At 61.3% G+C, this 57671-nt stretch carries 48 protein-coding genes and 1 pseudogene (1 of these 49 running past the window's edge); 22 read left to right on the top strand and 27 right to left on the bottom strand.

What is annotated here, in order from left to right:
* On the top strand, positions 1-303 hold the 3' portion of the coding sequence (xseA, locus tag OP495_RS07025; RefSeq protein ID WP_280568093.1) for an exodeoxyribonuclease VII large subunit. The gene continues 1044 nt to the left of window position 1, outside the view; the window shows 303 of its 1347 coding nt (coding positions 1045-1347); the start codon falls outside the window, past its left edge; its stop codon occupies positions 301-303.
* Between the two features lie 9 nt (positions 304-312).
* Here xseA and glrR read toward each other — a convergent pair whose 3' ends face one another.
* The 6 genes from glrR to OP495_RS06995 all read right to left on the bottom strand — a co-directional run bounded on the left by glrR (position 313) and on the right by OP495_RS06995 (position 8236).
* A complete protein-coding gene (gene glrR / locus OP495_RS07020; RefSeq protein ID WP_280568091.1) occupies positions 313-1713 on the bottom strand; it encodes a two-component system response regulator GlrR in 1401 nt (466 codons plus the stop codon).
* 28 nt (positions 1714-1741) lie between these two features.
* A complete protein-coding gene (locus tag OP495_RS07015) occupies positions 1742-2272 on the bottom strand; it encodes a hypothetical protein (protein ID WP_280562834.1) in 531 nt (176 codons plus the stop codon).
* The gene (locus OP495_RS07010) at positions 2269-3825 is read right to left on the bottom strand and encodes an ATP-binding protein (protein WP_280568088.1); all 1557 of its coding nucleotides are present in this window, start codon (positions 3823-3825) and stop codon (positions 2269-2271) included. Before OP495_RS07010 ends, OP495_RS07015 begins: the two co-directional genes overlap by 4 nt.
* Positions 3826-4721: 896 nt before the next feature.
* Positions 4722-6035: an amino-acid N-acetyltransferase gene (argA, locus tag OP495_RS07005; RefSeq protein WP_280562832.1), complete on the bottom strand. Its 1314-nt coding sequence runs from the start codon at positions 6033-6035 to the stop codon at positions 4722-4724.
* Between the two features lie 198 nt (positions 6036-6233).
* Entirely contained in the window at positions 6234-7505 is a 1272-nt protein-coding gene (locus OP495_RS07000) for an inorganic phosphate transporter (RefSeq protein WP_280562831.1), read from the bottom strand.
* A 50-nt stretch (positions 7506-7555) separates the two neighbouring features.
* A complete protein-coding gene (locus OP495_RS06995; RefSeq protein WP_280562830.1) occupies positions 7556-8236 on the bottom strand; it encodes a TIGR00153 family protein in 681 nt (226 codons plus the stop codon).
* A 104-nt stretch (positions 8237-8340) separates the two neighbouring features.
* Between OP495_RS06995 and OP495_RS06990 the strand changes: the two genes are divergently transcribed.
* The 3 genes from OP495_RS06990 to OP495_RS06980 all read left to right on the top strand — a co-directional run bounded on the left by OP495_RS06990 (position 8341) and on the right by OP495_RS06980 (position 11054).
* Entirely contained in the window at positions 8341-9189 is an 849-nt protein-coding gene (locus OP495_RS06990) for a CYTH domain-containing protein (protein ID WP_280568085.1), read from the top strand.
* Between the two features lie 21 nt (positions 9190-9210).
* On the top strand, positions 9211-10101 hold the full coding sequence (locus tag OP495_RS06985) for an ion transporter (protein WP_280568084.1): 891 nt from the start codon (positions 9211-9213) through the stop codon (positions 10099-10101).
* A gap of 131 nt (positions 10102-10232) precedes the next feature.
* On the top strand, positions 10233-11054 hold the full coding sequence (locus OP495_RS06980) for an HAD family acid phosphatase (RefSeq protein WP_280568081.1): 822 nt from the start codon (positions 10233-10235) through the stop codon (positions 11052-11054).
* A 40-nt stretch (positions 11055-11094) separates the two neighbouring features.
* Here OP495_RS06980 and OP495_RS06975 read toward each other — a convergent pair whose 3' ends face one another.
* Both OP495_RS06975 and OP495_RS06970 read right to left on the bottom strand, forming a co-directional pair.
* A complete protein-coding gene (locus tag OP495_RS06975) occupies positions 11095-11715 on the bottom strand; it encodes an L-threonylcarbamoyladenylate synthase (RefSeq protein WP_280562826.1) in 621 nt (206 codons plus the stop codon).
* A 106-nt stretch (positions 11716-11821) separates the two neighbouring features.
* Positions 11822-12715: a PHP domain-containing protein gene (locus OP495_RS06970; RefSeq protein ID WP_280568079.1), complete on the bottom strand. Its 894-nt coding sequence runs from the start codon at positions 12713-12715 to the stop codon at positions 11822-11824.
* Between the two features lie 110 nt (positions 12716-12825).
* On the opposite strand from OP495_RS06970, the gene OP495_RS06965 reads away from it, so the two are divergent.
* The 5 genes from OP495_RS06965 (at position 12826) to OP495_RS06945 (ending at position 18261) form a co-directional block, all read left to right on the top strand.
* The gene (locus OP495_RS06965; RefSeq protein ID WP_280562824.1) at positions 12826-13395 is read left to right on the top strand and encodes a septation protein A; all 570 of its coding nucleotides are present in this window, start codon (positions 12826-12828) and stop codon (positions 13393-13395) included.
* Positions 13395-13694 (top strand): YciI family protein, encoded by a 300-nt coding sequence (locus tag OP495_RS06960; protein WP_280568078.1) that lies wholly within the window; start codon positions 13395-13397, stop codon positions 13692-13694. The genes OP495_RS06965 and OP495_RS06960 overlap by 1 nt, the downstream gene beginning before the upstream one ends.
* Before the next feature lie 156 nt (positions 13695-13850).
* The gene (mnmC, locus tag OP495_RS06955; protein ID WP_280568076.1) at positions 13851-15941 is read left to right on the top strand and encodes a bifunctional tRNA (5-methylaminomethyl-2-thiouridine)(34)-methyltransferase MnmD/FAD-dependent 5-carboxymethylaminomethyl-2-thiouridine(34) oxidoreductase MnmC; all 2091 of its coding nucleotides are present in this window, start codon (positions 13851-13853) and stop codon (positions 15939-15941) included.
* On the top strand, positions 15938-17995 hold the full coding sequence (gene ligA, locus OP495_RS06950; RefSeq protein ID WP_280568073.1) for an NAD-dependent DNA ligase LigA: 2058 nt from the start codon (positions 15938-15940) through the stop codon (positions 17993-17995). The genes mnmC and ligA overlap by 4 nt, the downstream gene beginning before the upstream one ends.
* Positions 17992-18261, top strand: a complete 270-nt coding sequence (locus OP495_RS06945; protein ID WP_280562820.1) for a YheU family protein — start codon at positions 17992-17994, stop codon at positions 18259-18261. Before ligA ends, OP495_RS06945 begins: the two co-directional genes overlap by 4 nt.
* A 126-nt stretch (positions 18262-18387) precedes the next feature.
* Here OP495_RS06945 and OP495_RS06940 read toward each other — a convergent pair whose 3' ends face one another.
* Positions 18388-19704, bottom strand: a complete 1317-nt coding sequence (locus OP495_RS06940; RefSeq protein ID WP_280562819.1) for a 2-hydroxycarboxylate transporter family protein — start codon at positions 19702-19704, stop codon at positions 18388-18390.
* A gap of 207 nt (positions 19705-19911) precedes the next feature.
* Here OP495_RS06940 and dcuS point away from each other — a divergent pair, with 207 nt between their 5' ends.
* Positions 19912-21537, top strand: a complete 1626-nt coding sequence (gene dcuS / locus OP495_RS06935; RefSeq protein WP_280568070.1) for a DcuS/MalK family sensor histidine kinase — start codon at positions 19912-19914, stop codon at positions 21535-21537.
* 21 nt (positions 21538-21558) lie between these two features.
* Positions 21559-22299 carry a response regulator gene (locus OP495_RS06930; protein ID WP_280562817.1) on the top strand — a complete coding sequence of 247 codons (741 nt, stop codon included), beginning with the start codon at positions 21559-21561 and terminating at the stop codon, positions 22297-22299.
* A gap of 119 nt (positions 22300-22418) precedes the next feature.
* Here the strand turns inward: OP495_RS06930 and zipA are convergent, their stop codons facing one another.
* Entirely contained in the window at positions 22419-23711 is a 1293-nt protein-coding gene (gene zipA, locus OP495_RS06925) for a cell division protein ZipA (protein ID WP_280562816.1), read from the bottom strand.
* Between the two features lie 195 nt (positions 23712-23906).
* Positions 23907-27401: a chromosome segregation protein SMC gene (gene smc / locus OP495_RS06920; RefSeq protein WP_280568067.1), complete on the bottom strand. Its 3495-nt coding sequence runs from the start codon at positions 27399-27401 to the stop codon at positions 23907-23909.
* Between the two features lie 183 nt (positions 27402-27584).
* On the opposite strand from smc, the gene OP495_RS06915 reads away from it, so the two are divergent.
* The 4 genes from OP495_RS06915 (at position 27585) to OP495_RS06900 (ending at position 30562) form a co-directional block, all read left to right on the top strand.
* Entirely contained in the window at positions 27585-28058 is a 474-nt protein-coding gene (locus OP495_RS06915; protein ID WP_280568064.1) for a LexA family transcriptional regulator, read from the top strand.
* Complete coding sequence (locus tag OP495_RS06910; protein WP_280568062.1) at positions 28058-28678, top strand: YigZ family protein; 621 nt, start codon at positions 28058-28060, stop codon at positions 28676-28678. The genes OP495_RS06915 and OP495_RS06910 overlap by 1 nt, the downstream gene beginning before the upstream one ends.
* Positions 28679-28756: 78 nt before the next feature.
* Positions 28757-29728, top strand: coding sequence for a tRNA-dihydrouridine synthase family protein (locus OP495_RS06905; RefSeq protein ID WP_280562811.1), 972 nt, complete (start codon positions 28757-28759; stop codon positions 29726-29728).
* A 129-nt stretch (positions 29729-29857) separates the two neighbouring features.
* Positions 29858-30562 carry a phosphatase PAP2 family protein gene (locus OP495_RS06900; protein WP_280562810.1) on the top strand — a complete coding sequence of 235 codons (705 nt, stop codon included), beginning with the start codon at positions 29858-29860 and terminating at the stop codon, positions 30560-30562.
* A 67-nt stretch (positions 30563-30629) separates the two neighbouring features.
* On the opposite strand, the gene OP495_RS06895 is transcribed toward OP495_RS06900, so the two are convergent.
* Together OP495_RS06895 and OP495_RS06890 are read right to left on the bottom strand one after the other, a co-directional pair.
* Positions 30630-31811, bottom strand: coding sequence for a GGDEF domain-containing protein (locus tag OP495_RS06895; protein ID WP_280568060.1), 1182 nt, complete (start codon positions 31809-31811; stop codon positions 30630-30632).
* Positions 31812-32052: 241 nt separating this feature from the next.
* Positions 32053-33150, bottom strand: coding sequence for a GGDEF domain-containing protein (locus tag OP495_RS06890; protein WP_280562808.1), 1098 nt, complete (start codon positions 33148-33150; stop codon positions 32053-32055).
* Positions 33151-33478: 328 nt separating this feature from the next.
* Between OP495_RS06890 and OP495_RS06885 the strand changes: the two genes are divergently transcribed.
* A complete protein-coding gene (locus OP495_RS06885) occupies positions 33479-33883 on the top strand; it encodes a DoxX family protein (RefSeq protein ID WP_280568057.1) in 405 nt (134 codons plus the stop codon).
* 30 nt (positions 33884-33913) lie between these two features.
* Here the strand turns inward: OP495_RS06885 and OP495_RS06880 are convergent, their stop codons facing one another.
* Together OP495_RS06880 and OP495_RS06875 are read right to left on the bottom strand one after the other, a co-directional pair.
* A complete protein-coding gene (locus OP495_RS06880) occupies positions 33914-34603 on the bottom strand; it encodes a uracil-DNA glycosylase family protein (protein WP_280568054.1) in 690 nt (229 codons plus the stop codon).
* A gap of 93 nt (positions 34604-34696) precedes the next feature.
* Complete coding sequence (locus OP495_RS06875) at positions 34697-35137, bottom strand: VOC family protein (RefSeq protein ID WP_280568052.1); 441 nt, start codon at positions 35135-35137, stop codon at positions 34697-34699.
* Positions 35138-35253: 116 nt separating this feature from the next.
* Between OP495_RS06875 and OP495_RS06870 the strand changes: the two genes are divergently transcribed.
* Together OP495_RS06870 and OP495_RS06865 are read left to right on the top strand one after the other, a co-directional pair.
* Positions 35254-35793, top strand: a complete 540-nt coding sequence (locus OP495_RS06870; RefSeq protein ID WP_280562804.1) for a DNA-3-methyladenine glycosylase I — start codon at positions 35254-35256, stop codon at positions 35791-35793.
* 43 nt (positions 35794-35836) lie between these two features.
* On the top strand, positions 35837-36910 hold the full coding sequence (locus tag OP495_RS06865; RefSeq protein ID WP_280562803.1) for a metal-dependent hydrolase: 1074 nt from the start codon (positions 35837-35839) through the stop codon (positions 36908-36910).
* Positions 36911-36972: 62 nt separating this feature from the next.
* Here the strand turns inward: OP495_RS06865 and OP495_RS06860 are convergent, their stop codons facing one another.
* From OP495_RS06860 to metE, 3 genes are all read right to left on the bottom strand, one after another.
* Positions 36973-37587 carry an NAD(P)H-dependent oxidoreductase gene (locus tag OP495_RS06860; protein ID WP_280562802.1) on the bottom strand — a complete coding sequence of 205 codons (615 nt, stop codon included), beginning with the start codon at positions 37585-37587 and terminating at the stop codon, positions 36973-36975.
* 130 nt (positions 37588-37717) lie between these two features.
* Entirely contained in the window at positions 37718-38506 is a 789-nt protein-coding gene (locus tag OP495_RS06855; RefSeq protein WP_280562801.1) for a C-type lysozyme, inhibitor, read from the bottom strand.
* Positions 38507-38692: 186 nt separating this feature from the next.
* Entirely contained in the window at positions 38693-40978 is a 2286-nt protein-coding gene (gene metE / locus OP495_RS06850; protein WP_280568050.1) for a 5-methyltetrahydropteroyltriglutamate--homocysteine S-methyltransferase, read from the bottom strand.
* A gap of 146 nt (positions 40979-41124) precedes the next feature.
* Here metE and OP495_RS06845 point away from each other — a divergent pair, with 146 nt between their 5' ends.
* On the top strand, positions 41125-42039 hold the full coding sequence (locus tag OP495_RS06845; RefSeq protein WP_280562799.1) for a LysR family transcriptional regulator: 915 nt from the start codon (positions 41125-41127) through the stop codon (positions 42037-42039).
* 71 nt (positions 42040-42110) lie between these two features.
* Here OP495_RS06845 and OP495_RS06840 read toward each other — a convergent pair whose 3' ends face one another.
* Complete coding sequence (locus OP495_RS06840) at positions 42111-43754, bottom strand: ATP-binding protein (RefSeq protein WP_280562797.1); 1644 nt, start codon at positions 43752-43754, stop codon at positions 42111-42113.
* Positions 43755-43759: 5 nt separating this feature from the next.
* Positions 43760-44479, bottom strand: coding sequence for a response regulator (locus OP495_RS06835; RefSeq protein ID WP_280562796.1), 720 nt, complete (start codon positions 44477-44479; stop codon positions 43760-43762).
* Positions 44480-45024: 545 nt separating this feature from the next.
* Between OP495_RS06835 and OP495_RS06830 the strand changes: the two genes are divergently transcribed.
* Together OP495_RS06830 and gnd are read left to right on the top strand one after the other, a co-directional pair.
* Positions 45025-49059 carry a ribonucleoside-diphosphate reductase subunit alpha gene (locus OP495_RS06830; RefSeq protein ID WP_280568048.1) on the top strand — a complete coding sequence of 1345 codons (4035 nt, stop codon included), beginning with the start codon at positions 45025-45027 and terminating at the stop codon, positions 49057-49059.
* 126 nt (positions 49060-49185) lie between these two features.
* A complete protein-coding gene (gene gnd / locus OP495_RS06825; RefSeq protein ID WP_280568047.1) occupies positions 49186-50163 on the top strand; it encodes a phosphogluconate dehydrogenase (NAD(+)-dependent, decarboxylating) in 978 nt (325 codons plus the stop codon).
* A gap of 51 nt (positions 50164-50214) precedes the next feature.
* On the opposite strand, the gene OP495_RS06820 is transcribed toward gnd, so the two are convergent.
* Complete coding sequence (locus tag OP495_RS06820) at positions 50215-51129, bottom strand: LysR substrate-binding domain-containing protein (RefSeq protein WP_280568043.1); 915 nt, start codon at positions 51127-51129, stop codon at positions 50215-50217.
* 219 nt (positions 51130-51348) lie between these two features.
* Here OP495_RS06820 and OP495_RS06815 point away from each other — a divergent pair, with 219 nt between their 5' ends.
* On the top strand, positions 51349-52716 hold the full coding sequence (locus OP495_RS06815; protein WP_280568041.1) for a VOC family protein: 1368 nt from the start codon (positions 51349-51351) through the stop codon (positions 52714-52716).
* Here the strand turns inward: OP495_RS06815 and OP495_RS06810 are convergent.
* From OP495_RS06810 to OP495_RS06790, 6 genes and pseudogenes are all read right to left on the bottom strand, one after another.
* On the bottom strand, positions 52713-53468 hold the full coding sequence (locus OP495_RS06810; protein WP_280568107.1) for a M15 family metallopeptidase: 756 nt from the start codon (positions 53466-53468) through the stop codon (positions 52713-52715). The genes OP495_RS06815 and OP495_RS06810 overlap by 4 nt on opposite strands.
* A 28-nt stretch (positions 53469-53496) precedes the next feature.
* Entirely contained in the window at positions 53497-54777 is a 1281-nt protein-coding gene (locus OP495_RS06805) for a TRAP transporter large permease (protein WP_280568039.1), read from the bottom strand.
* Complete coding sequence (locus tag OP495_RS06800; protein ID WP_280564963.1) at positions 54774-55280, bottom strand: TRAP transporter small permease; 507 nt, start codon at positions 55278-55280, stop codon at positions 54774-54776. Before OP495_RS06800 ends, OP495_RS06805 begins: the two co-directional genes overlap by 4 nt.
* Before the next feature lie 66 nt (positions 55281-55346).
* A pseudogene (gene dctP / locus OP495_RS06795) lies at positions 55347-56195 on the bottom strand (TRAP transporter substrate-binding protein DctP); the annotation flags it as partial.
* A gap of 12 nt (positions 56196-56207) precedes the next feature.
* A complete protein-coding gene (locus OP495_RS18805) occupies positions 56208-56381 on the bottom strand; it encodes a hypothetical protein (RefSeq protein WP_348521303.1) in 174 nt (57 codons plus the stop codon).
* Between the two features lie 112 nt (positions 56382-56493).
* Positions 56494-57450 carry a LysR family transcriptional regulator gene (locus OP495_RS06790; RefSeq protein ID WP_280564965.1) on the bottom strand — a complete coding sequence of 319 codons (957 nt, stop codon included), beginning with the start codon at positions 57448-57450 and terminating at the stop codon, positions 56494-56496.
* Positions 57451-57671 lie beyond the last annotated feature (221 nt).

Below are 57671 nucleotides of genomic sequence, written 5' to 3'. Positions count from 1 at the left end.
GAACGCCAAGACCCACGCCTTGCCATCGCCTCGCTACAGCAACGCCTGACGACCCTGGAACGTCAACTACATGCCGCCCTGCCTCGCCGCCTCGATCAATCCCGGGAGCGGCTCGAAGCGCTGACGCGTGAGCTCAATGCGGTCAGCCCGCTGGCGGTATTGGGGCGCGGTTATGCGATTCTCGAGGACGATGAGCAACGCGTCGTGCGCCACGCCCACGACACCCAACCTGGTCAGACCCTCACCGCGCGGCTCGGTGAGGGGCGGCTCAAGATGGAAGTGAAGCGGCGTTTCAAGCGTTGAGGACACGCCTCAACGCTGGGCGCGGCGCGACTGGGCGTCGTCGTTCTGCGCCGATTGCGGTTGGGTGCTGGGCTTGAAGCTGCTGGGTTCCAGTTCGTGGCGCGCCAGCAGCTTGTAGAAGTCGGTACGGTTGCGCCCGGCGATGCGCGCGGCCTGGGTGACGTTGCCTTCGGTGATCTTGAGCACCTTGACGAGATAGCTGCGCTCGAAGCCCGCGCGCGCCTCGTTGAACGACGGCAAGGCGTTTTCCTCGGCCGCCAGCGCCTGCGCCACCAACGCCTCGGGAATGATCGGCGAGCTGGTCAGCGCCACGCACTGCTCGACGACGTTGACCAGTTGACGCACGTTACCCGGCCAGGCGCTGGAGGCCAGCAGGTTGAGCGCTTCCGACGAGAATCCCTTGACGAAAGGCTTGTGGCGCTCGGCGGCTTGCCCCACCAGGTACTTGGCCAGCAACGGCACGTCCTCGGCACGTTCCTTGAGCGCCGGCAACTTGAGGTTGACGACGTTGAGGCGGTAGTAGAGGTCTTCGCGGAAGTCGCCTTCGTGCATGGCGCGGTCGAGATCGCGGTGCGTGGCGGAAATGATGCGCACGTCGATGGGCACCGAGGTGGTCGAACCCAATGGGCGGATCTGGCGTTCCTGAATCGCACGCAGCAACTTGACCTGCAAGGACAGCGGCATGTCGCCGATTTCGTCGAGGAACAAGCTGCCCCCATCGGCGGCAAGAAACAGCCCGTCGTGCTGGCTGACCGCGCCGGTAAAGGCGCCCTTGGCATGGCCGAACAGCTCGCTTTCCAGCAATTGCTCGGGCAGTGCGCCGCAGTTGATCGCAACGAACGGCTTGTCGGCGCGACCACTGGCCCGGTGGATGGCGCTGGCGAGCAGTTCCTTGCCCGAGCCGGAAGCCCCGGTGATCAGCACGCTGACATCGGACGCCGCCACCATACGCGCCTGCTCGAGAATACGCTCCATCTGGGGGCTGCGGGTAATGATCTCGGCGCGCCAGGCATCGTCGCCGACGCCAGGCGTACCCGGCGTCTGCGACAGGGCTTCATCGATGGCGGCGAATAGTTCATCGCGGTCCACCGGCTTGGTGAGAAAACTGAACACGCCCTGGCGCGTAGCACTCACGGCATCGGGAATCGAGCCATGCGCGGTAAGAATGATCACCGGCATGCCCGGCGCACGGCGCTGCAATTCACGAAACAGCGCCATGCCGTCCATTTCATCCATGCGCAAGTCGGAAAGTACCAGGTCGGGGCGGTCTTCGGCCAGACTCTCCAACGCCTGCCGCCCACTTTCGGCAGTGGTCACACGGTAACCTCGGCTTTCCAGGCGCATGCCCAAAAGCTTGAGGAGGCTGGGGTCATCATCGACCAGCAGAATATGGGCGGCGGCGTGCTTCACGAATCTCTCCTTGGTAACCGTCGCGACATCATGGCGATTGTTCATGGCGCGAGTTGATGCTCTGTTCGATGGCCGTCAGGGCGTCGAGTTTCTCGGCGAGCTCATCACGCTCGCGTCCCAGCGCCTGGCGGCGCGATTCGCTCTTGGCGAGATCGCTGGCCAAGTCTCGGCGTGTCTCGAGCTCGTTGAGCCATTGCCGCAGCAGGGGCTGCAAGCGGCTCGGCGCCGCCGAGATATCGGCCTTGTAAAGCTCGGATGCCTGTTCCCAGCCGTCGCGTTCCCCCCATGCCAGTACCACGGCGCGGGCCAGCTTGAGGTGCGGCATATCACCCTGGAGACGCGACAACATGGTGCCGCGCCACTCGCTGTCACCGCGTTGTGAGGCGAGGCCGAAGTCGATCCAGTCATCCACCAGGCAGACATTATCGGCCAGCTTGGGGATGTCGTCATTGCAGGAAGTGACCGGGGCTGCCGGAGCGGACGTCTCTTGCGTCATCCACTGGCACCCGGTCAGCAGCGAGCCAGCGCATAACGCCGCTAGCAGCATCCGGATGTTCATGCGTTCGAGTTCCTTGCGTTTAGCGCCGGCGTCGTCGTGGCCGGCGTCGTTATGGAAGCGTCGTCGCCATCGGCTCCTTCTTCCGGCGACGTCACCTCGGGCAATGTCAGTCGGAAGCAAACCGGGAAGGTGTCATCCTCGACCAACTCCAAGCGTCCATCTTGAACCTTGGCGCAATCGGCGGCCACCGACAAGCCGATACCCGACCCCTTGAGGGTACCCTGGCGGCGCATGCGGCCCTGATAAAACGCTTCGAAAAGATGCGCGCAGTCGCTGTCGTCGATGGGCTCGCCGGTGTTGGCGACTTCGACCACCAGCCATGACGCATGTTGCCAGGCACGTAGTGCCAGCTGGCCACCATCCTCACCGTAGGCGATAGCATTGGATATCAGATTGTCGAGAACGCTGGCGGTACGCTCGCGATCGGCTTGCCAGGGCAAGGGCGTGTGCCGAGGCCAGTCGACATGCATGCCCTTCTTGTCAAGCGCCAAACGATGCTTGGCAAGCACCTCCTGGATCACCGTGACCAAGTCGAAACGCACCACCTTGAGTCCCCGGCTGTGCTGCAACAGATTATAGTCGAGCAACTGCTCGATCAGGGCCTGGAGTTCCTGACCGCTGACATCGATCAAGCCCACGATTTCCCGCTGACGCTCGCTGAGTTCGCCGACCACACCGTCGGAAAGTAGCGCCGTACCCTCGCGCACACTGGCCAGCGGGGTCTTCAATTCGTGGGACATATGGCGCAGAAACTGCTGCTTCTGCGCCTCGAGTTCGGTGAGGCGTCCGGATAGCCAAGTCAGCCGCTCGCCGAGCCTGACCAGTTCCGCCGGCCCCTGGATATGCTGCGGCGAGGCCGGTTCCATACCGCCGCCCAGACTGAAGATTCGCCTCTCGAGCTGACGTATGGGACGGGTAATCAGCCAGGTGAAGACCAGCATCAGCCCCAGACTGACCGAGACCAGCGCCGCCGTCTGCATCCACAGCTGACCACGTACGGTGCTGGCACGCTCACGAATGTTCTCGATACGCTCATCAATCACCTGATTGGTGGCCTGGCGCACATTATCGGTCCGCTGGGAAAAGTCGTCGAACGCCGCCAGCTGCTCGCGAAACTCGTCGATTGGCTGGTCCGGCAACGCCTTGAGCTCGCTCACTTGCTCACGCAGACGCGGGATATCGGGATCGTCGGGCAGCAAGGAGGCGTGCTCGTCGAGCAGTTGCGCGTAGCGTTGGGCCTTCTCGGTATAGATGCTGAGCAATCCTTCCTGCTCGAGCACTGCGTACTGACGCGCGCTGCGCTCCATTTCCAATGCTAGATTGCTCAACGTACGGGCACGGCGGGTTTGCTCCACCGCTTGGCGCGCGCTGACATCGGCCAGCGACGAGAGCTCGGAGAGTGCTTGGCCGGCCTGAAACATGAGCACAGCGATTGGCAGCATCACCATCACAAAGGCGAGCATTACCAACTGCAGTAACGAACGAGGACGCCAGCGGCGGGAGACCTGAGTGGTCATGAGCGCGATTCTGTGCAGAAAGAGAGTGGATGCCATGTCAGCTTATCCGCATAGGATAACAGAGTTACGTACGTATGCCGGTTTTCGCATCGCCGCACCGATCGCAAGCGAGTAGGACGTCCCATCCAGCAATGAGCACCCGACGCATCCGCTAGACACACCACGGCGGCCCACAAGACGCGCAAAAAAATGGGCCGGAAGGTCCGGCCCAAGGTACGCAGGGAACTGAAGGGTCAAATGAACACTCTCGAACATCCACCTGGCTGAATTCTCGAAAGTGATCGGAGGGCTCGAAAGCCCACGAAGCCATGAGGTCCATACATTGCCAGGAAAAGGCCCTCATGTTGGCGGCGCAGCCGCCACTTCGTTTGGTGTGCCGCGTCGCCAACGCGGCGCGGCAAAATTAGCCCCCGAAGGGGTGGCATCCATGCCTGGGCATCCTTGCCCTTCTGGTACCTTTCCATGCCCGTAGGCGGTACCCGTCTCATCGCAACCTAAGTCACACATCGCGTGGAGCAGACGCTGATCAATCTAGCCGGGACATTACGCACAGGGTTGTAGTCGAAACGCCCTGGCTTGATCGATCGAGAAACGGCTCGAGCCGTATTGAACCGTTTCCCGTTGCTCACCCTATATATTGCGATAGTCGTGCCAATTTTTAAAAAAATATTTTAAAACAACAAGTTAAAAACATCTTCTATAGGCCAAAACCGTACGACAGGCTATGACACCGAGAATCGCGGGCATTTTGACGCTCATAATGTCGCCAACTACCAACGCTCTTTCGCCCTCATAATAAAAAAACAATAAAAACAGTTACTTATTACGTCTCTTTTTGGAGACACCGCACCAGGTGGGAGCGACACTGCATGTCGCCGGACGAGGAAGTCTCGGTGCCGCCTTGCCATTGAGCGGCGGCACAGGGCAGGCGCTCAACCGAGGGGTTTGAGCAACACCTTGGATTGGCGCGCATGGTTATAGGAATCGCGCCTCAGGTGCGGCAACACTTCCAGACCATCGAGGCGAAAGCCGTGCTCGAGAAACCAGTGCGTGGTGTGGGTGGTGAGGGCAAACAAGGCGCTGTAGCCGCGCCGACGGGACTCACGCTCGACCTCGGCCAATAGCAGATCGCCGCGCGCGCCGCCACGATAATCGCCATGCACGGCGACACACGCCAGTTCTCCCATGCCCGCCTCGGGATAAGCATGCATGGCACTGCAACCGATGATCATGCCGTCGCGTTCGATCACCCAGTAGTCGTCGATCTGATGCTCAAGCCGCTCCCGAGAGCGCGCCACGAGCATGCCGCGCTCTTCCAGCGGGCGCAGCAATTCGAGCAGGCCGCCCACGTCTTCCAGCGTCGCGCGACGCAACTGCTCGTAGCGATGCTGCGTGATCATGGTCCCCACCCCATCGCGGGTAAACAGCTCGCCGAGCAAGGCGTCGCGATCGTGCCACGTCAGCAGGTGGGTGCGGGCCACGCCATGGCGCGCTGCTTCGCACGCCGCGCCCAGGTGGCGCGCCAGCTCGCTGCCCGGCGCGGCCTGACGCCGTAACGGCTCGGCCTCCAGCGGGGTAAGCTGGCGCTGCAGCATGCCGCTGGCATCGTGCAGTCCCGCCGCGTCGCCAAGCAGAATCAGCTTATCGGCACCCAGCCCCATGGCGACGTGCTGGGCGACATCGGCCGCATCGAGATCGAACACCTCACCGGTGCTCGAGTATCCCAGCGGGGGCACTACGACCAGCGCTTCCTGACGCAGTAGTCCAGCGATAGCATCGCTGCGCACCCGACGCACTTCACCGCTGTGATGAAAATCGATGCCATCGCGTACACCCAGCGGTTTGGCCGTCACCAGATTGCCGGAAACCACCGTTAGCTCGACGCCATGCAGCGGCGTGTTGGGCAGTCCCAGCGACAGCCGTGCCTCGATCTTGAGCCGCAACTCGGCAGAAATGCGCTCGACATGACGCATGATCGACTCGTCGGCCACCCAACGCCCTTCGATCCGGCGCGGCTCGATCCCCGCCTCGCTCAGCGTCTCACCCACCTGCGGACGAATACCAAAGACCATCACCAGGCGGACGCCCAGGGTATGCAGCAACGCCAGGTCCTGAAGCAGCGGCTCCCATCGCTCGGATGCCAATGCCTCGCCTTCGAGGAGCACCACGAACGTACGCCCACGGTGCGCGTTGATATACGGAGACGATTTACGAAACCAATCGGCGAAGGGAAAGCGAGTATCCAAGGCCGCACTCCGGCAGCAGGTGAACGGGAAATCCTGACTATAACAGAGCGACAAAAACGGCGGCACCACTGTCGTGGCACCGCCGCTTCGGGCTTCGGGCTTCGGGCTTCGGGCTTCGGGCTTCGGGCTTCGGGCTTCGGGCTTCGGCAACATTTTAGCTCGTCGCTCGTGGCTCGCAGCTCGTTGGCCCGTAGCTCGTCAGCCGAAGAAGCCCTTGAACATGAAGAAGAACATGATCGACAGCAACGCCCCGGCCGGCAGCGTAATCACCCAGGACAACACGATAGTGCCTAGCACACGCAGGTTGAGCGCCGTAATCCCGCGGGCCAGACCGACCCCGAGCACCGCACCGACCAGCGTCTGCGTCGTGGAGACCGGCAAACCAGTTCCGGAAGCCAGCACCACAGTCGTCGCCGCTGCCAGGGTCGCCGCGAAACCGCGACTCGGCGTCAGTTCAGTGATCCCCGTGCCCACCGTGGCGATGACTTTGTGGCCATAGGTAATCAAGCCGACGACGATACCACCGCCGCCCAGCACCAGCACCCACCACGGCAATGCGGCGGCACCACCGACGTCACCGTTCGACTCGACGACGCTGATGACCGCCGCCAGCGGTCCCACGGCGTTGGCGACATCGTTGGAGCCATGCGCGAATGCCATGGCGCAGGCAGTGAACATCATCAGCACGCCGAACACACGTTCGACGCTATTGAAATCGAACGCCGAGTTGCCGCGCTTGCGTTTGGCGCGATCGACGCGATTTTCCATCAGGATTCCGATGACCATTACCACCAGGCCGATGCCGATCGCGATCAACAGGCTATCGCCAAAGCTCATTTCCAGCCCGATATGAGAGAGTCCCTTGACCAGGGTGACCATTGCCACGATGAAGCCGACCAGGAAGATATAACCGGGCACATAGCGTTTGGCGGCGGCGAAGGGATCGCGATTCTCGAAGATCAAAAGCTGCACCGACTTGAACAGCACGAAGGCGATGGACCCCGCCAGCAGGGGCGACACCACCCAGCTCGCCGCGATCTGACCGACCTTGGTCCAGCCGACAGAGTCGATCCCCAGCCCGGCGATGGCGAAACCGACGATGGCCCCGACGATGGAGTGCGTCGTGGATACCGGCCAGCCACGCATGGAGGCAATAAACAGCCACACGCCCGCCGCCAGCAACGAGGCCAGCATGCCGTAGATCAGCAACTGCGGGTCATCGGAAAGCAAGCTAGGATCGATGATGCCCTTGCGAATGGTGTCGGTGACCTGTCCCCCGGCCAGCCACGCCCCGAGAAATTCGAATACCACGGCGATGAGAATCGCCTGACGGATGGTGATGGCCTTGGACCCCACGGAGGTTCCCATGGCATTGGCCACATCATTGGCCCCTACCCCCCAGGCCATGAAGAAACCGAAAATGCAGGCGAGAATAATGAAGACATCGCCGTACTGCGCAATGATGGACATAGGCAAGTTCTATCTGGCTGGCGTGAGACGGAAAATCACACGGCCCGCATTCAGCGGGCCGTGAGAATTTGGAGACGACTGCCGACGCGCTCGGCGCGATCGGACAATTCACCGATCCATTCGATGATCTGATAGAGAAAGACCACATCGACCGGCGGTAACTCGGTCTCCAACTGGAAGAGCTGGCGACGAATAAGCACCTGCTGATCGTCAGCTTGATGCTCGAGGTTATGAAGTTCGCGGATAAAGTCTTGCATGAGATCGCCGACGTTACGCCCGAAGCCGGAGTCGAGCAGCTCCTGGAGCTCTTCGAGCGCCCTGCGCGCTTGTCCCACGGTGGCGATCGCGGTTTCGAAATAGGCGCGCATCGAGGTTGCCAGCGACTCCGGCACCTGCATCTGGCGGCCCAGCATGATGCCGGTGATATCTCGCGCCTTGTTGGCGATCTTATCCTGTACGCTGATCAACTCCAGCAGGTCGGAACGCGAGACCGGCAGGAACATGCTGTTGGGCAAGTTGAGACGCAATTCAGTCTTGAGGGTATCGGCTTCATGCTCGAGCTCAGTGATCGCTTCTCGATGCGTGGCGGCGTCGTCCCAGTTGCCCGCCTGCGTGGCATCGAAAAACGGCAGGAGTCGCTCGGCGCATTCGCTTGTCTTGACGATATGCGCGAGCAAGGGCTCGAAAGGCGAGCGCCCGAACAACGCCGAAAACGGATTGGAAGTCACCATAATGTCAGATTCGATGCGTTGGAAATGGCGGCGTCAGTATAGTGACTGCACCCCTTCGCGTCATGGAAAATTCACCATCTTGTCATCAACACACAAGGTCAGGCATGGCTCAGGAAATCGAACTCAAGCTCGCCCTCGGCGCTAGCGGCCCGAATGCGCTGCGCCAGCATCCGCGACTCGCACACCACAACCCGCAGCGTGAGTGGCTCGCCAATACCTACTACGATACGCCAGAGCGCGCCTTGGAGCGCGCGCGTATCGCCTTGCGCATTCGCCGTACACCAGACGGCTATCTGCAGACGCTCAAGACTGCGGGCAGCGGCCAGGGCGGTCTGCACGCACGCGGCGAATGGGAATGGCCGATCGATGGCGAAGAACTGGACGTCGACGGCATTCGCCAGCAGGCGCCGAACACCATCGACGAAGAAGACCTCGCCCGACTCGCCCCGCGTTTCACCACCGACTTCACCCGCGAGCGCTGGGACGTCATCGAGGCGGACGCCACTATCGAGGTCGCGCTGGATATCGGCACTATCCATGCCGGCGATCAGCAAGTGCCGATTCGTGAACTTGAACTCGAACTCAAGACAGGCAGCGCCGATACGCTGTGGCAATTGGCGGCTTCTCTCGCGGACGGCGTGGCACTCCGCCCCGCCAACGCCAGCAAGGCCCAACGCGGCGCCGCCCTGCATGACGGCTGGACGCTCCCCGACAATGCCGCAGACGCTCAGAGTCACTGGAACGCAGCGCTCGAGGCGCTGGATGCCTGGCAGGACACGGGAAACACGGACTACCGTCATCGAGCCGGCAGCCAGCTGGAGGCGCTTGGCGGCAGCGCCGCTCAACGCCTGGCGAGCGCCTTGCGCGACGCCGACGACGCACGTCCCGATACCTGGCTCACCCCCGAGATGAGCCGCGACTGGCTCGCTGCCTGGCACTACGCCATCGCCTGACGCAACGCAGGAGACCGTCCCTTGACGCTGCCTTTCGAACCCGCCAACAGCGGCCTACGCAGGACACTGTTCCATCTCATCTTCGAGTCCGACACAAGGGCCGCGAAGATCTTCGACATCGTTCTCATCACGCTGATTCTACTCAGTGTGGCGGTAGTCTTCGTGGACAGCGTGCCGAGCCTTCACGCCCGCTTTGGCGGAGCGTTCCATCTGCTCGAATGGGGCTTTACGCTGCTCTTCACATTGGAGCTGGCGGTACGGCTTTACTGCCTGGAACGCCCGCTACGCTACTTGAAGAGCTTCTATGGCGTCATCGATTTGCTCTCCATCCTGCCCACCTGGCTCAGCCTGCTGATACCTGGCGCCCAGTCGCTGCTCGTGGTGCGCGTACTACGTGCGCTACGCGTCTTTCGCGTGTTGCGGCTGATGGAGTTCGTCGGCGAAGGCCGCATGCTGACGCAGGCACTTACGCGCAGCTATCGCAAGATCATGCTGTTTCTGTTCACGGTGCTGTTGATCATCACTATCTTCGGCGCGCTGATCTACATGATCGAGCCGCCGGAGGCCGGCTTCAGCAGCATGCCACGCGCGATGTACTGGGCCATCGTCACGCTGACCACGGTGGGTTATGGCGACATCACGCCCATCACCCCGCTCGGACAGTTCATCTCGGCATGCATGATGATTATGGGGTACTCGATCATCGCCGTGCCCACCGGCGTCTTCTCGGCGGAGGTGATCCGCTCGATCCGCGAAGAACGCTACTCCGAAGAAGCCTGTCCCGGTTGCGGCCACGAAGGGCACGAACGCGACGCCAAGTATTGCCGCAAATGCGGCACCTGGCTCGACGAAGATACCGAGGATCCCAACGCCCCTTCCCCTCAGGAGGCACCCGAAGACGAGAAAACGTAATAACCACTAGGTGCTGGGGTATCGCTCAAGCTTGTCGTTGTTGATTAAACGACCGATAAAAGTTAATGATAGAAAAGCACGAAAACGATAATTATCAAATCTCACGCTAGGGCGAATTACAAGGAGACCCCATGTCGACTCGATATCATCACAGCTCTCACACCTTCACGGCCGGTGGATCATACCGTTGGCTGCTCGCGGGTGTTCTGGCCATGAGTCTTGGTGGCAATGCCTATGCCGACGACGATGCCACCGAAACTGCCGACTCCTCATCGTCATGCGCTCCACAAAAGTACGCGATGGCGCTTCGCTATCAGCAGCAGTCAGCGGAGATTCAGGCACTCCAGCGTCAAAGCTACGCCTTGGCCACCGCGAGGCTGAAACAAATGCTTGCCGAGCATCCTGACGCTGATGATCTCGCCATCATGACCGACCTCGACGAAACGGTGATCGATAACTCAGCGCTGCTGGTACGCGATATGCAGGCATGCCACGACTTCACTGGCTGGGATACCTGGAAGGTATGGGAGCGCGAGGGTAATCCACGCTTGATCCCCGGTGCGCGTGATTTTCTCGACTACGCCGACTCCAATGACGTGACGATCTTTTACGTGTCCGATCGCTACCAGGAAAACAAGGGCGCAACTGTCGAGACACTCGAGTCGCTACAGCTCCCTCAAGTCAGCGACTCTCAGGTCCGGCTACTAGGTCCCAGCAAGGCTAAGCGCCGCCAAGCTATTGAAAGCGATTACGATCTGATCATGCAGTTGGGCGACTCATTGGCCGACTTTTCCCAAGATTATCACCATGCCGATCTCGCGACCCAGAAAGATCTGGCCAGCGACGACGCCGCACACTTTGGCGATGACTGGATCATGTTCCCCAACGCTAGCTATGGCAGTTGGAGCGATGCAGAACTCAAGGCCTGGGACGCACCGCTAGAGACACCGTAAGCTGCACCAGCGGGGCCGACTCGACCCCGCACAAGCGCGTTCAGACGAAGGGCGCGACATCCCCGCGCCCTTCGCGAACGATCGTCGGCGGTATCTCGCGCAGATCGACCACCGTGGTCGGCTCCAGGTAACAGGCGCCGCCGTCGATGACGGCATCGAGATGCGCGCCGAAACGTTCGCGGATCTCCTCGGGATCGGTCATGGGTAGATCGTCGTCGACGGGGATCAGCGTCACGCTCATCAACGGCTCGCCCAGCGCCGCGAGCAACGCATGGCTGATGCGATGATCCGGCACGCGCACGCCGATGGAGCGCCGTTTGGGATGCAACAGCAGACGCGGCACCTCGTTGGTGGCGTTGAGAATGAAGGTATACGGCCCCGGCGTATGCGCCTTGAGCAGGCGGAACACGTCATTATCAACCTTGGCATAAGTGCCGATCTGAGACAGGTCGGAACACACCAGCGTGAAGTTATGCTTGTCATCCAGCGAGCGCAGCCACTTGATCTTCTCGATAGCTTTCTTCTCGCCCAGGCAACAACCGAGCGCATAGCCGGAATCCGTCGGATAGGCGATCACGCCGCCACCGCGCAACAACGAGATCGTCTGATCGATGAGACGTTTCTGCGGGTTGTCGGGATGAATCTGAAAGAACTGGGTCATGCCTGCCTCCTTGGGCCGGATGAACGAACCGGAAGAACCGAGGACCGAACGTGCGGCGTAGTGAAGGCGCTGGGCCGCACGACGTGCCTCGTCCCCAGCAATAACCTTACGCGGCGAATCTCGCAAGCTTCGGATGACGCCACACCGGCGTCACCGAGCAACGTGGCGGCACACTCATCACGCCCGGCGCCAACGGCCCACCCGGATAGTGAAAATCACTGCCCTGCGACCCCATGAGGTCGCGCGCTTCGAGCTGACGGGCCAGGTCGCGCCCCACATCGGCGTTCTGGTGGCCGCTGATCAATTCGGCGGCTTCCCCGCCGGCCTCGCGAAAGCTGTCCAGCAGTTGGCTGCGCTTGCGATGCGTGAGGCGATAGCGCAGCGGATGCGCCAGTACCGCGATGCCCTGACTATCGCGAATCCAGTCGACTACTTCACTGAGATACGGCCAATGGGTCTTCACGTCACCGAGCTTGCCGGCGCCCAGATACTTCTTGAAGGCCGTCGGCATGTCCGGCACCAGTTCTGCGGCCACCAGGGCCTTGGCGAAATCCGGCCGCCCCAGGGGTCGCTCGCTGCCGGCCTGTTCGCGGGCACGCGCCAGGGCGTCGTCGAGGCCGATTTTCTCGAGGCGCCGGGCGATTTCCTCGGCGCGTGTCACACGGGCCTGCGCCTGCGCCTCGAGCCCGGGCACCAGGGCGCCACTGGCCCCCTCGGGCAACAACGCCACCACGTGAATGCCGATACCGCGCCACAAGGTGGATAACTCGCTCCCCGCCAGGCAACGCATCCCCAGGCTTTCAGCATGACGCTGGGCCTCGGCAACACCGGCCACGGTGTCATGATCGGTCAGGGAAAATCGCGTGACGCCCTTGGCGTGGCAGGCGTCGGTCAACGCTTGTGGCGATAGCGCACCATCGGAGGCGGTGGAATGCATGTGCAAGTCGAGGCCAAGATCGGCATCGAAGGTATCGGGCAAGGGGGGTAAGGGTTGGCTCATGGGCATGACGCGGTGCGGCGTCTTTGTCAGAATAGGTCCGCTATAGTGCTCGCCTGCGCTGCGCTGGGTCAATTCCCGTGCCGCGCCGGCAACTCACAGGATGCTCGCCGATGAAAATGTTCCTGGATTTCCTGCCCATCGTGTTGTTTTTCGCGGTGTATCACTTCAGCGGCAATATTCTGCTCGCGACGCTGGTGCTGATTCCCGCCACGCTGCTGCAGGTCGCCTTCATGTGGTGGCGCTACCGTCGTGTGGAAAAGATGCAGCTGGTGACTCTAGTACTGGTCGTCGTCATGGGCGGGGCGACTGTGCTGTTTCACAACGCGGCGTTCATCCAATGGAAGCCGACCGTGGTCAACTGGCTGTTCGCCTTCGCGTTTCTGGTCGCACCGCTGTTCGGGGGCAAGACCCTCGTGGAGCGCATGATGGGCAAGGCCATTACGCTCCCCGCCGCCATCTGGCGCCGCCTCAACCTCGCCTGGGCGCTCTTCTTCATTGCGCTGGGCGCGATCAATGTGTATGTCTTCAAGACCTACGACGAGGCCACATGGGTCAACTTCAAGCTGTTCGGCATGCTGGGGCTGACCCTGGTGTTCGTGATCGGCCAGGGCATTTATCTGGCCCGTCACATACCCCGTGATACGCTTTCGCAAAACGACCACCAGAAGGATGACGTCTGATGCTTTACTCGATTGTTAGCGACGATGTGCAAGACAGCCTCGAACGCCGCAAGGCGGCGCGTCCCGATCATCTGGCGCGTCTCGAGAAACTCCGCGACGAAGGGCGCCTGGTGCTTGCCGGCCCCAACCCCGCCGTGGATGCCAACGACCCGGGCGAAGCCGGTTTCACCGGCAGCGTGGTGATCGCCGAGTTCGACAGCCAGCAAGATGCCCAAACCTGGGCCGACGCCGATCCCTTCGTGATCGCCGGCGTCTACGCCAAGGTCACGGTCAAGCCGTTCAAGAAGGTGTTGCCGTAACATCGCTTATCCACACCCGGATGCCTGAGCCTTTATGCACACCAGGTGTGGATAACACTGTTAAGAGACGGCGGACGCCTTTCTCTCTAGCGGTCATCACGCCGCCTTGTCGATTTCGCTCAATTTTTAAACAGTTTCACGCCTTTGCCGAGAGCCATGCCGCCCCCTCCCTCTTCCTTGCCGCCGCTGACCGCGCTGAGCGCGCCCGACCTGGAATGGCACGCCGACGATATCGGCAATGCGCCTTATTCCAGCGTCTACGACGATGTGTATTTCTCACGTCACGACGGCCGCGCCGAGACCACGCATGTCTTTCTCGATGGCAATCGCCTGCCTGAGCGCTTTACCGAGTGGCGGGAGGCGCGTCCCTTCGTAATCGGCGAAACCGGCTTTGGTACCGGCCTCAACATGCTCTGCGCCTGGACGTGTTTCGAGCAATACGCCCCCGACGAAGCACGGCTGCACCTGGTCTCCACCGAGAAGTATCCTTTGCCGCGCGAGGCTCTGGCGCGGGCACTGGCGATCTGGTCCGATCTCGCCGCGCATGCCCGGCCGCTGATCGATCAATGGCCTGAACCGCTCAGCGGCGTACACCGGCTATGGCTTTCCGAGCGCGTCACCCTGGATCTGCACTTCGGCGACGCCGCCGAGCGCTTGTCGCGTCTCGACGGCCGTGTGGACGCCTGGTTCCTGGATGGTTTCTCGCCGGCCAACAATCCGGACATGTGGCAAGCGGCGCTTTACGAGGCCATGGCCACCGTCAGTCGCCCGGGGGCAACCTTCGCTACCTTCACCTGCGCCGGCGTGGTCAAGCGCGGCCTGCGCGGTGCCGGTTTCGCCTGGCGCAAGGCGCCGGGATACGGAAGCAAGCGCGAGATGCTGTGCGGTGAAATTGCCGAGCCGCCGCGCGATACGCGCCGCGCAGCGACGCCTTGGTACACACCGCCCGAAGTACCCCCTGCGCGACATGTGGTGGTCATCGGCGCGGGACTCGCCGGCACCAGCGTGGCCGCCGCCCTGGCGCGGCGCGGTGTTCACGTCACGCTGCTCGAACGCGACCATATCGGTGCGGGCGCTTCCGGTAATCGCCAGGGGGCGCTTTACGTCAAGTTGGCCGCCGAGACCAATTCGCAAAGCCGCGTCTACCTCGCCGGTTTGCTGCATACCCGGCGCTGGATGACGACGCTCGACCCCGAGTGTGACCAGCTGTGGAGCGACTGTGGCGTGCTGCAACTCGCCCCCGACGCCAAGGAGGCCAAACGGCAGCAGCGCTTTCTCGAGCACCACAGATTGCCCGAGAGCGTGGTCCAAGGCGTCGACCGGACCGCCGCGAGCCGCGCCGCCGAGACGCCGCTTGACGCCTCGGGACTGGCCTATCCACAGGCTGGCTGGGTGCGTCCCGATGCGCTCTGCCACCACCTGGCCGCCCACCCGGGGGTTACCTTCCATCAGGGCGAGGCACGCACGCTCGAGCGCGACGCGGAGGACGCTGGATGGCGCATCGCGCTGGCCGACGGCACGGCGCTCGAGGCCAATCAAGTGGTCGTCGCCACTGCCCACGAGGCCCCTGCGCTGGGGCCACTGGCCGGGCTCCCGCTCCAGCCCATTCGTGGCCAGCTCACACACTTGCCGGTGCCGCCGCAGGCCCCCGACTTGGCGAGTGTGGTCTGCGCGGGAGGCTATGTCTCCCCGGCCCTGGCCGGCGTGCTCAGTCTGGGGGCGACGTTTGCCCCCGGCGATACCGATACCACGCCGCGCGCGGCTGACCACGCCCGCAATCTGGCCGAATTCGAGGCCACCCTGCCCGCCTTCGCCGAAGCGCTACGCGCAGCCGGCGCCACGCTCGACCCCGCCGCCTGCGAGGCGCGCGTCAGCCTGCGCGCCGCCAGCCCGGACAAATCGCCCTATGCGGGCCCAGTGCCTATGCGCAACGCCTGGCTCGATGACTACGCCGTGCTCGGCCGTGATGCGCGCCGCGTCCCCGACACACCGGGGCAACATCATCCCGGCCTGTGGGTCAGTGCCGCACATGGCTCGCGAGGACTGGCCAGCGCGCCGCTATGTGCCGAGGTCATCGCCTCGCGGCTGTGCGACGAACCGCTACCGCTGGAGCGCGAGCTCGCCGACCACCTTCATCCTGGGCGGCGATTGATTGCCGATATCATCCGCGGAAACGCTACACTATCGACATCACCATCCGTGAGCGACGACACGCCGACGTCACCGAACACCACCGAGACGCCATGAGCCAGATTTCTTCAGCGACCCGTGAACGGGCCGCCAGCCTGCGCCAGCAGTTGGAAGACGCCAACCATCAGTACTATGTCGAGGACGATCCGCAGATTACCGACGCGGACTACGACGCCCTGCTGCGCGAGCTTCAGTCACTGGAGGCCGAGCATCCCGAGCTGGTGACGCCCGACTCGCCCACTCAGCGTGTCGGCGCACCGCCCGACAACGGTTTCCCTGAAATTCGGCATGCTGTGCCGATGTTGTCGCTTGATAACGCTCTGAACGAAGACGAATTAATCGCGTTCGGTAGTCGCATAGCAAAGGCACTCGAAAGCGAAGCCGAATCTGTGACCTTCTGCTGCGAACCCAAGCTTGATGGCCTCGCGGTCTCGTTGGTCTATGAAAATGGCTATTTGATCTACGGCGCCACACGCGGCGATGGCTACACCGGAGAAGATATCACCACGAACCTTCGAACGTTGTGTTCAATTCCACTCAAACTACGCGGTAAGGATTGGCCGGCGCTGCTAGAAGTGCGTGGCGAAGTCTATATGCGCCACTCTGGCTTCGAGAAACTTAACGAAAAGGCGCTAGAGAGTGGCGACAAGGTTTTTGCAAACCCTCGTAACGCTGCTGCTGGCAGCTTACGCCAACTCGATCCCTCAATAACGAATAAGCGTCCATTAGAATTCTGCGCCTATCAGGTGGCGCGAATCGAGATGCAGCGCATCGACCACAGCCTTGTAGAAACCCACTCAGGCCGGATGGGGTTGCTGAGAAACTGGGGAATCCCAACCAGCCCCGAGCTAGCGATTGTTGAAGGTATCGATAGTGTCATCAATTTCTGTCGCCGACTCGGCGAGCAGCGGGATAAGCTCGATTACGATATTGACGGCGCCGTAATCAAAATCGACAGCCTGCTCGATCAGCGCGAATTAGGATTCCTTTCCCGCGCACCACGCTGGGCAATTGCTTTCAAGTATCCCGCGCAAGAGCAAGAAACTCGACTACTGGATGTCGAGTTTCAAGTCGGTCGTACCGGTAAATTGACACCCGTTGCGAAGTTAGATCCCGTCCAAGTCGCTGGGGTGGTGGTCTCGAGTGTGACATTGCACAACATGGATCAGATCGCACGTTTAGAGCTCAAGATTGGCGACATGGTCAGAGTCTACCGAGCCGGCGACGTCATCCCCAAAGTTGTCAAAGTCATCAAAGAGAAGCGCCCCGAGGAAACGAAGGCTATATCTCTGCCCGATGTCTGCCCTGCTTGTGGTTCCAAGATAGAAAAGCTCGACAATGAAGTCGATGCCCGCTGCTCGGGAGGGCTCTTCTGCCCCGCGCAGCGCAAGGAGGCGTTGAGACACTTCGCCAGTCGCCGGGCGCTGGATATCGACGGCCTGGGCGAAAAGCTGATCGATCTGCTGGTCGAACGCGAATGGGTCAAGACACCGGCGGACCTGTTCCGACTCAAGGCCGAATCGCTGGCCAAACTGCCCCGGCTGGCGGAAAAGTCCGCCAACAATCTAATCAATGCCCTGCAAACCGCCAAACGTACGACACTGGCGCGCTTCATCTATGCCATCGGCATTCGCGAAGTGGGCGAAGCCACCGCCGCTAACCTGGCGCGCCATTTCGGTACGCTCCAGGCATTGCGCGAGGCCACGCTAGAAGCGCTGGAAGCAGTCGAGGACGTAGGCCCAGTGGTCGCCCGGCATATCCACACCTTCTTCCGTCAGGCGCACAACCAGGAGACCCTGGACGATCTGATCAAAGTCGGCCTCACTTGGGACGAACAAGCCATCAGCGCACGTCCCCAGCCTCTCACCGGGCAGACCTGGGTCATTACCGGCACCCTCGAAGGCATGACGCGCGATGATGGCAAGGCGCGCTTGCAGGCGCTGGGCGCCAAGGTCTCAGGCAGTGTCTCCAAGAAGACCGCCGCGCTCGTCGCCGGCGAGGCGGCGGGCAGCAAGCTCGACAAGGCGCGCGAGCTCGATGTGGAAGTGCTCGACGAAGACACCTTCCTGCAACGACTCGCCGCGTGGGAAAACGCGGAGGAAAACCAATGAACGGACGTTTCATCGAAGTGCCCTACCGCATGCTGCCAGCCGACACGCTGGATGCATTGCTGGAGGGCTTCGTCACCCGCGAAGGCTACGACACCACCGATGAAGGCGAAGGCATGCCGGCCTGGGTGCGCGAGCTCAAAGGCCAGCTCGAGCGCGGTGAGTTACTGATCGCCCATGACCTGCAGACGGAGACCACCGAGGTCATGACGCTGGCCCAGTGGCGTTCGTTCGGACGTCAGCTCGCCGACGACGAGGAAGAAGGCTAGGCATTGCCTGACCTTCGTTCGTCGACTTTTCAGACAGTGCCTAAGTCGCTTTCCGACGTATCCCGCGTAAAACGCAAACGGCGCCCTCAGGGGCGCCGTTAAGCGTTTTGCTGTGTGAACAACGTGCTAAGTAAAGAATATCGGCACGAGGATGCTCGAGATCAACAGGATCAAGGCGCCACCCAGGCGCGAGGAAATCTGCGCGAAGGGCATCAGCTGCATACGCTTGGCGGCGGAGAGTACCGCAACATCGCCGGTGCCACCCATGTTGGCCATGCACAGCCCCGCGGTGATCGCCGACTCGACGGGATAGAAGCCGACCAGTTTACCGACCAGCCCAGCGCCGAAGGCGGCACCGGCCACCACGGCGAGCACGATCATCACATAGGTCGGCGTGATGGCATCGATCACCTGGCCGAGATCGGTATAGGCAATACCGATCCCGAACAGCAGCGCGAAGGTCCAGTTCTTGGCGACGAACTGAAACCACTGCGATGCAGACTCGTTGATGCTTTCCGGCACCACGTTGGCGATCTTGAGCACGGCGACCAGGATGATCATCAGCGCATAGGGATGCAGCGGGATAAAGCCACCCAGAATCTGCCCGGCGGTGAAGAACGTCAGCGCGGCGACGACACCGATGCCCAATTTGGAAAGATCGAAAGTGCTCTTGCGCTCCTCGATTTCCACGCCCGGCATCATCTGCCCGTTGCCTGTCAGTTTGGGGAAGCGGTTGGCCAGGCCGTTGAGAAGGCCCGCGATGATGATCGCGAAGACGTTACCCAACGCCAGTGCCGGCACCAGAATCGAGATGTAGTAGCTTGCCGGCTGACCGAGCAGCTGCTCGTAGATCTGGCTCATGGGCACCGCGCCCGCGCCCATTCCACCACCGAGAATCGGCAGGGTGATCACCACCAGGGCATCCTGCATCGAGAAGCCCATCACGGCGCCGACGATCACCGCAAACAAGCCCGCGAAAAATACCGCGCAAAGCAAGGGCAGCGCATAACGCGATCCGACCTTGACCAGCACCTTGGAATCCATGCCCAGGATGCTGCCGGTGATCAAGGCGGCGATGTAGAAGTTAAGAAAGCCACCGCTTTTCATGAAGGTGGTGACATTGTCGGTGATACCGGCAGGTAACCAGCCGACATAAACCAGCGCGGCCGCACCGAAGATGGCCAGGATCGCGCCACCGCCCAGGTAGGTCTTGATGATCGGTAGACGATCACCGATGAAGCCCAGGAGTTCACCGAGTATCATCATCACCAGCAAGGCGCCGATCATGCCGCTGGGCAACGTGTCGGTGAACATGGCCACGACCATGACGGCGAAAGCGATGAAGAAGACCGGCAACGGCAGACCGAAGATGCGCAACGTACCCAGCGCGCTCGAAGCGTGCTGGGTATCGTCCAGGCTTTGTGTAGCGGCACTGGTATTCATTGGCGTGCTCCCATGTGTTGGAATCCACCCGGACGGGCGGAGAACGTGAACGCCGCCGAGGATAAGCCGCACGTGCCGTGAACCAAGCTTTGCCAACTTATTAAAGCGTTTTGAAATTATTGAAAACGACGGCCTTGTATCCGGCATAGCACGCCACGCTTGGATATTACACCAAGGTCGAAAACCACCCCATAGGGCCCGATACGCATGCCCCGCTTGCCGACCATTCGTCTCAGTGTGTTGATCTCGCTACTCGTGGCCTCGACGGTGATCGTCACGCTGGGCGTGGCATTGTGGATGTTCGATGCCACCCTGCGCGACACACAGGAAGACGCCCAGGCGGCCCGCGTCACTGATATCGCCCAGGTCGTGGCGTCGCGACAGCGTGTCATCAACGTGCTGAAGGAAGCAGGAGGCCAGCGCGATTTCGCCGCCGATAACAACCTACAACGGGAGATCGACGCATTGCGCCAGCGCCTGGATGTGGATTTCATCGTGGTGATGAATCCCCATGCCATTCGCCTCACGCACCCCGACCCGACGCGTATCGGCAAGCATTTCCAGGGCGGTGACGAAGGTCCGGCACTGCAGGGCGAGCATTATGCCTCGCGGGCCAAGGGAACCCTGGGCGTCAGCATTCGCGGCTTCGCACCGGTACGTAATGCTGCCAGCGAGGTAATCGGCGCCGTCTCGGTCGGGGTGACACTGGATACGCTGGGCGCCCGCCTGGCCGACAACCGCCTGCACATGATGCTGGGCATCGCACTTCTCATGATTCTCGGCAGCCTTGGTGCCAGCTGGCTGGCACGTTACATCAAGCGTGTGCTGATGGGGCTCGAGCCGTACCAGATCACGCGCTTGGTGGAAGAACGCCAGGCGATTCTCGGCTCGGTACACGAAGGTATTCTCGCGGTGGATGTCGCCGGGCATATTACCCTGACTAACACCGCCGCCCGCTCGCTGCTCAATCAAGCGGGCCTTGAAGTACCAGCGCTGGGCACGCCAATCACCGACTACCTGCCACAGAGCGGGCTGCCGGATGTGCTGCAAAACGGTGAAGCTTCGCTCGACCAGGAAATCTTCATCAACGGCCAGGCACTGCTCGCCAACCGCATGCCGATTCACCACCAGGGTCAGGTCATCGGCGCGGTGGCGACCTTCCGCGACAAGAGCGAAGTACGCCTGCTCGCCGAGGAATTGACCGGCGTCCGACGTTACGCCGAAGCCCTACGTGCGGCGACACATGAGTTCAAGAACAAGCTGCATGTCATGCTCGGCCTGGTGCAAGTGGAGGAATACCCCACATTGCAGCGCTATCTGCGCGACGTGGCAGATCACCATGTCGCACCGGGTGCGGCGTTGGTCGAAGGCATCGGCGAACCGGTGTTGGCGGGCTTTCTACTGGGTAAACAGAGCGAGGCCCGCGAGCGCGACATTACCTTGACGGTAGACGTCGAGGAAGCCATCCCCGCACCGCAAGACCCCGCCATGATTCACACGCTGGTCATCGTGCTGGGCAACCTGCTGGAGAACGCCTTCGACGCCGTCGACGCGCAACACGAGCGCCACGTCACGCTCACCATGGGCGTCGACGCCGCCCTGCTATCGCTGCATGTGCAGGACACCGGCCCCGGCATCCCCGAGGCCATGCAGGCGCACGTCTTCGCCACAGGCACCTCGTCCAAGGGACGCCAGCGCGGCCTTGGACTGGCAATGGTGCGCGAGCATGTCGAAGCGCATGACGGTACCCTGGCGCTATATTCCGAACCAGGGCGCGGCACGTTGATCGAAGTCGCCCTACCCTATGCTGTTTCGTCCACCACCGAGAATTGAGCGAGCAATGGGAACGCCGGCATGAGCGATACGCCACTGCAAGTACTCATCGTCGAGGATGATCCCATGGTCATGCGCCTCAACGTCGAATACCTCAACCGACTCGATGACGTCGCGCTGGTCGCGCAATGCGGCGATATTCCCAGTACCCTGGACGTACTGGAGAGCGATACCGTCGACGTCATCCTGCTCGACGTCTACCTGCGCGGTCGTAACGGGCTGGAAATCGTTCGTTACCTGCAACGGCTGGGGCGCGACATCGACGTCATCCTGATCACCGCCGCCAGCGAGACTGAGACAGTGCGCGCCGCACGGCGCCTCGGCGTGCGCGACTATCTGGTCAAACCCTTCGAGTTCGAGCGCTTCAAGGTCGCCGTCGATGCCTGCCGACGCGTGCGCGCCACGCTGGAGCGCCTACCCGAACAAGCCGACCAACGCGACCTCGACCGGCTCTTCCAGCCCGCCAGGCCACGCCAGACGCGTAGCGATGGCCTGCCCAAGGGGCTGACGACGCCCTCGTTGGCGCAAATCGCCCAGGCCATCCTGAGCCTCGACACGGAAACCTTCACCACCGAAAGCCTGATCCCGGCCACTGGCATGTCCCGCGTCTCGGTGCGCAAGTATTTAAAGTACCTGACCGAGCACGGCTATCTCGGTGAGTCCTTCCACTATGGACAGGTGGGACGCCCCTCGTTCACCTACCGCTGTCTGGATACCAGCGCTCTACAAGGGCTCCTCACGGCTAGTCGCACGACACCCTGATATCGGCCCTCGTCGTGCATAAAAAAACGAGGCCCCGAGGGGCCCCGCTGGTTTTCAAGAGCAGCCGTCTTCAAGAACAAGCATCGCGAGAACAGGCAAGAATCGCGATGCTAACGCTCTCAATTCGCCTGATAGCGGTGCAGGCGATGGCGGCGCTCGAATTCCTGCACGCGCTGCCGAGCGAACTCCACCGTCTGCGCGGTCATCACGCTGCGGTTTTCGTCCTTCAGCTCGCCGCTGAGGTTGCGTACCAGCACCATGGCGGTTTCAAACATGGCCTCGAACGCCGCCGCGCTGTCATTCGCGCTGGGTAGCGGCATCAAGAACGTCACCCCCGGCGTCGTGAACTCGTCCATGTCGTCGAGATCGAACACGCCTGGTTTGAGCACATTGACCATAGTGAACTGCAAGGCGCTTTCGTCGGACTCTGTCTCGAAACGGTGGAAAACACCCATTTCATAGCAGTAACGCAGCCCGCAAGCCAGCATCAGTTTAAGCAAGTCCGGGCCCTGGAAACCCGTCTCGTCGCGTGACAGGACGCTGATGACGATGACTTCTTCGGCGTCGGACAAGGCCTCGCGTGCGCGATCGGCATGCACTGGATTACGCTTGGCACGCTCTACCGCCGGGTGATCGGTGACCACCTCGCGGTGCGCCGTATGTTCCTCGGCACGCGCTGGTTCCTCGGCAGGTGCCTGTTGCGGGGGTACCTCGGCCGCTTCGTCCGTGGCACGAGCCGCCGGTGGCTCATCAGGCGTTGCCCGCCGCGTAGGCGCTTCCTCACGCCGACGCTGCGACGTTTCGTCCATTGCCGGACGCGCCGCATCGGCGCGAGCTGAGTCGAGCGCGGGCTCTCGATCCGATGATGATTCAAGCGTCGGCTCGTGATGCGGATACTCATCATCGGACAGATGCTCGTCATCATGGTTACGGGACGCCGTGAGGCGCTGGGCCGAGGCACTCATACGCTGAGCCCCTGCACGCACGGCATCCTTCATGCCTCTCATGCCGGAACGCTTGCCCTCCTGAGCCTCATCATCCCGATGCGCATTGTCCCCATGAGCATTGCCTCGGCCACGCTTGAGCACGCTAGGCTCGAGCTCTTCTTCGGGAATTCGCTCTTGACGCAAGGGCGATTCCGGCCGTACCGGTTCACGCTCCTCACTACGATCGAAGGTGGCATCGCGCACGACTCGCGCACCTCCATTGGGCAATTCCCGCCGGACCTCAGCCTCACGGGCCGCTTTTTCCGGATCTTCTTCCTCGGCGTCCCTGCCCTCGGATACCCGACTATGCGCTGCCTGGTCGAGGCGCGGGACGCGGCGCTGGCGTTGGAGCCGACGCACACCATCGATCACGATGGTCGTCACCAGCACCAGCCCCAAGATGATTAGCCACTCTCTTAGTTCCATGGGTCTTCTTGCCTGTTCGCTATTGGCGCCATAATTAAAACTCTTTCGTGAAGAAGCATAGCGCGATTAACAAAAAAGGGGCCACTTTTTTTGAATGTCAAGTAGTACCCTTAGCTCAGAGCAATCACCCTTCAATATCCCTGTCGAGGCTCACAATAGTGTTGGTAACCCTTTTGGCGATTTTCTGCAAGTCGTTCATGCGTCCACCAGGGTCGCCGCCTCGTCAATTCCTACCGATACCAGCCGGGATACCCCGGCTTCCTGCATGGTCACGCCCATCAATCGTTCGGCCGCTTCCATGGCAATCTTATTGTGTGTGATGTAAATGAACTGAACACTCTCGGACATTTCCTTCACCAGCTTGGCGTAACGTCCCACGTTGGCATCATCCAACGGTGCATCGACTTCGTCGAGCATACAGAATGGTGCCGGGTTGAGCTGAAAGATAGCAAATATCAGCGACAATGCCGTCAGTGCTTTTTCACCCCCCGATAGAAGATGAATAGTGGTGTTTTTCTTGCCCGGTGGGCGCGCCATGATGGCCACCCCCGTCTCCAGCAAATCGTCGCCGGTTAGCGTCAACCATGCGGCCCCACCGCCGAAGACCTTGGGAAAAAGTTCGCCGAAGCCGGCATTGACCTGATCGAAAGTCTGCTTGAAACGCGTCCGCGTTTCCTGATCGATACGTCGAATCGCCTTTTCCAGGGTCTCGATGGCTTCGCTCAGTTCGGCATGCTGGGCCTCGAGATAGTCGCGACGCTCGGCCTGTTGATCGTATTCCTCGATGGCCGCCAGATTGATGGCGCCGAGGCGGCGGATCTTATCGCCGAGCTCGTCGAGCTGGGTCTGCCACGCGGATTCGGTCGCGTTGGGATCGAGCCCTTCACGCAACGCGTCGACATCGTGCCCGAGTTCTTCGAGGTGTGCATCCTGTGTATCGGCTTTCAACGTCAGGGCTTGTACCTGCATGCGCGCTTCTTCGAGCTTGCCGCGTAGACCGTCGAGGTTGCGCTCGTGTTGCTGACGCGAGGCCTCGGTGTCACGCAGCGTCTCGGCCAATTGATGTGCACGATCGCGCGAGGCGTTGAGCGTCGCTTCCTCGCGACTGCGCCGGTCGAGTAATTCGTCGAGCCGTTCCCGCGTTTCCTCTTCCGGCTCACTCAGGGTGGCGCGCTGCTCTTCAAGCATGGCGAGCTTTTCGGCCAGACGCTCACGCTGATCGCGCGAGCGCGCATGCTGCTGATCGAGCCCCGAGCGCTCCGTCTCCAAACGCTGACGCTCCATCGCCAGATGTTGCTGGCGCTCGCGCGCAGGCGCTACCTGCTGGCGTAGCGATTGGGCTTTTTCCCGTGCTTCGCGACGCTGATTCTCCAATCTCTCGCGGGTCTGGCTATTGGCGTCCACATCGCTCATCGCCGCCTGCCAGCGCTCACGCGTTTCCTCGAGTTCCAGGCGCCGCTCGGCATGCCGCTCGACGAGCTGCGCCACATCGTCATCGAGCTCACGGGAGCGCGCGTCGAGCTGCTCCAGACGGCTCGCCAGCCCGGCCTCGCGCGAAGCCAGTTGCTGCCGACGCTGCCCAAGGTCGCGTTCTTGAAGACGCAGCGATTCGAGTTCCGCCGCCGAGTTTTCCACCGCTTCACGCGCGGTCTGCAACGTTTCCTCGAGCGTCTCGAGCGACGCTTCGAGCGCCGCAATATCAGCCTGCAACGTCTCGCGTCGACGGCGCTGAACCAGCACGCCATCCTCGGATACCGACTCGCCACGCCGGCGTACCCAATCCGGGCCCAGCCACAGCCCACCAGGGGTGACCACACTCTCGCCTACCGCCAAACGCGCGCGCATCGCCCAGGCGGCATCTTCATCGGCGGCGCAGTGAATGGCGTTGAGCCAAGTGCCCAGCGCCCCGGCGCCGTCGACCTGCTCCCTCAAGGTGCCGGCAACAGGCGCCACGTCATCGCCACTCAGCAAGGCCAACTCAGCAGGTGGAGCGTCGGCGACGACCTCGGCCATGGCGGACGACGTCGCGAGGCGCGCCTTGAGCCACGGCGCCAAGGCCCAGGCTACGACCGTCTCCCAGGGCGCGGCGACCTCCAGCCGTTCGGCCAGACGCGGCGCCTCAGCCAGGTCATGGCGCGCGAGGTGCGACTCCAGGGCGGTATCGTCATCGGTCAACGCGGCATCGAGCAAGGCCTCCACCGACGCCAGCTCGCCCTGCAGACGACTCAGCTGCGAATGCTGTGTATCGCGCTGAGCGGCCGCGTCGTCGAGGCGTGTCTGAACGTCCTCGCGCTGTTGCTGCAGGTGCTCGCGCTGGCTTTCCAGCGCTTCCTGATCGAGGTCCTGCGCTTCGAGTTGTTCGCGCAGTTCACCGCGCTCGCCGCGCAACGCCTCGACGTCGGGCAACTCCTGGCGTTGCTGGCGGCGTTTGCCGATCTGGTCGTCCAATTCGGCGATGGTATTTTCGAGGCGACGCACGTCGTCTTGGGCTCGCTCGGCCCCGTGCGCCACGTCACGATCGCTTTCGTTGAAACGCTCCCACTCTTGTTGCGCTGTGGCGGCTTCTTCGTCGGCGGCGTCCAGCGACTCCTGCAGCATGTCCAGCGTTTCCTGGGCCTCTTCAAGCTCGGGGACGATACTTTCTAGGCGCTCGTCCAGGGCCCCGCGACGCTCGTCGTCCTGAGCCCCCAACTGTTCGAGTTCGCTCAGTTCGCGGCGCGCATCTTCGATATCCTGCGCCAACTGCTGATCGCGCGAACGGGCATGCTCGATGGACTGCTCGATGCGCGCGATAGCGGCACCGGTCTCATAGAAGCGGGCCTGATGGGTCTCCAGTTCGGCGGCGACCTCATCGTGCGCCAGACGCGATTCTTCCAGACGACTTTCGCATTGGCGCTGCCCGAGGATCTCTTGCTCGACCTGGGTTTCCAGCTCACGAACGTGCTGTTCCTGGGTATGTTGCTGGGTTCGAAACGCCTGCGTGCGCAGTAGGGCCAGCTCGCCTTTGAGGCGATATTCCTCGTCTTTAAGGGTCTGGTAGCGCCGCGCGGCATCGGCCTGACGCTTCAAACGTTCGAGCTGCTTGTCGAGCTCTTCGCGAATGTCGTCGAGGCGGTCGAGGTTCTCCTGAGTGCGGCGCAGGCGATTTTCGGTTTCGCGACGGCGTTCCTTGTACTTGGAAACGCCCGCCGCTTCCTCCAGTGTCGAGCGCAGATCCTCGGGGCGCGCCTCGACCAAGCGCGTGATCATGCCCTGCCCGATGATAGCGTAGGAACGCGGCCCCAGCCCCGTGCCCAGAAACAGATCGGAAATATCGCGGCGTCGACACTTCTGTCCATTGAAGAAGTAGTTCGATTGGCTGTCGCGGGTAACCTGACGCTTGACGGAGATTTCGGCGTACTGGGAATAAGCACCGCCCATGGTCCCGTCGCTGTTGTCGAAGACCAATTCGATGGATGCCTGCCCCACCGGCGAGCGTCCGGTGGAGCCATTGAAGATGACATCGGTCATCGACTCGCCGCGCAATGTCTTGGCAGAGGATTCGCCCATCACCCAACGCACGGCGTCTATGATATTCGACTTGCCGCAGCCATTGGGGCCGACGATGGCGGTCATGTTGCCGGCGAACGGCACATTGACCGCATCGACGAACGATTTGAAGCCGACCAGTTTGATGGACGTAAGGCGCATGCGCTGCCGGAATTCCCCCAGGAGTATGTCGCGACCCGATGCTCGAGCCATGCATGAGAGCCCGCAGTCTATCCGAGGCGCGGGCGTGGCCCAAGCCCCATCATTAACGCCACGCCGCTAGCGGGATTTGCCGCCTCGCTTCGCCTTGCTATGATGCCGAAGGATCATCCGAGGGAGAGGGTCATGTCGCACGTTACGCCGCACTATCTGCAGCGCCTGCCGAACCTGCCACTATCGGACGCCGCCTGGGAAGAGATCGACGCCACCGATTTCGTCGAGATTCCCTTGCTGGGCGTGGTTGCCGCCGGGCTGCCCATGGAGGCTTGCCTCGACGACGAGGCCATTCACGTGCCGTCGCGCATGGTACGACGCAATACCTATGCCTTGCGCGTGCGCGGCGATTCGATGATCGACAGCAACATCTTCGATGGCGACATCATCATCATCGAGCGCTTCGAGTCAGCCGAGAACGGCGAAACCGCCGTGGTACAGATCAATAACCAGGAAGTCACGCTCAAGCGGCTTTACATCGAGAAATCCGGCGTGCGCCTGCAACCCGCCAACGATGACATGGCGCCCATCTATCTCAAGAACGACGACGTACAAGTGCTGGGTCTGGTGATGGGCGTGATGCGTCACGCGACCACGAGTCACTGATGCGCTACGCGATTCCCGACCTCGCATCCGGCGAGTATCGCGACCACGAGATCGAAATCGAGAAAAGCCGCTTCATTACCTGGACGGCCTTCATCCCCGATATCGCCAGTTTCGACGCGTTGCTGGCGCAAGCGCGGGCTGCTCATCCCAACGCTAGCCATCACTGCACGGCCTATATCGCTGGCGCGCCCGGCGAGCAGAATGCCATCGGCTTTTCCGACGATGGCGAGCCCGGCGGCACCGCGGGGCGGCCCATGTATCAGGCACTGGAAGGTTCGGGTTTGGGACAGATCGGCTGCGTGGTGATTCGTTACTTCGGCGGCACCAAGCTGGGCACCGGTGGCTTGATCCGCGCCTATACACAGGCGGTCGTCCAGGCACTCGAGGGTCTACCCCGGCGCCCCTTCATCGAGCGTCGAACACTACGGATACGCATTGATTTTGCCGGCGAGGCCGTTGCCCGCGAGTGGCTCACCACGCAGGACGCCCTCATCGAAAGCGCTGATTACGACGCCGATGGCGTGACACTCGACATCGCATGGCCCCGCGAGCGCGACAGTGACTTGAGCGATCTGACCTCGCGCCTCAAGGGGCGGCTCACGTCGCTAGAACCTTCCTGACACCAGACGACACCGACGTTGGCGTTGTCGTACCCATACGCGAAATTTTGCAATGACACCCAGAGTAATGACGACGACATGATGCAAGTGGCCAGCGGGCGCATCGGCCTGGCCCCGATGGAAGGCGTGATCGATGTAGTCACGCGGGATTTGTTGAGCGCCGACGGTGCGCTCGACTGGACGGTGACCGAATTCGTGCGCGTGGTCGACGCGCGTCTGCCGGCCCGAGTGTTCCTGCGTCACTGTCCCGAGCTCGAACAGGCCGCTTGCGCGACTTCAAGCGACACACCGGTCCACCTGCAGCTACTCGGTTCCGATCCCGATGCCCTGGCGGCAAACGCAGTGCACGCCCAGGCGCTCGGCGCCCGCCAGGTCGATCTCAACTTCGGCTGCCCGGCCAAGACTGTCAATCGCCATGATGGGGGCGCCTCGCTGCTGCGCGACCCACAGCGCGTCTACAGCGTCGTGCGTGCCGTACATGAGGCACTGACGCCCCTGGGGATCGACGTGACTGCCAAGATCCGCCTGGGATTTGACGACAAACAAGTGGCACTTGCCTGTGCCGAGGCCGCCGAAGCCGGAGGTGCGGCACACCTGGTGGTGCATGCCCGAACCCGTCGCGAAGGGTATCGACCGCCCGCGCATTGGGAATGGATCGGACGCATTCGCGCCCGGCTGACGATACCGGTCATCGCCAACGGCGATATATGGACACTGGAAGACTATTGGAAGGCGCGTACGCTGTCAGGCTGCACGGACGTGATGCTCGGGCGCGGTATGCTCGCCGACCCCTGGTTGGCGCGGCGCATCAAGCATTGGCAGCGTACCGGCGAGCACTTGACGGAGACGCCCTGGGCGGCGCGTGCCGAAATGCTGACGGCCTATGCTCAGCGTATGCGCATGCACCTGCCGGAAAAGATCGTGGTCTCGCTGCTCAAGCAGTGGCTCAACCAGATGCGTGGGCGTGACGACGAAGCTGCCAGACGCTTCACCGCCCTGCGACGCCGTACCGAGTTGACGAGTTTCCTCACTGGACTGAAGGCTCCGTAAACGCCAAGCCGATTTCAACGGTGCGCGCCACAGCCGTAGCAAAGAGATAAAGCGATAAGAAACACTGTTCACGAACAATATAAAGACGTAAAATATCGCTCTACAACTTGCTACTGAAGCACTATTGTCATGAATATCGCCCGTATTATCCTATTTAACTTGATGGGCATTGCCCTGATCACAAGCTGGTGGATTCCTCAGTTCACACTTTGGTCCACGCTCGATGACGGTGTTTTTTGGTTATTCAACCACACCTTGACGGCCGACAATCCCCATTGGACAACCATTATAGCTGCGCTTAACAATCGCAAGTTCGACTTGCTGATCATATGCTGCATGTTGGGGACCATGGGCTATGCCTGCTATCGTGATCGAAATGGGGGTTGGCGCCGTTGGCTCGGTATCGGATTTACCATGCTGCTCACAGCGGGAATCATCAATGAACTAGTCCGCCATATCATTACCTATGGTCACCCGAGTCCCACCAAAGTCTTTGACAACGTCAACTTGGTCTCGCAGTTCGTCACCTTTGCTACCAAGGACCAAGCGGGCAATAGCTTCCCTGGTGACCACGGCATCATGGCGATGATCTTTGCGGGCTTCATGCTGACCTTCGGTGACCGCCTCACCCGTATCGCCAGTATTCTTTTGGTGCTGGCCGCTACGGCACCTCGCATCATGGTCGGCGCTCACTGGTTTAGCGACATCTTCGTCGGCTCCCTGTCCATTGCCCTGCTATTGCTGCCATGGGTTTTGTGCACGCCCATCGCCAAGCGCAGCGCGCAATGCCTGCATCAAGGCCTTGAGCGACTCCTGCCCCGCCGTCATCACTAACCGTCACGCTTAGATATCGCTGGGTCTCCATCTCGTGCGCTTCAACATTTATCATTGCATGCGCGTCTCACGCCTTGACCGCTGAATCGTCATGTCGCCGAGGCGGTTCGAAGGGACACGCCTCGGCGCCTTCGACGACACACCGGGTCGGTATGGGGAACAATCTGTCAAAAGTTTCCCAAACCATGACACGATCGCGCCCTGCGCCTTTGGCGGCATACAACCGCCGATCGGCCAAGGCGGTCATGGCGCTTAGCGTCGCCGCCTCCTCCTGAGTGGCGAGACCCTGGCTGACGGTCATCCCGAGCGACTTGTCGGGCAGCACCAATGGCTGATCGCGCACGATGGTCGCGATGCGCTCGGCGACCGCCATGGCAGCAACACGCGACGTTCCCGGGAGCAGCAGCATGAATTCCTCACCGCCGTAACGCCCCAGCATATCGCCGTCGCGCAACCCCTGGCGCAGGCAATTCACGAGATGACAGAGCGCTGCGTCTCCCGCGGCATGCCCATGTAGATCATTGAACCGCTTGAAATGATCGACATCCAGCAACACCACGGCGAAAGGCCGCTTGGCGCGCTGCCAGCGCTCGGCAATGGCGACGATCGCGCGACGATTGAGAGCACCAGTCAGCATGTCGTGTAGCGCTTCACGGCGATACGCACGTTCGAGCCGTTCGGTCACGCCTTCCAGCCCCATCAGCACACCAGCGAATAGCGTTCCGGTCAGCACTAGATTGACCCACAACAGCCACGTCGACGTCGCGGAGGGCAGCGCGACTTGGCCCTCCCCCCGGTGCATGCTCATCAACAACGCGCCAGTCACGCCCAGCAGCAACAGCGACAATACGATCTTGTAGCTGCGCGGGATCGCACTGATATGCAGCACCAGTAGTGCCAGGCCCACGTAGAATTCGAAGCCGACGCCGGCGCCGTAGAGGCGAATAGCCTCGCCAATCAGCAGCAGCATCATGCCCCACAGCAAGGCCGCGCCCCAGGCCATATAGCCCCGATGATGCAGCCCGCGCGCACCGAGCGTCATCAAGATGCTGCATAGAACGATCAATATCGGCCCGGGGCGTCCTAGCCAGACGAAAAGCGGCAGCATCAAGCCGGCATAGGCCACCAACGCCATGGCATACAGATGGGCAAAGGTATCGAAATAACGGCGGTATTCCGGCGGCAGAGGGCAAGACGGAGGCAACGCGGCGCCTCGGCCCCCCCAGAGGCGATAGGTACGTAGCGGCATGATGAATGAATCCCTTTTTATTGCGTTAGGCCACGTCATGCGACGGGCCTCCCCCTGCATTGATTCCCTAGCAAGGTTAGCCATATTCGGCGCATCAAAAGGACGATTCGTGTATGAATTTAGCCGCTTTGCAGCATGAAATTCGTCAAACGCCAAATAAGCAAAATGCCATGTTGTCGCTTCGTTGCGCTAGGATATCCGTATGAGACGAAACGATATCCGCACGGCGTTTCCAGGCATGTCACAACGCCGCCGCCGGCCCGATGATTTCCAGGTCACTCATGACCAATTGATCGCGTCCGGCCGACTTGGCGCGATACAAGCGGCGATCGGCCATGTCGATGAGCGCTTGCAATGATGTGGCTTCCTGAGCCGCGGCCATGCCCATGGAGAACGTTACCGGGAGGGTTAACGCTTCCATCCGACACGGCTGGTCGACCAGGCATCGACGAATGCGCGATGCGACCGAGAGCACCTCATCTCGCGTGCTGTCGGGGAATACGATCAAGAATTCCTCGCCGCCTACGCGCCCGAGACGGTCGTTTTCGCGCAAGGCGCTTCGCACTATATACGCCAGGTGACGCAAGACTTCGTCGCCTGCAGTATGACCATGGGTATCATTGACCTGCTTGAAGTGGTCGGCATCGAGCAGCAGCAGCGTGAAATTCCGCTCCTGCTGCCACAGCATGTCGGCTTCATGAAAGATGGCGCGCCGGTTGAGCACTGTGGTGAGATAATCATGGGTGGCGTCGCGTCGAAAATGGTGCTCGCAACGCTCGGTGATGGCATGCAGCCGCCACAGAATCAGCCCCAGAATCAAAAAGACCATGACCAGATTGGTCATGCGGATGTCCTCGCGGAAATCGGCTGTTTCAAGCATCCAAGGAGTGGAGTGCGGTGCCATCAACAACGTAGCCAGCGCCACGCTACCGATCGTGGTACTCATCACGATCTTGTAACGGGCCGCCATATCGCTGATCAACATCTCGCAAAGCAGCAAAAAAAAGTAATATTCGAAGCCAGCATCGGCACCGATCAGCCATACGCTCAGCGTGATCAACACCAGCGTGGCGGCCAGCTTGACGGTCATCGCCTGAGTCAGTTGCAAGCGCCGGTGCAGCATCAACGCTGCCGTATTGGTCACCACGCAGGCGAGGTTCAAAATAATCAGCAGCGGGATCTGCAAGCCGATCAGCACGCATGCAAACAGCAAATGCCCCAGGCTTGCGAGCACGAAGGTCTGCGCTACCACCTCATAGCTGCGTCGATGCTCCAGCGGCAACGCCCCCGGCGCACTGCACGACCATCCCCAGAGCCGCTGTAAGGCCCTTGAAGTCATCTGGGATATCCCTTTTTACCCGCGTACCGTTGCGTGATTCGCAACGTAGCGTCCTCGCCTCTGCCCCTTTTCAGTGGGCCTCAGGGCAAGGATCGTTATATGTCTTCACCGGATGACGGTCTTACCCGCCAGTGTCGGTGCCAATATCTGCAAGATCCGCTTCCAGCGGTATTTCTAAGAAAGCTTAGTTAATGCACGCTAAAGTGCCAGCAAAACGTAAATAAATGTTAAGAAGTGGCGTTACTGGTGAGCGACGCGCGAACATGCGAAAGTTCACACGCCTTGCCCGGCTGGATGCCGGTTTCAAACGATGAAGGATATCGAGCCTATGCAACGACTGCTGCATCATGACGACCTGGGAAAACTGATTCTGCGCCTGGCCGTGGGTGGGCTGATTCTGCTGCACGGCGTCGACAAGCTCTTGTCACCCACCAGCATTACCGACATCGGCCACATGCTCGACGCCATGGGCGTCCCGATCTCCCTCGCGTATGGGGTGCTCATCGGTGAGATCGTTGCGCCGTTGATGGCCATCCTGGGTTGGCAGGCGCGCATCGGCGGCCTGTTGATGGGCGGCGACATGCTGGTGGCGTTTATCCTCGTCCACCACGACGAATTGCTGACGCTCAACGCGCAAGGTGGCTGGACGCTGGAATTACAGGGCATTTTTCTGTGCGGTGCCCTGGCGATCATGTTCATGGGCAGCGGGCGTTTGGCGATGCACCCCGACTAATTCAGCGCCTTATACCACTCCGCACACCACTCAGTGGGCACGCTCCAGAGCAGCGAGGCGTGCCTCTAGCAGTGCCGGAAAACGCTTGAACCAAGTTTGGTTGAGAGGAGAAGGGTGCGGCAGCGGCGCCAGTTGGAGCTCGGCACTACGCCCATCGGGGAGTGACAGCAGGGTGGTATGCAGCGCCTCGAAACGGTCCTCGCGAGCCCAGAAAGTCTCCAGTTCACGCTTGATCTCACGCGACTGACCGATGGCGAACCACAAGAACGCCTCGCGCCCCAGGGTAATCAGAGTGCGGCCTTGCCAGTGCGCGATCAAAAGCTCCGCCATCAAGGGCTGAAAGCGCTTCTTGACCGCCATCGACCACGCCTTGTTGCCGGTCGGCTTGTAGGGCACGGTATTGGCCCAAAAATAACGCCGCCCCACGGCGAGTGAGGCTTCAAAATCGGGCAGCGCCTTCCCGTGCAGATGCTTGTACAGCCCGGCGCGCACCTTCTGGCCACCGCTGCCTACGAAGGGCGCGCCATGCACGACCTCCTGACGACCGGGGTCGCGTCCGAAAAATCCCACCGGTGCGTCGCGTGGGCCCAAGCCGATGATCGGCTCCAGCGGGTCACGCCGGTTGGCGAGGTAGACATCGCGATCGATGCTGTCGAGCGTGTCGGCTTCACGGCGGAATGCATCGCGTAACGCCGAGGGAAGGGTCACGTCCTGTGACATCCTGGGTGTCCTTTCAAGTTCATGGGGGGTTTCCGGCCTGCGGCGATAGCCGCGTCCCACCCAGCGCGGGAACGGGACGCGACGCGTGGCGGCTTACCAGCTGCCGGTATTTTCCATCGACGCCCACGGTTCCTGAGCGGGCAACGCATCGCCCTTTTGCAACAACTCCACGGAGATATCGTCCGGCGAGCGAACGAAAGCCATGTGACCATCGCGCGGCGGGCGATTGATGGTCACGCCGTTGTCCATCAGGTACTGGCACAGGGCGTAGATATCATCGACACGATACGCCAGGTGGCCAAAGTTACGACCGCCGGTATACGTTTCCGGGTCCCAGTTGTAGGTGAGCTCGACCTCCGGAGCCTGTTGCTCATTCGAACGTTCCTCGTCCTCCGGCGCGGCGAGGAATACCAGCGTGAAACGACCCTTTTCGTTCTCCTTGCGTCGCACTTCCTTGAGGCCCAGCAGGTCACAGTAGAAACGCAGCGAGGCGTCGAGATCGGCGACACGGACCATCGTGTGCAGGTACTGCATGGTAGTCTCCTCATGATGTTATGCAGGCTAAACGTCTATGGTAAACCAGCCCGCCGGTCACGGCGAATTCATCACCGGCAGGGCGATTCGTCAACACTCCGCGAGGCACACTTTCCATGAGTACGTATTGCGACCACGCTCCCGGTCATCCCTTTCATGGCCCCTACCATGACCACGAGTACGGATTTCCCGTGCGCGACGACGACCGGCTCTTCGAGCGCTTGATCCTGGAAATCAACCAGGCTGGGCTCTCCTGGCTGACGGTACTCAAGAAGCGCGAGGCGTTCTCAATGGCCTTCGATGACTTTGCCGTGGCACGCGTCGCCGCCTACGACGATACGCAAAGGGCGCGTCTGCTCTCGGATGCAGGTATCATCCGCAATCGGCGCAAAGTCGACGCCGCGATTCACAATGCCAATGTCGTGCTCGCCTTGCAGGCGTCTCACGGTAGCTTCGCCGCCTGGCTCGACGCGCATCATCCGCTCGCATTGTCGGAATGGGTGAAGCTATTCAAACGCACCTTCCGCTTCACCGGTCCCGAGATCGTCAACGAATTTTTGATGAGTACCGGCTACCTGCCGGGAGCCCATCGCGAGGACTGTCCGACCCAACACCGGGTACGCGCACAACGGCCACCGTGGCTGAACACCGAATGAACGCCCACCAGAAACACGCCGCCGCTAGGGGAGATCACAGCGCATGGATTCACTGACGCAGGCCTGCCTCGGTGCCGCCATCGGCGGCACTGTGCTGGGCCGCCGTCTAGGACGCAAGGCCGTCATCGCCGGTGCCGTGCTCGGCACATTGCCCGATCTCGACGTAGTCATCGACTATGGCGACGCCGTGGCCGAATACACCTATCACCGGGGATTCAGCCATTCCCTTTGGGTACTCGGCACCCTCGCCTTCCTGCTGACCGTACTGGCCCGAGCAGGCGAGCGTTGGCGTCAAATTTCGCCGCCCATCGGCACATGGCGCTGGGGTCTGCTGTTTGGCGGCTGCCTGCTGACACATCCAATGCTGGATGCCTTCACCACCTATGGCACCCAACTCTGGTGGCCGATGACGACGCCACCAGTGAGTTGGCACAGCATTTTCATCATCGACCCGCTTTTTACGCTGCCATTGCTGGTGGGCGTGGCCGCCGCACTGATCAAGGGCTATTCGCCGCGCCTGCTGGGCTGGGGACTGACGCTCGCTTGTTTTTATCTGACGTTCGCGGTCGCCGCACAGAACACCGTGAACGCACGCATCGGACCGAGTCTCGCCAGCCAAGGGCTCGAAGACGCCGCGCGTCTGGTCCAGCCAACGCCTTTCAACATCCTGCTCTGGCGTGTCACGGTCGTCCAAGACGATGCCTACTATGAAGGCGTCGTGAGCCTCTTCGATGGCCACACGCCGATGGCGCTGACCCGCCTGCCACGTGGCGGCGCATGGCAGGACGCCGCGTTGGCGACGGCGGCCGGGCAGCGTCTTGCGTGGTTCGCCGGGCCTTTCTTGCGCTATCGCACCGCGGAACGCCAGGGCACCACCCAGTTGATCGCCACCGACCTGCGTCTAGGCACGCCCGGCTACCACATGTTCAATTTCACGCTTGCCGAGCGCGACGCCGAGGGCTGGCATCCTATAGACAGTGAACGTATTGTCGGCGCGCGCCCCGATGAGAAAGCCTTCGCCTCGCTGTTTAGCCGTGTGTTCGTGCCGCAGGCCGACACCTGCTTGTCACTGGACGAGCGCCAGATCCAGTGCCTCATGCCAGGCATATCGCCCTGACACAAATAAGGCGGCTCATCTTGAGCCGCCTTCTGCTTTGTTTGCGGGCACTGCGTCACGCGTCAGAGACGTTCCGCGGTGTAATTCGCCACGGCCTGACGCGCTTCACCCATGGCCTGCTCACGTACTGCCTCGCCCATGTTGAGACCTTCCGCGTAGATCCAGTCGATGTCGCGAATGCCGACCAAGCCCAGCAGACTGCTGACGTGGCCGGTCTGAGTATCCATCTCAGTGCCGACGTACTGACCGCCACGCGCCGCGAGCACCAGGGCGCGCTTCCCTTCGATCAGCCCCACCGGGCCGTGCTCTGTATACTTGAACGTCTTGCCGGCCCGCAGAACACGGTCGAACCACGCCTTGAGCTGGCTGGGAATGCCAAGATTGTAAAGCGGCACCGCCAACACGATCAGGTCGTGTGCCAACACCTCTTCGACCAGCGTATCGGAACGCTCGGCCAATTCCTGCTGGGCCGCATCACGCTCAGCGGGAGCAGTCATCCAACTGGCCATTTCGGCGCCGTCGAGGTGCGGAAGGTCGAGCGTCACGACATCGCGCTCGGTGAGCTGGATATCATCGCGCGCGCCAAGCTGCGCCTTGAAATGCGTCGCCAGCGCACGTGACTGGCCATGTTCACCGAGGATAGAAGCAGTCACCAGCAGAATATTGCGAACGGCCATGCGGAATTCCTCTCATTGGGTTCAGGGCATGTGATGCGAATAGACGTATTATTCGTTGCCCTGTTTGAAAAGAAAAACGCAAAAAAGCCCATGAAGCGTTCGATATCATGAAACGGTTTTCACCTACGGCTCAGCGTGTTCGCTCGACGCCCTGCCCGCAGCCGACCCAGGTACGCCCCGCCTCCTCGACACGCACCTGAACGGGATACGGTTTGCCACTCATGCTGTCGAAACAGGCCCGCGCCTTGAGCTCGACGATCACCGGCGCGTCGGCGTCGCCAGCCTCGAGCGTCATGGCAGCCTGATGACCGTTATCGAGCCGCGTAACCCGATAATCCAGCGTGCGCTTTTGTTCGCCGTATTGCGTGACCAGCCTGAGTTGAGGCGTCTCGCGGTCGAGTTCGAGCGTCCATCCAGGCTCGTTACCCTGCCCCTTGAAAATCGCATTCGGGGCGTCGGCGCGCGTGATCGCATCGCGACGCGCATCTTGCTGGCAGGCGAGCTGGCCGTTGTCGCTTTCGACGTGCGCCTCGTCGCCCTGCTGGGCAAACGTCAGGGTGCCTTTGCGGTAGCGCTTGCCCTCGGCGACCACGCTACGCTCGAGCCCGTAGTATCCCTGAGCCGACCACAATCGCAGATGATCCCCGGGCGAGGCCGAGATGAGATCCTGTGCCGGTGTACAGCGCCAGGACACGAATGCCTCCGCGCCATCGGCAAAGAAAGCGCTCGGCAGCAGCGGCGACTTGGGGGCGTCGTCATTCTCATCCGGCACATCGAGACGCGGCGGCGGGGTAAAATCGCTTCCCGAGGCGTCGCTCACCTGGGGTGGCTTCTCGGTACTCGCACAGCCGCCCAACACAGCGACACATACCACAGCCGACAAAACGTGCCGCGCACGCCGAGACATTTTGGGGAACATTCAGCTTCTCCTTGCTGGTCAGGACCCGCCCCACTTCCATCAGCGAGACATATTGCATGCGATATCATTCAATCAAAGAAGACCGATAGCATAGCAGTCCTCATGCCATGAGAAACGCCGGTACCATAAGAAACGCGCCGCCGAGCGGTGGCTCGGCGGCGCGTTAATGGCATCCACGCGAAAAGCTCACCCGTGGCGGCGACGCAATTCCTTGGCCGCATCGACCATGTTGGCCAATGCTGGCTCGACTTCCGCCCAACCACGCGTTTTCAGCCCGCAATCCGGATTGACCCAAAGTCGCTCGGCGGGAATCTTCTCGGCGGCTTTTTCCATCAACTGCACCATCCATTCCACCTCGGGAATATTGGGCGAGTGGATATCGTAAACGCCCGGTCCGATCTCGTTGGGATAGGCGAAGTCCTGGAAGGCGTCGAGCAACTCCATGTCCGAACGCGACGTCTCGATGGTGATCACGTCGGCGTCCAGGGCCGCAATCGCCGCGATGATGTCGTTGAACTCCGAGTAACACATGTGGGTATGGATCTGCGTCTCGTCGCGAGCCACGGCCGCGCTCAACTTGAAGCTTTCCACCGCCCAGTCGAGATACCCCTGCCATTCGCCCTGCCGCAGCGGCAGGCCTTCACGCAGTGCCGGCTCGTCGATCTGGATGATCTTGATACCCGCCGCTTCGAGATCGGCGACCTCGTCCCGCAGCGACAGGGCGATTTGACGGCAGGTGGCATCGCGCGGCTGGTCGTCGCGTACGAAGGACCATTGCAGAATCGTCACCGGGCCAGTGAGCATACCCTTCATGGGCTTGTCGGTCAGCGATTGCGCGTACTCGCTCCAACGCACCGTCATCGGGCCGGGACGGCTCACATCGCCGAAGATCACCGGCGGTTTCACGCAGCGCGAGCCGTAACTCTGCACCCAGCCGAAGCGCGTGAAGGCAAAACCATCCAGCAGTTCGCCGAAGTACTCGACCATGTCGTTACGCTCGGGCTCGCCGTGGACCGGCACGTCGATATCCAGGGCTTCCTGGCGTTCGACGGCGTGGACGATCTCCTCGCGCATACGGGTCTCGTAGGCATCGCGGTCCCATTCGCCATTCTTGAAGGCGCGGCGCGCGGCGCGGATGTCCTGCGTCTGCGGGAACGAACCGATCGTGGTGGTCGGAAACAGCGGCAGGTCGAGATGACGCCGCTGGGCCCTAGCACGCGCACCGTAAGGACTCGAACGTTCAGAATCAGCGGAAGAAACGCCCGACAGTCGCTTGCCCACAGCAGACTTGTGGATGCGCGGGGAGTTGCGGCGTGCTTCCAGCGCCTGTGTAGCGGCGTCCAGACGCGCCGTGTCCTCGTTCGTAGTGCGCCCATCGAGCAGGTGCGCCAATGTGACGACTTCATCTAGCTTTTGACGTGCGAAGGCCAGCCAACTCTTGAGCTCGGCGTCGAGGTCGGTTTCCGCGTCGAGATCCACCGGCACGTGCAGCAGCGAGCAGGAGGCCGAGATCCATAGACGCTCGCCGAGACGCGCGCGGGCCACTTGCAAACGCTCGCGCAGTGCTGCCAGATCGGCGCGCCAGATATTGCGTCCGTCGATGGCGCCGATGGACAGCACCTTGTAAGTGGGAAGACGGTCGAGCACCGCGTCGAGCTGTTCGGGCGCGCGTACCGTATCGATGTGCAGCCCGGCGACCGGCAACCCGGCGGCCAGGCCCAGGTTATCGCCCAAGGCGCCGAAATAGGTCGCCACAAGAAGCTTGACCCGCGCAGACTGCAACTTGTTGTAGGCAGCCTCGTAGGCCTGGCGCCAGTCACGGGGCAAGTCCTGCACCAGGGCCGGCTCATCGAGTTGCACCCATTCGACGCCCTGCGCCGACAAACGCTCGAGGATCTCGCCATACACCGGCAACAGCGCATCGAGCAGGGTCAGACGATCGAGCCCCTCGCTTTTTTCCTTGGCCAGCCACAACCAACTAAGGGGACCCAGTAACGCCACCTTGACCGAATGTCCCTCGGCCTGAGCTTCGGCGACTTCGTCTAACAACCGTGTGGAGGCCACCCGGAAGCGTTGATCTGCGTGCAACTCAGGGACCAGGTAGTGGTAGTTGGTATCGAAATACTTGGTCATCTCGCAGGCTGCTGCCGGCTCGCCGGTGGGCGCCCGACCACGCGCCATGCGGAACGTCGTATCCAGGTCGACCTCGCCCTCGACGGCACCGAAACGCGGTGGCACCGCCCCCAACAGCGCACTGACGTTGAGCACCTGATCGTAGAAGGCAAAGTCGCCCACGGTGACGAGATCGAGCCCCGCATCGCGACTGGCTTGCCAGTGTGCGGCTCGCAACGCCTTGCCGCTCTCCTCGAGCGTGGCCTGATCGATTTCACCTTTCCAGTAGGCCTCGACGGCCTTTTTCAACTCACGGTTCGCGCCAATGCGCGGGTAGCCCAGAATGTGTGCCAGCGCCATCGTGTTTCCCCTTGCGGTATGCGTCTAGAATAAGTGACTTCGTGGTCACGGCGACGCCGTGATGTGCTGGCGGGCAGTCTCGCTGGCGGCAGTGCGTGAATCAAACTAAATTAACTAATCATCAAAATGAACGGCTCTCATACACCATGCTCGAGCTTCGCCATCTCCGCACCTTGATCGCACTACGTGACGCGGGCTCGCTCGTCGAGGCCGCCGAACGCGTGCATCTCACCCAATCGGCGCTCTCGCATCAGATCAAGGATCTCGAGGAGCGCCTGGACACGCCCCTGTTCCAGCGCAAGACACGCCCGGTCACCTTCACGCGGGCGGGCGAGCGCCTGCTAGCGCTGGCCGAACAGATTCTGCCGCAGATCCGCATGGCGGAACGCGACCTGGCACGCCTGGCCGGCCATGAACAAGGGCGCTTGCACATGGCGATCGAATGTCATAGCTGCTTTCAGTGGTTGATGCCGACCATCGATCACTTTCGCGATCACTGGCCGGAGGTCGAGGTCGATATCCCCAGCGGCTACAGCTTCGACGCCTTGCCGTCACTGGCGCGGGAATCGCTGGATTTGGTGATCACTGCCGATCCCCAGCCGCTGGCCGGGATTCATTACGAACCCTTGTTCCGCTACGAAGGCCTACTCGCGGTGGGCAAGCAGCATGCCCTGGCACGCCGCGACTGGGTCACGCCGGAACAATTGGCCAGCGAGACACTGATCACTTATCCGGTGGAACACACGCGCCTCGACGTCTTCACCCAGTTTCTGACACCCGCGGGCTTCACGCCGGCCGAGGTGCGCACCGCCGAGTTGACGATCATGATGATGCAATTGGTCGCCAGCGGCCGGGGGGTCTGCGCACTGCCCAACTGGGCGCTCACCGAGTATCTGGAGCGCGGTTATGTACGCGCCCTGCATCTCGGCGAGCAGGGGGTATGGAGCACACTGTTCGCGGCGATTCGCGAGGAGAGTCGTGACGAGCCATGGATGGAGGACTTCCTGCGCACCGCGCGCGAGACCTCCTTCTCGGTACTCGAGGGAATCAAGCCGGCGTAGCCATGTCTCTTCTTAGCCATGCTTCACGCCAGCGCTTGCGGCATACAAGCGTCTGCCGAGTACGATAGCGGTCAAGTATTGCCCAGGCGGCGCCCCCGCGCGTGGCGCGACTCACCCTGAAGCATGTCCGACGTCGGCAACAACAGGCTAAAGCGCGCCCCGCCGAGCCGCGGGCTGCGTTCGACCACCGCGCTGCCGCCATGCCAGGCCATGATTTTCTGCACGATGGAGAGCCCCAGGCCATAACCGCCGGAGCGCCGCGTGCGACTGTCGTCGAGACGCGCGAAGGGTTTGAAGATCAACAGACGGTCGGCTTCGGGAACACCAGCGCCGTCATCCTCGACATCCAGGCGCACGGCCCGCGCTTCCCGTGTCACGCTGACATGGATGTGCCCTTCCGCATGGCGACAGGCATTGGACACGAGATTGGACAGCGCGCGTTGCAGATAGCGCGGATCGGCCTCGACATCGACCTCCTCGCCGTCCAGGACTTCGAGGCGCAAATGCGCGTGCAGCGGTGCCAGAGTATCGGTCACGCGATGGGCCATGGCACGGCAATCGGTGGTTTCGGTGGCCAGTTGGATGCCCTGGGCGCTGTCACTCCCCAGGCGGGCGTAGGTCAAGATCTCGTCGACGAGCTGATCGAGTTCTTCGATATCGCCGTCGATATCCTGCAACTGGCGCCGCACCACGGGTTCTTCGGTCATGTCCTCGACCATCTGCACCGCGAAACGGATACGTGCCACCGGGGTGCGCAATTCATGGGAGACGGCGCGAATCATTTCCTGCTGCGTGCGCAACAACGATTGCACCTGGGCCGCCATGCCGTTGAAGGCCATCCCCAGCCGTCCGAGAAAGTCGTTGCTCTCGACCTTGACACGAGTATCCAGATGGCCCCCGGCAATACGCGTGGCGGCACGTTCCAGACGCTCCACGCGCCCTTCCACACCGCGCACCACGAAGTAGATGGTGCCTGCCAGCACCAGCAACATGATGCCCAGCAGGACCAGCGCCAACGAGATAGGCATCGGTTCGAAGGACGGGACGGGGCCGATATTGAGCCAGCGATCCGCTCCTAGCCGTGCGTGCACATACAACACGCCGAGCCCCGGCTCGAGTCGCACGACGACTTCACCGCCTTCGAGACGCGATTGCTGGATAGGATCGACACCCGAGGGGGGCGTCGGTGAAACCTCCAGCGGGATCTTGAAGACACGCTGAAGACGCGCCAGACGCTCGTCGCGTTCATCTTCCGAGACGCCGCTGAGCCAGGTTCGCAAGGCCTCGGTTGCGCCGCGTAACTGCATCTCCTTGAGACCACCGACACGCAATTCCAGCAGCCAAGGCGTATCCGGCAGACGCCGTAGCACAGACCAAGCCGCATCGTGGCGCTCGATCAGCGGCCGTCCTTCATTGAGTCGCGAGCGATCGAAGTAATTCAGCGACACGTCATCGATGGGGTGCAACGTCATGGGAACACCCAGCGTCGATGACATCGATGCCAGCCATTCGTCGCGCTCGTCGACCGGCTGCTCGGCGGCCAGATGCGCAAGCACCTGCATCGGGCCACTGGCCAGGCGCTCGCGGTAATTCTCCTGACGCACCTGATCGACCACCAAGTATCCCAGCAAGGCGAGTCCAAATGTCAGCACCAACGCCAGCAACAACAAGGCGTAAACGCGCAGAAAGGTGCTGTCCGATAGGGTTCGCCGCATCAACGTTAGCTGTCCTTGACGAACAGATATCCTTTGCTGCGCACGGTCTTGATTCGGTGCGGATGGTTGGGATCGTCACCGATCTTGGGCCGGATACGCGAGACTCGCACATCGATGGAACGATCCTGACCGTCGTACTTGATGCCCCGCAGCTGCGAAAAGATTTCCTCGCGGGTCAGTACGCGACCAGCATTACCGGCCAACAGCCACAACAGGTCGAACTCGGCGCTGGTCAAGTCGATGCGCTCGTCGTTGAGCCAAGCCTCTCGCGTGGCGCTATCGATGAGCAAGTCGCTGAAGTTCAGCCGAGTAGCGCCGCTGGCGGCGTCCAGAGCATCGGCACGGCGCAACAAGGCACGCATGCGCGCCAGCAGCACGCGTGGCTGTACCGGCTTGGGCACATAATCGTCGGCGCCCATTTCGAGCCCCAGTACCTGGTCCATATCATCGGTACGCGCGGTCAGCATGAGAATGGGGCCGGCATACTGGGCACGCACGCGACGGCAAATGGAAAGACCATCCTCGCCAGGCAACATGAGGTCGAGAATGACCATGTCCGGCTGCTCGTCGAGAATACGTTCCACGGCACGAGCACCGTCGTATTCCAGATCGACCTGGAATTCATTTGCCTCGAGGTACTCTCGCGTCAGATGCGCCAGCCGCTCGTCGTCCTCTATGATCAGGACGTGATCGTGATGTCTGCTGCTGTCCAAGCTGTCATCCATCCCTTTACATTAGTGCCATGAAGCCCTGCCTACCTTCGGCCTTGTCGTGCGAGTTCCGTTCATCTTTATTTTGTATTCTTCGCGCTATCCAGAGAGACGTCGCCTGAATAAGCGGTGCGACAAAGGGGTGCATGCCGCCACTCCCTACCATAGCGGATAGCAAGCGATGATACCCGAATTCACTTTCGAGTAGCTGTCGAGCATCATAGAGATCGCCACGCTGATTGAAAAATCGTCGCGTGGCAGCTAGTTATAGATTTTTTGACGGAGCGCAAGAATAGCCCCAAGAGAACCACAGACTATCAACGACTTATCCACTTGCGACCCCCCACGAAACAGCTCTATCTTGTGCTCATCATCAGGATTCCCCCCATATATAGGACTACCGTATTTCGCGTGCTCGTTCCGAACAATCCTCTTCAGGCACGAAAATGCCGAGACAAGACGATTAATTCGGTCATCGTCGCGATAAGGCTCGACTTCTCGCGATGCGACATGAACGGCAGCACTCTTTACCCTGGGACCCGTAACGACAGGAAAGCGTCATGGATACCACTCCTTCTTCCTCTGACAAGGCGTCAGTGGACATCACCGCGCCGCAGCGACTGCGCGTCATCAAGCGTGGCGGTGATGTCGCGGTCTTTGATGGCAGCAAGATCTCGATGGCGATCACCAAGGCGTTCATCGCCACCGAAGGCGACAATGCCGCAGCATCGTCACGCATCCGTGATTTCGTTCACAAAGCGACCCAGAGCATCGTCGACACCTTCCTGCGTCGCATGCCCGATGGTGGCACCCTGCACATCGAAGATATCCAGGACCAAGTCGAGCTGGCTCTGATGCGCGCCGGCGAACAGAAAGTCGCCCGCGCCTACGTGCTGTACCGCGAAGAACACGCCCGTGCCCGTCAGCCTCAGAACGGCGATATCGCCAAGCCTCATCCCAGCCTCAACGTCACGCAGGCCGACGGCACCGTGCGTCCGCTGGATCTGGGCCGGGTCGAGACCCTGGTCTTTGACGCCTGCGAAGGGCTCACCAACGTCGAGCCACAGAAAATCGTCGACGCGTCGCTGAAGAGTCTCTACGACGGCGTGTCCATCGATGGCGTGTCGCAGGCACTGACGATGACCGCGCGCACATTGGTCGAAAAAGAGCCCAACTATACCTACGCCACCGCGCGACTCTTGCAGGACAACCTGCGTCGCGAAGCGCTCTCTTTCCTGGATATCGCCGATGAAGCAACTTACCAGGAGATGGCCGACCTCTACGCGCCGGCCTTCAAAGCCTATATTGCCAAGGGTATCGCCTTCGACCAGCTCGATCCGCAGCTTGCCGAGTTCGATCTCGAGCGCCTGGGGGCAGCGCTGGATCACACCCGCGACGCCCAGTTCACCTACCTCGGTCTGCAGACGCTTTACGACCGCTACTTCCTGCACCACGACGACATTCGCTACGAACTTCCGCAGGTGATGTTCATGCGTGTCGCCATGGGCCTGGCGCTCAACGAGGACGATCGCGAAACGCGTGCCATCGAATTCTACGAGCTGCTCTCGAACTTCGACTACATGGCCTCCACGCCGACGCTGTTCAACGCTGGCACCGTCAAGAGCCAGCTCTCTTCGTGCTATCTTACCACCGTGCCCGACCAGCTCGATGGCATCTACGGCGCGATTCGCGACAACGCCATGCTCTCCAAGTGGGCCGGCGGCTTGGGCAACGACTGGACCCCAGTGCGTGCGCTGGGCTCCTACATCAAAGGCACTAACGGCAAGTCGCAAGGCGTGGTGCCGTTCCTCAAGGTGGTCATGGCCGTCAACCAATGCTTTGCGCCCGATACCCAGGTGCATACAGCCGACGGTGTCAAGGCGATCAAGGACATCACGCGTGACGATCTCGTGCTCGGTCAGCGCGGCGAGTATCGTCAGGTCACGAACAAGTTCGCCTATAACCAGCGCGACCCGATGGTCGAGCTGAACATCAAGCATACCGTCGAAACCACGCGCGTGACTGCCGGCCATCCGCTTTGGGCGTTGCGCGGCGTGCCGATGGCGCAGGCTGGCCATCGCACCCGGGACTGGCTTGCCAAGGCGAAGATCAAGCCCGAGTGGGTGGATGCCGGCGAACTGACGGCTGGCGACTATGTTGCCCAGGTGATTCCGCGCGAAGTCGTGCCGGTGCCGGAATTCAGCGAAGACGATGCGCGGCTGTACGGCATCCTGCTCGGCGATGGCCATCTATCGAAGGACGGCCAGCAGTGGGGCGTATCCGGCAACCCATCGGCTGACGCCGATCATCTGCGCTTCGTCTGCGACTATCTCGAGGCGCGCGGTATTCATCACTGGCAGAGCGAGCGCGGTACCGCCTATCGTCAGATCCACTGGGCTGCCGGTCGCGGCGTCCAGCGTTGTGCCACGACCGGGCAAATCACCGGCGCCGGCGAACCGACGCTGCCGTTCGTCGCCGACGATCTGTACGACGCGGCCCATAACAAGCGTATCCATCGGCGCTTCGCCCATCTGCCAAAGAGCCAAACTCTGGCGCTGATTCAAGGCCTGCTGGAAACTGATGGCGGCGTGAGTCGTGGCAAGGAAATCTATTTCACCAATACCTCGCGTTCGCTCGCGGAAGGCTTGCGCTATCAATGCCTGCGTCTGGGGGTGCCAACCGCCGGCCAGTATCGCGAACGCGAGCAGAACCACGAAGGACGGCGCAGCGATGGCAGTTCGGTGCAGTTCACGGGCACCGTCAAGGCGTATGACATTCGTGTGCCGGCCGTGCCCGAGATTGCCGAACGCGTAAACTGCGTGGCACTGACCAAGCGCAACTGGATCGAGCACCACGGCTGTGTATTCACCCGCGTGCGCAACGTGTGCGAAATCGACCCGATTTCGTTCGTCTACGACCTCAAGGTCGAGGGCGATCCGTCCTATATGACCACGGCGGCACTCGCCCACAATGGTGGCAAGCGCAAGGGCGCGGTCTGCGCCTATCTCGAGACTTGGCATCTCGACGTTGAGGAGTTCCTCGAACTGCGCAAGAATACCGGCGACGATCGCCGCCGTACCCATGACATGAACACCGCCAACTGGGTGCCGGACCTGTTCATGAAGCGGGTCTGCGACGACGAAGAATGGACGCTGTTCTCGCCGTCCACCTGCCCGGACCTGCACGATCTCTACGGCGCCGCCTTCGAGACGCGCTATGCCGAGTACGAGGAGATGACCCTCACCGGGCAGCTCAAACTGTTCAAGCGCGTCAAGGCCAAGGACTTGTGGCGCAAGATGCTGTCCATGCTGTTCGAGACCGGCCATCCGTGGATCACCTTCAAGGACCCGAGCAACCTGCGCAGCCCGCAGAACCATGCCGGCGTCGTGCATAGCTCCAACCTGTGCACGGAGATTACTCTCAACACCTCGGCGGACGAAATCGCCGTGTGTAATCTGGGCTCGATCAACCTGGCGCAGCACATCGTCGACGGCGAACTCGATGGCGACAAGCTGAGGAAGACCGTCAAGACGGCCGTGCGCATGCTCGATAACGTCATCGATATCAATTACTACGCCGTGCCGCAGGCCAAGAATTCCAACTTCAAGCACCGCCCGGTAGGCCTTGGCTTGATGGGCTTTCAGGACGCGCTCTACAAGCGTGGGATCGCCTACGCCTCCCAGGAGGCCGTTGAATTCTCCGACACCTCGATGGAGCTGATCAGCTATCACGCCATCGAAGCCTCCAGCGACTTGGCCGCCGAGCGCGGACGCTACCAAAGCTTCGAAGGCTCGCTATGGAGCAAGGGCGTGCTGCCCATCGACTCCATCGCAAACCTGGCCGAAGAGCGCGGCGCCGACTATATCGAAGTGGACACCTCCACCACGCAAGATTGGACACGTCTGCGCGACAAGGTCGTAAGCCAGGGCATGCGTAACTCCAACGTCATGGCGATCGCGCCGACCGCGACGATCTCCAACATCTGTGGCGTGACGCAGTCCATCGAGCCGACCTACCAGAACCTGTTCGTCAAATCGAACCTCTCCGGCGAATTCACCGTGGTCAACGCCTACATGGTCAACGACCTCAAGGAACGCGGCCTGTGGGACGAGGTCATGATCAACGACCTCAAGTACTACGACGGTAGCGTGCAGCCCATCGACCGCGTACCGGATGATCTCAAGGCCCGCTATGCTAGTGCCTTCGAGGTCGAGCCCAAGTGGCTGGTCGAAGCCGCCGCGCGACGCCAGAAGTGGATCGACCAGGCGCAGTCGTTGAACCTCTACATCGCCGGCGTCTCGGGCAAGAAACTTGACGTCATCTATCGCATGGCCTGGTTCCGTGGCCTCAAGACTACCTATTACCTGCGCGCGCTAGGCGCCACCTCGGTGGAAAGATCCACTGTCGATCGTGGCAATCTCAATGCCGTGGGCAACGCCGACAGCGGTGCGGCACCGTCGCCTCAACCTGCTGCCAACCCTGCGCCCAGCCCAGCGGCCAGTGGCGCCTCCGGCGAAACGCGTGGCAAGGAGAAGCACTTTTTCGAGACGCGCGTCCCGGGATACCAGGTCGGCGGCGCGCTAAGCTGGGATTGACACGTCACATGTAAGGCTTCGAAGTGGGCCGTGTCATGTGACATGGCCCGCTTTGCGTCATGCACTCGGTATCGGTAGGCTTGCCGCCGTTCCCACTCCCTACCCGACATCGCGAAAGGTACGAACATGCAACTCGGTATCATCGGACTCGGCCGCATGGGCGGCAATATCGCCCGACGCTTGATGCGCGGCGGCCACGACGTCGTCGCTCATGACCGCGATCGATCCATCGCCTCGGCGTTGATCGAGGACGGTGCCACCCCGGCGGACTCCCTGGCGACGCTGGTGGATCAACTGGAAACACCACGCGTGGTATGGGTCATGCTGCCTGCCGGCGACCCCACCGAGGAGACGGTCAATGCCTTGGCCGAGCAAATGGACGCCGGCGACATCATCATCGACGGCGGTAACACCTTCTACAAGGACGACATTCGCCGCGCTAAGGCGCTGGCGCTCACGGGCATCCATTACGTGGACGTGGGCACCTCGGGAGGCGTCTGGGGATTGGAGCGCGGCTATTGCATGATGGTAGGCGCCGAACAAGAGATTTTCGCTCACCTCGATCCGCTGTTCGACACTCTGGCGCCCGGTCACGGCAATCTGGAGCGCACGCACGGCCGCAACGCGCCCCATGATAGCGCCGAGCGTGGCTATATTCATGCCGGCCCGGTCGGTGCCGGCCACTACGTGAAGATGGTCCACAACGGCATCGAGTACGGTCTCATGCAAGCCTACGCCGAAGGCTTCGAGCTGATGCAGAGCAAGTCATCGCCGGATTTGCCGGAAGACGAGCGCTTCGATCTCAACCTCGCCGACGTGGCCGAAGTCTGGCGGCGTGGCAGCGTCGTCTCATCCTGGCTGCTCGACCTCACCGCCCAGGCGCTGACCGGCGACCCCAAGCTCGATCATTACTCCGGCGCCGTCGCCGATAGTGGTGAAGGCCGCTGGACCATCGACGCGGCCGTCGAGCAAGGCGTCTCCGCCCCGGTGCTGGCCAACGCGCTGTTCGCGCGCTTCAACTCGCGCAAGGACAACACCTACGGCAACCGTTTGCTCTCGGCGATGCGCTTCGGCTTTGGCGGCCACGTCGAACCGCCGAAGTGAGCGCTGATTGAAAGCAACGGAGTCTGCCTCTGGCAACGCCGGCGGCAGGCACTAGCGCGACGCTCCGGCCGGCGCATCCACCTCGGCACACGTGAGCACATGAGTGACGAAACAGCGCACACGCACTAGTTCGCCGAGATGCTCGGGGTACACCAGGTAATAGGCGTCGGCCCCCTTGAGAACATGTGGCCAGGCCAGTGACAGCCGGCCCTCGGCCAGCTCGGCGTCGACGAAGAAACGAGGCACCAGGGCGAGGCCACCGCCGCTCATTGCCGTGCGGATCAGCATCTGGAAGGTCTCGAAGCGCGTGCCGTGGTAACTGCGTTCAGTAGTAATGCCTTGATCGGCGAACCAGCGGTGCCAGGCATCGGGGCGCGTGGAGAGGTGAAGCAGGCGGCACTCGGCCAGCTCTGCGGCACTCGCCGGTCGCTGACGGGCCAGGTACTCGGGGGCGCAGACCGCAACCACCTCCTCGTCAAACAACTTGTGGCACTCCAGTTTCGGCCAGCGGCCATGGCCATGGAAGACGGCCACATCGATACCTGCCTGATCCAGGTCGAAGGGCTCGACGTGGTCGCTAACGCTGAGATCGATGTGTGGATTCGCGTTCAGGAATTCGGGCAACTGGCGTGCCAGCCAGCGGGCACCGAAGGTCGGCAGGCAGGCCACCCGCAGCACCTCGCCCTTGCCGCTATAGCTCATGATCGCGTTCGCCGACATCTCGATCCGGGCCAGAATCTTGCGTACTTCAGTAAGATACAACGCACCCTCTGGTGTCAGTACCAAGGTGCGGCGCACACGCCGGAACAGCTTGTGCTGCAGATACGCTTCGAGTTGCGCCACTTGCTTGCTGATGGCGCTCTGGGTAATGCTCAGTTCGTCGGCGGCACGGGTGAAACTCATGTGCCGCGCAGCCGCCTCAAAGCACTGCAGAGTGGTGGTCGAGGGCAGGTGGCGTGCCGTCATGCGTCTTCTCCGCGACGGAGTGGATTCGCAGCGCTCATGCTGAAAGCTCATGCCCCTGCTTCATTTAATGCGTTTAAGCGTAATGCATGAGCGAAAGGCATGGGTAGCGCGCTTTTTTTCGTTTGCCGATGCAACGAGGCTCTGGTGTCATCACCGCCATGATGGACACCGCGCTCACGAACGGCGCTGGGCTTTTGTGCGACTTGAGAGGTACCCCCGATGACAACCCTCGTTTCCCATCACGAGATTCGTGACCGTTTTTCCAAGGCCATGTCGGCCATGTATCAGGCCGAAGTGCCGCAGTACGAAACCCTGCTCGACCTGGTGGCGGAGGTGAATCGCGAGACTCTTGAGCGCGATCCCGAGCTGGCCGCGCGACTCAAGGCTCATGATGAGCTGAATCGCCTCGGCGTCGAGCGGCATGGTGCCATTCGCGTCGGTACACCCGCAGAACTCACCATGCTGCGCCGGCTTTTCGCGGTGATGGGCATGTATCCGGTGGGCTACTACGATCTCTCCGAGGCCGGCGTGCCGGTACACTCCACCGCCTTCCGACCCATCGACGACGCCGCCCTGGCACGTAACCCCTTCCGTGTCTTCACCTCGTTGCTACGCCTGGAGTTGATCGAGAGCGCCGAGATGCGTGAACGCGCCACCGATATCCTCGCCGAGCGCGACATTTTCACGCCCGGCGCACGGGAGTTGATCGAACTCAGCGAATGCCAGGGCGGGCTCACCGACGAGCAAGCCGACCGCTTCGTGGCCGAGTCGTTGGAGACCTTTCGCTGGCACCAGGACGCCACGGTGGACCTGGAAACCTACGAGGCGCTGCACGCCGAGCACCGACTGATTGCCGATGTGGTTTGCTTCCACGGGCCACATATCAATCATCTGACGCCACGCACACTGGATATCGACGAGGCGCAACGCCGCATGCCCGCGGCGGGGATGAATCCCAAGGAGGTCATCGAAGGCCCGCCGCGCCGCGACTGCCCGATCCTGCTGCGTCAGACCAGCTTCAAGGCTCTGGAGGAACCAACCCGGTTCGCCGGCGAACGCCAGGGCACTCACACCGCGCGCTTCGGCGAGATCGAACAACGTGGCGTGGCGCTGACCGCCAAGGGGCGTGCACTCTATGATCGGCTGCTCGCCGAATCGCGTCAGCGTACGGCTGGACTGACCAATGAGGAGCACCAGCGCGTACTGGCCGAAGCATTCGACGACTTCCCGGATACCGAGACCGAACTGCGCCGTCAGGGCCTGGCATTCTTCGAATATCGACCGACCGAGGCGGGATGCGAGGCCGGCCCGGCCACCGAGACCGAGGTCGAGCAATTGATAGAGCAGGGACTGATCACGGCCCGGCCGATCACTTATGAGGATTTCCTGCCCGTCAGCGCGGCCGGCATCTTTCAATCGAATCTCGGCGGTAACGGTAGCGAAGCCTATACCGGTCACGCCAATCGTGAAGCCTTCGAGGCGGCACTGGGCGCACCGGTCACCGACGAGCTGACGCTCTATGCCGAACGCGAGCGGAGTTCTCTGGATGCCGCCCTGGCGTCTTTGGGCATCCCGCCAGTCCGCTAGGCGTCCTGCCCGAGCGAACGCCGCCAGCGAGCTTCCAGGCTATCGGGGCCGCTGGGGCCGAACAGCGCGCAAGATTCACCGCGGTACCAGGCCCACATCTGATCGCCATAGCTGTAATGCCACCACTCGCTGGGCAGGTTGGTGAAGCCGGCATCGACCATGGCGTGGTAAAGAATGCGCCGACGATCACGATAGGCCCGTGTCGCGGCGTCGTGGGCATGATGCTCGAAATGAACGGTATGCGAGGCGACCCGCGCTTCATCGAATGCCGACCCCATCTCCAGCAGCATCCCATCGGCATCGCACAGGGCCACGTCCACCGCGCCGCCAGTGAGATGTGGACTCGGGCACTCTGGCCGATCGCTGGGCGGCGAGACGAATTCCCGGGTCATCGCCCGCAGATCCGACTCGTCGAGATCGGCGTAGCGCGTTTCCACCATTCTAAGCAAGGTGTCATAGAAGTGGCGCTGCACGACATAGGGCCGCCAGGCATCCAGCACCACCAGACCCACCCCCGCCGGCAGGCTCCGTGCCACTTTGAGAAGCCGCCGATAGACGGCCTCCCGCGCCCAGCACTCGGGCACTGCCCGAGGCACGCCAAGCGCATGATAGATGGGATGCACGCGCAAGGCTGGCACGGCAAGGCTAAGTGCATGTAGCGCCGTGCCATCGTCGTCGATGGAAATAGCCGCAATGGCCTCCCACTGGGGATCGGCAATGTCGGCGATGGGTCGGGACGTCGAGTCAGTCACATTCAAGCGATTCGTTTCCAAGTTGAAGTCAGCCCAAGGTGTTGGGTAGCCAGGTGATCAGTTCGGGAAAGAGGATAAGCAATAACAGCACCCCGACCGCCACGAGAATGAACGGCCAGATGGTGCGAAAGAGCATGGTGATATCCACACGACTGACCGCCGCAGCGATGAACAGGCAAGCCCCCATCGGGGGCGTTATCAAGGCAATGGTGATATTCAGCGTGATAATGATACCCAGCGCCACAGGATCGATGCCGGCCGCCAGCGCCACAGGGGTAAACACCGGCGAAAGCAGCATCAGCGCCGAAACTTCCTCCATGAACATTCCGGTCACGAAGGTGATGGCGCTAAGCAGCAAGAGCACGATCACCGGAGAGTCGATGAAGGGCTCGAGCAGGCTAGTGAAACGGTCAGGCGCCTGTGCATAGGCCAACTCCCAACTGATCACCGACGAGATGCCGATGATCAGGAAGATGGCCGCCGTCAACCGCGTGGTCTCGATCGCGGCACGCCAGAAAGCCATTAGACGCAGCTCACCCATCAGCAGTCCGCATACCGCCACGTAGAGGACGGTCAAGGCGGCGGACTCAGTCGGCGTGACGAAACCCAGCACGATGCCGGCGACGATGATGAACGGTGCGACCAGCGCCGGAAGCGCTCCGCGTGCGGCATCGATCACTTCGTGTCTTGCCGGCAGCGAGGTGCGACGCTCGAATCCCGCCCTCTTGGCATGCACGGCATTCATCGTCATGAACGCCAGTGCCAGCAAAAGACCAGGGACCACGCCACCCAAGAATAACTGACCGACCGAGGTATTGGTCTGCGCGCTATACAAGATCATGAAGATGCTCGGCGGAATGATAGGCCCGATCAGCGAACTACCAGCGGTCAGCCCGGCAGCAAATGCCGTGGAATACCCATCGCGCCTCATCGCCGGGACCAGCAATGACCCCAGTGCCGAGGCATCGGCCGCGGCCGAGCCATTGACCCCGGACATGAAGACGCTACCCACCACATTGACATGTCCGATACCGCCGCGCAGATGACCCACCAACAGACGAGCGACGCGCATCAAACGCTCGGTCATACCACAGGCATTCATCAGATTGCCGGCGAGAATGAACAACGGAATCGCCATCAGCGAGAAACTATTGAGACCGCCAAAGAACTGTTGCGGCATCATCCGCGCGATCATGCCCGGATCGACGAAAACGAAGCCCACCAAGGCGGTCACGATCAGCGTCAAGAAAAGTGGAATACCCAGTAAGGTGTTGGCAAGCAAGGTTGCGAACATCGCGGCGACCATCATGAGGCGTCCTCCGCAACGTCTGGAGAGGCGTCACCGGTCTGGGGCAATGGACGAGGGCCGTAAAGCAGTACCTGCAATGCAAGCAGGCCGAAACCCAGCGGCATGGCAAGCATGGGAAGGGTGCGGCTGATGCCCAGCCCCTGGGAAGTGAAGTAGCTCACCGATAAGGCGTAATGCCAACTCCACCAGGTCATGGCCATGCACAGCAGCAAGGTGAGCAGCCATTGATAACCCAACAAAACATGTCGCGCGACGCCTTCCAGCTTGCGCTCCAGTAACGCCACTCGCATATGCTCGCCACGCACCCACACATTGCCGGCGATCAGCAATGCCGATGCGATCAAGCAGTAACGCGCAAGCTCGTCACTCCAGATGGGCGCCTGGCCGACCACGTAGCGCGTCACGACGCCATACAAGATATCGATTAGCGTGACCAATAATGCCAACCCGCCCAGGCCGGTCGTGATCCGTCCCAGCAGCGATAATAAGGTGTTTCGGAACATAGCGATCACATGGTACGACCGGCATGACCGGTCGTACTCCTGGCATCCGAGTGAATAACGTGAAGATCAGTCGCTGAGCAGGTCGCTTTGCCCGGCATCTTCGAGCGCCATCTTGATCCACTCATCGCCTATGCCCTGCTCTTCAAGCCAATCGATATAGGCCGGCTGGCCTTGTTCACGAAAAGCCGCCATCTCTTCATCGCTAGGCTCGATCACCGTCATGCCATTATCGGCAAGAAATTGGATGCGCTCGTCGACCCGCTTCTCGACATCTTCACGGTTGAGTTCATTGGCTTTTTCGACGGCTGAGTCGATAGCATTGCGATTCTCTTCGGAAAGCCCCTCGTACCAACTGCCGTTGGCTATGAGGAACTGATCGGAGTACTGCACGTTGGCACGGGTAAAGTATTTCTGCACTTCGTAGAGACTGCCCATGATGATGTACATCGGCGGGTTCATCTGGCCATCGGCGACGTTGGTCTTGAGCGCCATGTAGGTATCGGTCCAGGGAATCGGCGTGCCGGACGCACCAAAGGCCTCATAGAGCGCGACCTGGCTAGGATCCATGGCACGAAAGCGGAGTCCCTCGAAATCGTCGGGGCCCTTTATGGGGCGCTTGGAGTTCGTGAACCCGAGAAAACCGCCTTCCTCGATCACGCCAAGCAACTCGGCACCGGTACGCTCTTTGAGGGCTTCCTCTACCTTGTTCCAATAATCACCCTCGTCGAAAAACTCATGTGCAGCGTTGTAATCATCGAACAGAAAGGGAGTGGCACTGACATATATTTCGGGCACGATCGGCGACAAACCGGCGAATGAAGCAATGTTGAGGCTCGGCGTATTGGCGACTTGCTCCATGCGCTCCTGTTCTTCGCCAAGCATGGAGTTGGGATATAACTTGAGCTGAATATCGCCGTCGGTCTTCTCTTACACCAACCGTTTGAGGTTGGAAGCAAACAGATGAACCGCGTTCTTGTCGGTCTCGGGCGGTCCGTTATAGCTGAGGTTGATGGTTGTGGCCGCATTGGCCAGGCTGGCCGTCACCAGCCAGCCGGTGACAGCGGCTGTGAGTAATACGGGACGCAGCATTGAGAAACGCATGAAGAACTCCTTGTTGTTATCAGAACGCGACGAGACTCGCGTATTGATCGGCCGTTGCTGTACAGCGGCGTCCTAAGACGCTAATCGTTGCGCTGTTGACCTTTCAAGCGTTCTAGCGTTGCTTTAAAGACAACATACGTGCATCCAAGACGCGCGGTGCGTCGGCGCTGAAGAAACGCATGCTGTATCGCAGGTGTTCAATGAAAGCTTGGGCTGCCACCGTCAAGGGCCGCTCGACCTGACTGACGATGCACGCCTGCGCCTGGCACAGTACCTGGGCGTCGACCTCGCGCGTGACAATGCTCCCCTCGTGAATCTCCTCAAGGACGCTGAGCTCGGGCATGAACGTCACGCCCAAGCCGGAACGCACGAAATTCTTGAGCACCGACACCGAGTTGGTTTTCATGCGCGGCCGATACGATAGCTTGGCCGTCCGCAATGCCATATCGACCAACTGCCCCATTCCGGTTTGCCCGTCGATAACCGCCAAGGGATGCACACCGATCTCGGCTAAAGTCAGCGGCCCCGTCGCGCTGGCCAACGCGTGTTCGGCGGGTACGATCAGATCCAGCGGTTGGCAGCGATCGACGTGCGAAACCAGACGGTGATCATCGGGCGGCGCATACAGCAACGCCAAATCGACGCTCCCTTCCTCGACCAACGCCATCGCATCGGTAAGACCGGCCATGTGCACTTCGATTTCCAGCCCCGGATAGGTGGCCAGAAAGTTCTGCAAGGGGGCCGAGACCAGATCCGCTATGAACCCTTCGCCGACGGCGATGTGTACCTCGCCGTGTTCCAGGTTCTGCATGGCCTGCAACTGAGAAAGTGTCGCTCGCTCGGCGGCACGCCGATCACGATAGTGACGCAGCATCAACTCACCGGCGGGGGTCAAATCAAGCCGTGGGGAACGTACCAGTAGCACGCAATCCAGTTCTTCCTCGAGTGCGCGCAGTTGCCTACTGAGTGCCGATGGGTTGACCTCCAGATGAGAGGCGGCTCGGCGTAGCGAGCCATAGCGAACGACGGCATCGAGATATTCAAGCGCACGAGATTTGAACGGAGTCATGGCAAGCTCGGTCAGCAGTCTGATACATGGTTCAAGGTCATACGAAAGGCCATAGGGGATGGGATTGATTCCAATCCGCAACCGGCGTAGCGTGAAAGCGTCGAATTCATAGGAGACTGGATCATGGCGGAAGCCAAGAGTGTCATCAAACGTGTCTACGTCCCTACCTATGTCCGCGATCTGCCCAATGGTGAACGCGTGACAGTGCCCGGACACTACAA

Origin of the sequence: Chromohalobacter sp. 296-RDG (assembly GCF_029889885.1) — a bacterium.
GTDB lineage: Bacteria > Pseudomonadota > Gammaproteobacteria > Pseudomonadales > Halomonadaceae > Chromohalobacter.
The sequence above is the reverse complement of the archived record's forward strand: the minus strand, read 5'-3'. Positions and strand labels throughout refer to the sequence as shown.

Coding starts and splice junctions, on each gene's coding strand:
- OP495_RS07015 (WP_280562834.1), bottom strand. CDS start 2,272: ATGAACATCCGGATGCTGCTAGCGGCGTTATGCGCTGGCTCGCTGCTG.
- OP495_RS07010 (WP_280568088.1), bottom strand. CDS start 3,825: ATGGCATCCACTCTCTTTCTGCACAGAATCGCGCTCATGACCACTCAG.
- OP495_RS07000 (WP_280562831.1), bottom strand. CDS start 7,505: ATGTCCATCATTGCGCAGTACGGCGATGTCTTCATTATTCTCGCCTGC.
- OP495_RS06995 (WP_280562830.1), bottom strand. CDS start 8,236: ATGGTGACTTCCAATCCGTTTTCGGCGTTGTTCGGGCGCTCGCCTTTC.
- OP495_RS06990 (WP_280568085.1), top strand. CDS start 8,341: ATGGCTCAGGAAATCGAACTCAAGCTCGCCCTCGGCGCTAGCGGCCCG.
- OP495_RS06980 (WP_280568081.1), top strand. CDS start 10,233: ATGTCGACTCGATATCATCACAGCTCTCACACCTTCACGGCCGGTGGA.
- OP495_RS06975 (WP_280562826.1), bottom strand. CDS start 11,715: ATGACCCAGTTCTTTCAGATTCATCCCGACAACCCGCAGAAACGTCTC.
- OP495_RS06970 (WP_280568079.1), bottom strand. CDS start 12,715: ATGAGCCAACCCTTACCCCCCTTGCCCGATACCTTCGATGCCGATCTT.
- OP495_RS06965 (WP_280562824.1), top strand. CDS start 12,826: ATGAAAATGTTCCTGGATTTCCTGCCCATCGTGTTGTTTTTCGCGGTG.
- OP495_RS06960 (WP_280568078.1), top strand. CDS start 13,395: ATGCTTTACTCGATTGTTAGCGACGATGTGCAAGACAGCCTCGAACGC.
- mnmC (WP_280568076.1), top strand. CDS start 13,851: ATGCCGCCCCCTCCCTCTTCCTTGCCGCCGCTGACCGCGCTGAGCGCG.
- ligA (WP_280568073.1), top strand. CDS start 15,938: ATGAGCCAGATTTCTTCAGCGACCCGTGAACGGGCCGCCAGCCTGCGC.
- OP495_RS06945 (WP_280562820.1), top strand. CDS start 17,992: ATGAACGGACGTTTCATCGAAGTGCCCTACCGCATGCTGCCAGCCGAC.
- OP495_RS06940 (WP_280562819.1), bottom strand. CDS start 19,704: ATGAATACCAGTGCCGCTACACAAAGCCTGGACGATACCCAGCACGCT.
- dcuS (WP_280568070.1), top strand. CDS start 19,912: ATGCCCCGCTTGCCGACCATTCGTCTCAGTGTGTTGATCTCGCTACTC.
- OP495_RS06930 (WP_280562817.1), top strand. CDS start 21,559: ATGAGCGATACGCCACTGCAAGTACTCATCGTCGAGGATGATCCCATG.
- zipA (WP_280562816.1), bottom strand. CDS start 23,711: ATGGAACTAAGAGAGTGGCTAATCATCTTGGGGCTGGTGCTGGTGACG.
- smc (WP_280568067.1), bottom strand. CDS start 27,401: ATGCGCCTTACGTCCATCAAACTGGTCGGCTTCAAATCGTTCGTCGAT.
- OP495_RS06915 (WP_280568064.1), top strand. CDS start 27,585: ATGTCGCACGTTACGCCGCACTATCTGCAGCGCCTGCCGAACCTGCCA.
- OP495_RS06910 (WP_280568062.1), top strand. CDS start 28,058: ATGCGCTACGCGATTCCCGACCTCGCATCCGGCGAGTATCGCGACCAC.
- OP495_RS06905 (WP_280562811.1), top strand. CDS start 28,757: ATGATGCAAGTGGCCAGCGGGCGCATCGGCCTGGCCCCGATGGAAGGC.
- OP495_RS06900 (WP_280562810.1), top strand. CDS start 29,858: ATGAATATCGCCCGTATTATCCTATTTAACTTGATGGGCATTGCCCTG.
- OP495_RS06895 (WP_280568060.1), bottom strand. CDS start 31,811: ATGCCGCTACGTACCTATCGCCTCTGGGGGGGCCGAGGCGCCGCGTTG.
- OP495_RS06890 (WP_280562808.1), bottom strand. CDS start 33,150: ATGACTTCAAGGGCCTTACAGCGGCTCTGGGGATGGTCGTGCAGTGCG.
- OP495_RS06885 (WP_280568057.1), top strand. CDS start 33,479: ATGCAACGACTGCTGCATCATGACGACCTGGGAAAACTGATTCTGCGC.
- OP495_RS06880 (WP_280568054.1), bottom strand. CDS start 34,603: ATGTCACAGGACGTGACCCTTCCCTCGGCGTTACGCGATGCATTCCGC.
- OP495_RS06875 (WP_280568052.1), bottom strand. CDS start 35,137: ATGCAGTACCTGCACACGATGGTCCGTGTCGCCGATCTCGACGCCTCG.
- OP495_RS06870 (WP_280562804.1), top strand. CDS start 35,254: ATGAGTACGTATTGCGACCACGCTCCCGGTCATCCCTTTCATGGCCCC.
- OP495_RS06865 (WP_280562803.1), top strand. CDS start 35,837: ATGGATTCACTGACGCAGGCCTGCCTCGGTGCCGCCATCGGCGGCACT.
- OP495_RS06860 (WP_280562802.1), bottom strand. CDS start 37,587: ATGGCCGTTCGCAATATTCTGCTGGTGACTGCTTCTATCCTCGGTGAA.
- OP495_RS06855 (WP_280562801.1), bottom strand. CDS start 38,506: ATGTTCCCCAAAATGTCTCGGCGTGCGCGGCACGTTTTGTCGGCTGTG.
- metE (WP_280568050.1), bottom strand. CDS start 40,978: ATGGCGCTGGCACACATTCTGGGCTACCCGCGCATTGGCGCGAACCGT.
- OP495_RS06845 (WP_280562799.1), top strand. CDS start 41,125: ATGCTCGAGCTTCGCCATCTCCGCACCTTGATCGCACTACGTGACGCG.
- OP495_RS06840 (WP_280562797.1), bottom strand. CDS start 43,754: ATGCGGCGAACCCTATCGGACAGCACCTTTCTGCGCGTTTACGCCTTG.
- OP495_RS06835 (WP_280562796.1), bottom strand. CDS start 44,479: ATGGATGACAGCTTGGACAGCAGCAGACATCACGATCACGTCCTGATC.
- OP495_RS06830 (WP_280568048.1), top strand. CDS start 45,025: ATGGATACCACTCCTTCTTCCTCTGACAAGGCGTCAGTGGACATCACC.
- gnd (WP_280568047.1), top strand. CDS start 49,186: ATGCAACTCGGTATCATCGGACTCGGCCGCATGGGCGGCAATATCGCC.
- OP495_RS06820 (WP_280568043.1), bottom strand. CDS start 51,129: ATGACGGCACGCCACCTGCCCTCGACCACCACTCTGCAGTGCTTTGAG.
- OP495_RS06815 (WP_280568041.1), top strand. CDS start 51,349: ATGACAACCCTCGTTTCCCATCACGAGATTCGTGACCGTTTTTCCAAG.
- OP495_RS06805 (WP_280568039.1), bottom strand. CDS start 54,777: ATGATGGTCGCCGCGATGTTCGCAACCTTGCTTGCCAACACCTTACTG.
- OP495_RS06800 (WP_280564963.1), bottom strand. CDS start 55,280: ATGTTCCGAAACACCTTATTATCGCTGCTGGGACGGATCACGACCGGC.
- OP495_RS18805 (WP_348521303.1), bottom strand. CDS start 56,381: ATGCGTTTCTCAATGCTGCGTCCCGTATTACTCACAGCCGCTGTCACC.
- OP495_RS06790 (WP_280564965.1), bottom strand. CDS start 57,450: ATGACTCCGTTCAAATCTCGTGCGCTTGAATATCTCGATGCCGTCGTT.